We start from the raw sequence: 50,340 nt of genomic DNA, 5'->3' as shown, positions 1-50,340 counted from the left end.
AACAGTCAACAGTCAACAGTCAACAGTCAACAGTCAACAGTCAACAGTCAACAGTCAACAGTCAACAGTCAACAATGCCCAATTCCCAATAACTAATTAAAAATGCCCGAAAGCCATGAACTTGAAACAATCGAAATTCAACTCCTACTAGAGGGAATGTTTCGCTATTACGGATTTGATTTTCGCAATTATGCTCTTGCCTCTCTCAAGCGCCGTATTTGGAACACTATTCGCTCGGAACGGCTCACCACTGTCTCTGCACTTCAGGAAAAGGTACTTCACAATCCTGCTTACCTAGACCGTTTACTGCTGGACATTTCTGTCAATGTAACGGCGATGTTTCGCGATCCCAGCTTTTACATTAGTTTCAGAAATAAAGTGGTGCCGCTGCTGCGTACTTATCCTTTTATTCGGATTTGGCACGCTGGATGTTCAACGGGAGAAGAAGTCTATTCTATGGCAATCTTGCTGCAAGAAGAAGGACTGTATGACCGTTGTCGTATTTACGCTACGGACATGAATGAATTAGTTTTGAAAACAGCTAAAACAGGGATATTCCCGCTGAAAAAAATGCAAGAATATACGCAACTCTACCACCAAGCGGGGGGCAAAAAAGCGTTTTCTGAGTATTACACTGCTGCCTATGAAAATGCGATTTTTCGGTCTTCACTTAAAGATAATATTGTCTTTGCTCACCACAACCTAGCAACGGATAATTCTTTTAATGAGTTTAATGTTATTTTATGCCGTAATGTGCTGATTTATTTCAATTCACGCCTCCAAGAGCGGGTACACAAGCTTTTTTATGAGAGCCTGGGAATGTTTGGGGTTTTAGGACTAGGACATCAGGAGTCTCTGACTTTTACACCTTATGAAAAATACTATGAACCAATTGAAAGTAGTGATAAACTCTACCGAAGAATTAAATAAAAAAAATTTTGAAATAGTGGTTGTGGGCACGTCTTTGGGAGGGCTAGAGGCTCTGACTGTGCTGCTGGCAGATTTGCCAAAAAGCTTTCCTTTGCCTGTAGTTATTGTCCAACACCGCCATAAGAGTTCTCAGAATAAGCTTACTGATTTTTTACAAAAGCAAAGCTCTCTCCCAATCACAGAGGCCCAAGACAAAGAGGAGATCGCACCTGGACGGGTTTACTTGGCTCCCGCTGACTATCACTTGCTAATAGAATCGCCCTCTGAGGAGGAGTTTAGTCTGTATGAAAACGACTTTACAGAATGGGGGAGCGTGGCAGTGGAGTCAATCCACAATTCAAAATCCCCAATCCCCAATCGCGGAGCTCCTACATTTGCACTATCAACTGAGGCTCCTGTCTCCTACGCGCGGCCCTCAATCGATGTGCTGTTTGAGTCTGCTGCGGATGCCTTTGGGGAGAAAGTTATCGGCATAATTTTAACGGGAGCTAATTCGGATGGCACTAAAGGGCTGGCAAAAATTAAAGCTGAGGGAGGATTGACATTGGTGGAGGAACCGGCTTCGGCTCTATGCCCGACCATGCCAGCGTCGGCGATCGCAAATGTTGAAGTAGACTGGATTTTACCCCTCTCTAAAATCGCTCCCTGTTTAGTCAATTTGCTAAGAATTAAAGATTAAAAAAATTATGAATCTGCAGTCCCCCCATCGAGTAAATGTCCTTTTAGTTGACGATCGCCCAGAAAATTTGGTAGCTCTAGAAGCTATCCTCAACAGCCCCTCTTATCATCTAGTACAAGCTAATTCGGGCGCGGAGGCTCTGAGATGTCTGCTTAATGAAGATTTTGCGGTAATTTTGCTTGATGTGCAGATGCCGGGAATGGATGGATTTGAGACAGCAACATTGATTCGCTCTAGAGATCGATCGCGAGCGACTCCGATTATTTTTATCACAGCATTCAGCAGTAATGACACCCACGTGTTTAAAGGTTATTCTCTGGGTGCGGTGGATTACCTCTTCAAACCCTTGGAACCGGAAATATTGACCTCGAAGGTGCAGGTATTTGTAGAATTGTTCCAAAAAACAGTCGAGGTGAAACAGCAAGCAACACAGTTAGCTGCGGTTAATAGTGAACTAAGTAAAAGTGAAGAGCGGTTTCGCACTTTGTGTGCTTGTTCGCCGCTGGGAATTTACTTAGCTGACGTTGAAGGCCGCTGTACTTACATCAATCCCCGTTGTCAAGCAATTTGTGGGTTAACTTTGGAGGAAAGTTTAGCAGATATTTGGCAGCGGGAAGTTCATCCAGAAGATCGCGAGCGCGTAGTAGCAGATTGGTTAGCTTGGATTAAAGAAGGCAACGAATATTCTAACGAGTTTCGATTAGCTGGTAGCGAAACTGTGCGTTGGATTAATGTGCAGTCGTCCCCTATGTTTTCGGATTTGGGAAAACTGATCGGTCACGTGGGTACGGTTAGAGATGTCACAGACCGCAAGCAAGCAGAGGAAGAACGCGGCAGACTAATCCGCGAACAAGTGGCGCGGCAAGAAGCGGAGAGAGCTAACCAGATGAAGGATGAATTTCTAGCTATTCTCTCTCACGAACTCCGTACTCCTTTAAATGCAATTCTCGGCTGGTCTAGGCTGCTTCGTACCAAAACATTTGACCAAGACACTATAGAGAAAGCCCTAGAAACAATTGAGCGCAATGCTAAATCTCAATCTCAACTCATTGAAGATATTTTAGATGTTTCGCGGATTCTGCGGGGGAAACTAAATTTAAATAAGCATCCGATTCGGTTGGAATCTGCGATCAAGCTGGCTATAGATTCTTTGCAGCCACTGACGGAGGAAAAATCAATAATCATAGAATTAACGTGCAGTCCCAATGTAGGTGAAGTTATCGGCGATTTCGATCGCTTGCAGCAAATTGTGTGGAATTTGCTGTCAAATGCGATTAAGTTTAGTCCGCAAGAGGGTAAAGTACAGGTGCGGTTAGAGTCAGTTGGAGATGAGGCTCAAATTGAGATTATTGATAGCGGCATTGGTATAGCTCCTGATTTTTTGCCTTATGTTTTCGATCGCTTCCGCCAAGCTGATAGCAGCACAACTAGGTCTTACGGGGGTTTAGGACTGGGACTGGCGATCGTCCGTCACTTGGTGGAACAGCACGGCGGTAAGGTGTATGCAGAGAATAATCCGGGCGAGGGTGCGAAATTTACGGTGGCTTTACCTGTTGCACAGACGAACGCCCTCGCTGCTGACGATGGGTCATACCTCAATGACCAGGCAGAGGTTCTCCCCACTCTAACTAATTTGCAATTGCTGGTGGTGGATGATGACGATGACACGCGGGAGTTTTTGATTGCTTTACTCGAGGACGAAGGAGCTATGGTGCGATCGGCGGCATCGGTGGCCGGGGCTTTAGCTGCACTGGAGAGTTATTGGCCGGATCTGCTGCTGAGCGACATTGGAATGCCGGAAGCAGACGGCTACGAGTTGATCGCGCGGGTGAGAGAAATGGAAGTGCTCAGGGGTGGAAAGATGCCTGCGATCGCTCTGACGGCCTACGCGAGAGAGGAAGAGCGCCAGCAAGCGCTGGAAGCTGGTTTCCAGATGCACTTATCTAAACCAGTTGACATAAATAAGTTAATTGCCGCAATTGCTAACCTCACAGGAATACTCGGAAATCCCGATCCAACTCACATCTTGCACGATGCTCAAGAACAGGCAAGATGCCTGTTCCACAAAGATTAGATTTTATTGTGGGGAGTAGGGGTTGGGCAGGAGAGCCGGCCCGTGAAGGCTGATTGACAATAGTGTTCTTCGGTGCTTTCCAACGGGCTCGGCGGTTGAAACCGCTTTGTTGACCGAAAGCATCCAGGATACCCGCCACGTGATTCATCCGTCCAGAAATAAAAAACCTGTATCCGATGAAACTTGCCGAACGTATTTATTCGTGGGCTCTATGCTTCAATCTAAAATCTAAAATCTAAAATCTAAAATCGATTGACCCCCCAATCCCGTGCCGATTAGTGAGAAAAATATTAAGCTAGCTTAAAGGACAAGCGATCGACAGTTCGGAACAAGACACCCGTTTTTCCACAAAAAACTGGATATTTGCCGTTTTTTTGCTTCAACCTGCCGTCAAAGTACAAAATTACTCGCCAATCAATTCATGAATATTTTTAGCAGTCTGCTTTCTAGCCCAACTCAAGCACCCCAAGTCAAAAAACAGCGTCGAGGCATTGAAATTAAGTCGGAACGCGAAATCGAAATTATGCGGCAGGCCGCGAAAATCGTTGCAACGGTACTCAAAGAAATTTCCCAAATGGTGAAACCGGGAATGACTACTGCTGATTTGGATGCTTATGCCGAAAAACGCATCCGTGCTATGGGAGCAACTCCGAGTTTTAAAGGCTATCACGGTTTTCCCGGATCGATTTGCTCTAGCATTAATAACGAAGTTGTTCACGGCATCCCCAGCGCCAAAAAGGTAATTCGGGCTGGAGATGTTCTCAAGGTAGATACGGGGGCATATTACCAAGGTTTTCACGGCGATTCTTGCATTACGATCGCAGTTGTGGAAGTGACTCCCGAATCGGCAAAATTAATCCGAGTCGCAGAAGAAGCTCTCTACAAAGGCATCGAACAAGTAAAGGCTGGAGCCTATTTGCTCGATTTGGCTGGTGCGATCGAAGATCATGTCAAAAGCAACGGTTTTAACATCGTTGAGGAGTTTACCGGCCACGGTGTCGGGCGAAATTTGCACGAGGAACCGTCGGTTTTCAATTTCCGCACGCGGGAAATGCCGAACGTGAAATTGCGAGCGGGCATGACATTGGCGATCGAACCAATTCTGAATGCCGGTTCTAAATACACTCGGACGCTTTCTGACAAGTGGACTGCTGTAACCGTTGACAATGCTATGTCGGCTCAGTTTGAGCATACTGTGTTGGTGACAGAAACTGGCTATGAAATTTTGACAGATCGTTCAAAAGTTTAAGTGGAAGGGTTCAACAATAATTTTGAGTTTTGAGTTTCGAGTTTTGAATTAAAGATTTAAACACTTTTTAATCGTTAGATCAAAACCTAACTCAAAGCTCTTGAGTTGGACAATAAGTTTTTAACTTCCTTCGAGGGATGGAGTGACAATAAGACTTAAATGTGGCTAAATTAAAAAATAGTGGTAAAGCGTAAAGGTAACAACTATGTCAGCACGATTATTATTGGTAGATGATGAACCGGGCTTGCGGGAAGCAGTACAAGCTTATTTGGAAGATAGCGATTTTGCGGTTGAGGTTGCCAGTAATGCTCGCGATGGGTGGGAACTCTTGCAGCAGTACAATCCCGATTTGGTGATTTCAGACATTATGATGCCGCAGGTGGACGGTTATCAATTTCTCAAGCAAGTGCGGGCAGATCCTCGCTATAAGGCTTTGCCGGTGGTATTTTTGACGGCTAAGGGGATGACGAGCGATCGCATTCAAGGCTATCAAGCAGGCTGCGATGCTTATCTTTCTAAGCCCTTCGATCCCGACGAATTAGTAGCAATAGTAACCAATTTGCTGGCCCGCCGCGCGGCTGCTAAGGAGACGAGCGAAAATGCTGAAAGTCCTGATATTGCTGCTTTGACAAGCCAAATGGCGAGAATTGAGTCTTTGCTGAGTGGGCGGAGTTCGATCGCCCAAAGTCCTTCGCCGATTAAAATTGATTTGACTCCGCGAGAACAAAGTGTTTTGGATTTGGTTGCTCAAGGTTTGATGAATAAGGAAATTGCCCGCCGCTTGGAAACTAGCGTGCGTAATGTGGAAAAGTACGTCAGCCGTTTGTTTAGCAAGACGGGTACTAACAGCCGTACTGAGTTGGTTCGCTTCGCCCTCGAACACGGCTTGACGAAATAGGAGCCCTCTCGACTTGGCTGGAGGCTATGCCTCGCCGAGCGGCGTTACCAGGCTCTTCCTGGTAACGAGAATTATGCAACAACTTAGAAATGTTAAGATATAAGTATTGACAGATATCCGGTGGCTGTGGTATGTCACATCAGCTTGCTGGTGGCAGCGCGGGAGTGCGAAAACTGGTGTGCGAAAACTGGTGTGCCAAAACTGGTGTGCGATTCCCTACGGGATACCTACGCTAGCGCGTACTTCTCACCCACTTTGCTTTGAGTCTGAGATAAACACTCGCAAACACCGGGGAATTACTTAGCGGGAAAACCTGACTGTTTAAGAGTTTTCACGTAGTAAATAGAAAGGCAAACAGTTGACCGGATATGCTCCGTTAAGCAAACTTGCCACAAACAGTCACAGATCAGGTTATATCCTGTGGAAAAGCAAGCGACTATTAATTAATGAATCTGCTCAAAAACGGATACTTGCACACTGCTGGAGTGTTAAGCAGCCCACAATTTTAGATCAAAGTTCAAGCTCTCAGATTCATCTGTGGAGTAAATCTAAAATCTAAAATCTAAAATCTAAAATCGACTGACAGCGCTCTCAAGTAGCCGCAGAGGTTGAATGTATAGCAGTACCAAAGTTGAGTTTATATCAGGAGGATACCATGAGGAAAATCACGGCGCGACAAACGATAAGTGCCATAGTAGCACTGCCGATCGTACTAATAGCCAATACAACTCAAGCTTTAGCCACTGATACCGATCAAAAAATAGAGCCAATTAAGAAAGTTTCGGATTTTGGCGATGAGCTAGATTTTGATATTGGGCCACCAACAACCATCAGCATTGAAGAAAGCGAGGATTGGGATGAACCTGATTTTGCAGCTACTTTAGATATGGAGATTAGTAAATTTATGACCAAAAATCTTCAAGCTGTAATTGATGAGCCGCCGCCGATAGTTTATCTCAGTGCGGCCAGGGGCCAGTCAACCCGGGAATGCCGGATTTCTGGGATATGCGAATAACTGAATCGGATTTGTGCGATTTGGGCGATGGCTGGGAGCCCCGCAAACAAAGACTCTTTGGCTGGGTAGAATTTGAGCAATTATCAAGATTTCAGTAAAATCCGGTTGATTTTGCTGGGAATATGCGAATAACAGAGTATGTATTTTTTTGGGTATGCTTTAATTGCGATCGGCTAAAACAATAAGTGTGCAGGCTGAAATAAACTTAACTAATTGATAGTTGCAATTGATGGAAAATCGCCCACAAGGGCAGAAATAAAATTAATTCTAGGATTCTTCGCAGTGATTTGCCAAAGTGAAAAATGGTCATAGTAAACTTATATCAACCGCCAAAATAGTTAGGAACTTCTTAATTGCACTTTCCCCAGCCGTCGATTCATGACATCCGTGACATCCGTTAAAAAAATAGTTGCCGAACTTCCTTTTTTCGGCAGTTTACAGCATCTATTCTAAGAAAGTTTTTCAACTCTTAATTATGATTAATTCGCACTACCAGCAAGAAACCGCAGCACAGCAAAACAAAAGTTCGCTGCAAACTCTCTCCCGGACTCTGAGAATGTCTCACGGGCAATTTTCGCTCATTTTGGTACGGTGCAATTACAGTGCCATGAGAGAGGAAATTGTAAGGCAATTGCGGGAAGAGTCTGGGATCGAGATTCGAGAAATTATCCTCCCGCCATCTGTTAAAACTCTTTACACGACGATAGAAACCAAAGTTTCCTGCAACCATCCGCCAGCTTTAATGGTGTTTGGATTGGAATCGGTAAGTGCGATCGATCGACTGCTGACTTCTACCAACTACGTGAGGGAAGAATTTCGGAATAATTTTCCTTTCCCGGTGGTGCTGTGGGTGACAGACAAAATCTTAAAAAAACTGATTCGGTTAGTAACAGATATCGAAACTTGGACGACAAGTGTTGAATTTGTGATGGGCCCGGACGACTTGGTAGATTTTTTGGGCAAAAGTGCCGATCGCATTTTTTCCAACATTTTAGAAAGTGGCAATTGGCGTTTAACTAATTCTGCCATTCTCGGAGCCAATTCTTTGAGTGAACTAGAGTCGGCCAGCCAAGACTTGCAAACTTGCAATATCAGATTAGAACCAGCTATTGAAGCAAGTTTGCAATTTATTCGCGGTAGGCACGAATATGCTTGTCACCGCATCCCTGCCGCTATTGAATTATATCAAAAAAGTCTCACTTTTTGGAAGTATCAAGTAGCATTTATTGGATCAAAAACACAATTTAGCGATTTGTTATTTACCGTTCACCCTGCACCGGTGTTAGAGGGGATTCTGCTATTCCACATCGGTCTTTGCTACCGTTTCCAAGCAGAAAAACACCGCAGCGGCAACCGTCCTTACTGGACGGAAGCTAAGAATTATTTTCAGGAATGTATTGATGTTTTAGAACGAGCGGGACGGCCGGATGCCGTGGGTATATTCATCAATCAACTTGGGGAAGTATTGCAGCATTTAGAAGATTGGGATGCACTCTGGAATTTAGCCATAAAAGCTCGGAGGTTACATGAAAATATGGAAAATTCAGCAGTTAATTTGGCTCAAGATTACGGCTTTTTGGCTAGAGTAGCCTTAGAGCAAAAGAACTGGCAAGGGGCGAAAGAATGGGCTTTAGTGGCTCTAGACGTTCTCAACTCAAATTTAGAAGCGACGGGACAGGGAACCCATGTAAAGTCGCAGCATCTAGGCTTGTATCTGTTAATTTTAGCAGAGGCCCAGAGCCATTTGGGTGAGGTGCAGGATGCGATCGCGCATTTAGAGCTTGCTCGCTCGGAAACCGAAGCGTGCTACAACCCGCAACTGTATTTGCGGGTTTTAGAAATGCTGCGATCGCTCTATTTTCAGCGGGGAGAATATCTCGAAGCATTTCAAATTAAGCAAGATTATCGAGCGGTGGAACACACGTATCGGTTCCGAGCTTTTATTGGAGCAGGAAAGTTGCAGCCGCACAGAGAAGCGGTTAATTCCGTCGCCGAAACTGTAGCCGGCGCTGCTACTATTGCTGACGAAATTACTGCTTCCGGCAGAGAGCAAGACCTCAACCGCTTGATATATAGGATGAACAATACCCCCGACAAACTGACAGTAATTTACGGTCAGTCTGGAGTTGGCAAAAGTTCAATAGTCACCGGGGGATTAGTACCAGCTCTTAAACAGAAAAAAATAGAAATGCGGACTGTTTTGCCCGTAGTGCTGCAAGTTTACAACAACTGGCCGCGGGAATTGACCAGACAGTTATCTGCTGGGAAAGCTGAGATATTCGATCCGGAAATTGCCGAAGCAGTACCAGAAACTGCTCCGGTAGATTTTCCAGTAGAAGCAGGTGCAGTCAAGGGAAATCATATTTCGGGATTTCACGGTGACTCGACTGGGAATAATGAGGAGAGAAGGGAGCAGTCACAGCCAGTAGAATTAATCATACAACAACAGGCGATCGAATACGAAAACATTATCAAGGAGCTGCAAATAAATTCAGAACATCTAGTGACTGTTCTGATATTTGACCAATTTGAAGAATTCTTTTTCGTGTGGAAAGAGCCAGCCCAAAGGCAGAGATTTTTTGATTTTTTGCGGGAATGCTTGAAAATCAAATATTTAAAAGTCGTCCTGTGTTTGCGGGAAGATTACCTGCACTATTTGCTGGAATTTTCCCGACCCAAAAACCAGACTGGATTCGTTAACAATGATATTTTGGAGGACATTCTCAGCAAAAACATTCTGTTTTATTTGGGAAATTTTTCGCTGCTTGATGCGCGATCGGTAATTCGCACTTTAACTGAGCGAGCGCAGTTTTACTTAGAACCGGAGCTGATCGAAGAATTAGTCAATGATTTAGCTGGAGAATTGGGAGAAGTCCGCCCGATAGAACTACAACTTGTCGGCGCTCAACTGCAACAAGAGAACATTAGAACTTTGACTCAATATCAGGAACTTGGCAACAATCCGCAACAAAAATTAGTCGAAAGATTTCTCGAAGAAGTCATCAAAGATTGCGGCCCGGAAAATGAAGTAGCGGCGCGCCGAGTTTTGTATTTGCTGACAGATGAAGATGAGATCCGTCCCCTAAAAACCCGCGCCGAATTAGCCTCTAATTTAGCGACATTTGCCGAAGCTGACAAATTAGATTTAGTCTTAGAACTGTTAGTAAACTCTGGTTTAGTTTTTCGCTGGACGGAACTGCCTGCAGAGCTTTATCAGCTCGTTCACGATTATTTAGTTAGCTTCATTCGCCAGCAGCAAGAATTAGATAAAAAAGCAGAATTTGAGGAACTGCGAAAGCAAAATCAAATTAACCGAGATGAAATTGAACAAATTCGCAAAGACAGAGAGCAAGATGCTTTGCTGTCGGAAGCTAGAGACAAACAGTACCAAGCGGAAGCTCAACTTTACCAAACTCGGAGATGGCAATTGCGGGCGGCAGTTCTAGGAGTGCTTGTACTCGCAGGTGTTTCGGGGATGGCTTTCGAGCAAGCAAAATTAGCAGAAAGCGCACGGCAGGAAGCAGAAACCAGTCGGACTGATGCCCTAAATTCGGCGTCGGAAGCTTTGGTGCTTTCTAATGAAAAAAATCAATTAGGAGTGTTGGGAAATAGTATCAAAATTGGTCGTGATTCTCTGAAAAGTACAGCGCTGCCTGTGGAAACTAAAAATCAAATTGCTGAAAGACTCAGACAAGCCGTTTCCGGGGTGCAAGAACGCAACCGTTTCGAGCAGCACAGCAAGTTTGTTTTGGATGTGAGTGTCAGTCCCGATGGCAATTCAGTTGCTTCGGCAAGTGCTGACAAAACTGTTAAATTGTGGAGCAAAGAAGGTAAGTTATTAAAAACTTTCAATCACCCAGATAGCGTGACGAGTGTTAGTTTTAGTCCTGATGGGAAAACGATCGCGACTGGTTGTGCCGATCGCATAATTAGAATTTGGCAAGTAGATAACGACAAAAGTGCTAGTGGTATTTTATCCGGCCACCGCGATATCGTCACCAGCGTCAGTTTCAGTCCCGACGGCAAAACCCTAGCTTCCGCGAGTCACGACAACACCGTCAAAATCTGGAACCTTGCGAACAAAAAATTGCTGCAAACCTTAACCGGACACAAAGACTGGGTGCTGGGCGTCACTTTCAGTCCCGACGGCCAAACAATAGCCTCAGCAAGTGTTGACAAAACTGTCAAACTTTGGAACCGAGAAAGTAAAACGCAGAAATTTAGAATTAATCCCAAAACATTAACCAAACATTCGGACATTGTTTACAGCATTAAGTTCAGTCCAAACAGTCGAGAACTCGTCTCGGCAAGTGCCGACACCACAGCAAAAGTTTGGAACCGAAATGGTGAGGAAATCAGAACTCTCAAAGGACACAACGATGAAGTTGTCAGCGCGAGTTTCAGTCGCGACGGCAAAAAAATTGTCACCGGCAGTGCAGACGATACGGTGAAAGTTTGGAGTCGCAGCGGCACTTTGCTCAACACTTTTCGAGGACATCAAGACGACGTAAGAGCCGTAAGTTTCAGTGGCGACGGCACTATTGCTTCCGCAAGTAAGGACAAAATAGTGAAAATTTGGAAACCGGACAGCACTCCGCTGAATAAGATTTTATCGGGACACGGAGACTGGGTTTACAAAGTCAGTTTTAGTGCTGACAGTAAAACAATTGCCTCTGCTAGCGGTGACAAAACAGTGAGACTTTGGCGTGCTGACGGCAGTTTATTCAAAACCTTAGAAGGTCACAAAGATTCTGTTACCTGGGTGAGCATTTCGCCTGATGATAAAACTGTTGCTTCTGCCAGCGATGACAAAACAGTGAAAGTCTGGAGTTTAAACGGCAAACTGTTAAATACCCTCAGCCACAGCGGCATTGTTAAAAGCGTGAGTTTTAGTCCAGACGGAAAGATAATTGCCGCCGCAAGTGCCGATCGCAAATTGTACCTCTGGCGCTGGAACGGTTCTAAAGCAACTTTGTTTGCAAAACTCGATCACAGCAATCCAGTAATTAGCGTTAGCTTCAGTCCCGACGGCAAAACTATTGCTACTGCTACCGCTGCTGAGGACAAGGCAAGCGGGAAGAAAAAGGCTTTTGAAATTACGGGAGAAAAGAGAGTTTACCTCTGGCAATTTAACGGTTCGTCTGCGAAGATTCTGAAAACTCTCGACCACGAGGACAGCGTTAAAAATGTGAGTTTCAGTCCAGACGGTAAGACTATTGCTGCTGCTTGCGCTGACAAAAAAGTTTACTTGTGGGAGTTTGATGGAAAGGTTGCCAATTTAACTGAAAAACTCGAACACAGCGATACTGTAGAAAGCGTGAGTTTTAGTCCCGACGGCAAGTTGATTGCGGCGGCGAGTGGGGGAAATACTGTTAAGCTGTGGGATTTTGACGGCAAGAAGGCGCTGCTATCTAAGACTTTGGAATCGAGCGATCGTGTGTTGAGTGTTACTTTTAGTTCTGATAGCAAAACTCTGGGTTTTGCTAGTAGGGATAGGAATGTAATTCTGTTGCCTGTGGAGAATTTGGAACTGAATAATATCATTGCTCGCAGTTGCGAGTGGTTAGGAGATTATTTGCAGAATGACCCGAATGTTGCTGAGGGCGATCGACTGCTTTGTCTTGGATTTGGGAAGCAGGCGTTAAATAAGAGGAAGTAAACCTTAAGCTAGGACGGGCTAGAAGCCCATCCCACAAAAATTATTTTTTCTTGTGGGTAAGCTAGGACGGGCTAGAAGCCCATCCCACAAAAATTATTTTTTCTTGTGGGGAGTAGGGCATGGGCATCTTGCCCGCCCGAAAATTTAATTAAAAGGACTTTTGCAAGATAAGACGGCGGTTGAAACCGCCGGGTATTCTTAAAACATCTATCTATTGACTAATTTTTTGTGTTGTAAATTTGCAGTAAATTAGACTAATAAACTTAACAGCACATCAATCCGCAATTCAAACAAAAGGTAAACCACATGGATGTCAACTCCCAAAATGTCCAACAAATCCCGCCCTTCAACGAGACAAACGAGGAAACACCAGAGATAGGTGGCGGTTTGCCCGTAATAGAATATTGGGCAGAACATACATTGTCCCCGGAAGGGCCGAAACTTTGGAAAACTTTGCTGCACAAAAGTGCTTGTTTGTCCTGTTCTTGGGGCACGGGCGGGCAGAAAGGAGGTTTTACAAATGAAGAGGGCGAAAAACTTCAGCGGTGCATGAAAAGCGTCGAAGCAATCTCCGCTGAAATTAAGCCGGCTATCTCAACTAAATTTTTTGAACAGCAGAGTATTGCACAACTTCAGCAATTAACTTCAATGGAAGCCGACAGGCTGGGAAGGCTGAGTTTTCCGATGATTTTGCGGGCTGGTTCCTCTCATTACGATCGCATTTCTTGGGAAGAAGTTTATCAAATTGCCGAAGCTGCTTTTCGCAAAACCCCCGAAAGAGTGGCATCTTACAGTTCCGGACGCTCTTCCAACGAAGCGGCTTTTCTGCTGCAATTGATGATGCGGGCGATGGGTTCCAATAACTTAGCAGATTGTTCCGATCTCTGCCACGCTCCCTCGACAACCGGGTTAAGCGAAATGTTTGCCACCCGCACCTCGTTAGTGAGTCTAGAAAACTTGAAGGAAGCAGATTGCGTCGTGCTCGCGGGCAGCAATTCTTCCTACAACCATCCTCGCTTGATGAACGAATTGATTAAAATTCGCGACAAAGGCGGTAAAATAATTGTAATCAATCCGGTGATGGAAATCGGCTTAGTCAAGTTTGGTTCTCCCGCATTTCCTGTCAAATCGCTCATCCCCGGTTCCGATATTTCCTCCCTATACTTGCAACCAATTCCCGGCAGCGATACGGCGCTATTTGTCGGAATTCAAAAGTCTATTATCGAACAAGGTTTGCTGGACGAAAAATACTTACAAACTTATACAGAAGGCTGGGAAGCAGTAGTACAGCACGCCCGCGAAACCTCTTGGGAAACTATTACTAAAACCTGCGGAGTTTCCCAAGCAGAAATTGAGGCGGCAGCCAAAATTATCGGCACGTCCCAGCGGGTTGTATTCGGTTGGGCGATGGGAATTACCCAACACGATAACGGTGTAGATAACGTTTTCAGCATTGCCAACACAGCCTTGATGACTGGAAATGTCGGCAAAGAAGGGGCGGGATTAATGCCCGTCAGAGGACACTCAAACGTCCAAGGATTCGGCTCTATGGGCGTCACTGTGAAGCTGAAAAAAGAAATTCAACAAGCTTTAGAAAAGTTATTGAATCGTCCCCTGAGTCCTGTGAAGGGCTACGACACTCGATCGCTCATTGAAGCAGCAGAAGCAGGCAAAGTCGATACGCTGATATGTCTGGGCGGTAATTTGTATGGGGCGAATCCAGATTCAACGCAGGCAAAACAGGCTTTAAGCAATGTTGAAACAGTTATCTACCTCGCAACCAAACCGAATTTAGGGCATTTTCACGGCTTGGCAAAGCACAATACAATTGTGATTCCCGTCCTGAATCGCTTTGAAAACCCCCACAAAACAACGGTGGAATCTGGGAATAACTTTGTGCGTTTAAATGATGAGGGTGAAACTCATCTCCAGAATTCTGATCTGATTCCTGAAGTGTATTTTTTGACGGAATTAGCCAGCCGAATTCACGGCGATTTTCCCGTTGATTGGCGCCGACTTCAAGACACAAAATACGTTCGCCAATTGATTGCTAAAACTATTCCTGGCTATGAAAAAATAGCGACAATTGATGAAACACAAGAGGAATTTACCATCAGCGGTCGCATTTTTACAGAACCTAAATTCCCTACAGAGTCTGGGAAAGCGAAGATGTTTGTCACGCCTTTACCTAAGCTGAAATTACCGGAAGCGAAAGAGTTTGGAGTATCCGACTCAGTGCAGGGTTTAGTTGTGGCATTGATGACGGGACGCAGCTATTCTCAGCATAATACTGTCGTCTACAAAATTGATGACAAATACCGGGGAATGCCGCACCGCAACTGCATTTTGATGAATCGTGCGGATGCAGAAAGCACGGGTTTTCAAGAACATCAGCGGGTTACGGTGCAGGGAAATGCGGGGAAAATGGAAAATGTCGAGGTGATTTACGGGGCGGTTCGTGAGGGTGCTGCTTTGATGTTTTATCCTGAAGTTAATGTGATTTTTCACCCGGAGATTGAAAAGCGATCTGGCACGCCTGCTTACAAGCGCGTACCTGCTTTTGTTTATGCGGCAACGTAAAAACCGAATACTACAGATACCTGCTTTCTTCAAGAATTGGGGGATGTAAACAACGTACTTGAACTAATTAAAAAATCAGATTGCCCGATCGAACTTAACGCTATTCCCGGTAACAGCGCCAAGACTTGTCCGGTGCTGCCGATCCGAATTTCAGTATCGTTGCCTGAAGGTACGATCGACAGTTGGTCGAATCTCAAACCATCAACTAACACTAACCAATCCACACCATCAGCAAAATCAACAATCGTATCCGTACCCCCATCCGGCTCCAACACAATGCCATCGACACCGACACCGGTGATAATAGTATCGTTTGCCCGACCGCCCCGCAGCAAATCCCCCCCGCCCCCGCCTGTTAACAAGTCCATGCCTTTGTCGCCGTAAATATAGTCACCGCCTTCGCCACCGTCCAAAGTATCGCTTTGCCGCCCCCCACTAATCGTGTCGATCCCCGCACTGCCTAAAATACTGTTAGCTAATTCATTTCCAAGTACCTGGTCATTTCCGGGCGAACCTACCAGATTTTCGATATCCGCGCCAAAAGCAATGTACGTGCCAAAAGTTTCAGTTGTATAAAGCCGATCTAGATCAGTACCTAGCGCCACCTGCGAAGGTTGTAAATAGTAGCCCTGATCTCCCAGAGCGCTCTGTGCCGTCAGGGGCTTACCCTGATTCATGTCCAAAGAATAAACGTTGTTGGCAGGCAGTGCCGAAAAGTCCAAAGTATCACTGCCACCGCCGTCCCAGATAGTTTGAACCGTATTGAAATTAGTGCTGTCGAATCTGTAAACATTATTGTCACCGTTAAAATCGCGGCGGGCGCCGTAAAGATACTGCAAAGCCCGGATGTCATAAGGCATCAAACTCTGGGGATTTTTGTTAGGGGAGGTGCTAGATATGGATAATTGGGGATTGTAGGACATGATCGTATTTCTGGTGTTGTCCTTGTCAAACGGCAGATACGGAGGCTGTCCGGGGTTTTCTATTTGATCACTGCCGAAGCTGTAGTTGCCGGGGTGCTTCAAACCCATCGCGTGACCGATTTCGTGAATTAAAGTCGAGTGGCCGTAACTGCCGGGCTCTGAGGAAAAAGCTCTTTCCGGATCGTTTTCATGGATTTTTTGGAGGTGGATGGCGCCACCGCGCAATAAATTATCTGGATCATAAGCGTAGGCATAGCCCTCAGCACCCACCCCATCGGAAAACATAATTCTGATGTTGCTTTGGGCCGAGTCTGGAACTTCTACAAAGTTGAGCGGCAAGACTGTGGCATAATTGTCGCGCAAGATTTGGCGGACATTCTGTTTGATGCGATCGTTAACTTCCTCAATATTGGTTTCCTCTCTGGATGCAAAATAACTGGCCGCGCTGTCAGCAGTCACAAAACTGTAGGTGATGGTGCCGCCGGGAGCGACGTTCCATTTGGCTGGCTGTCCGGGGTTTTCTCTACTTCTTCGGATCAGAGCATCAATATCGTTAGAGTTGCTGAAGGCGGAAGCTTGAGCGGCCGATCGTTCGGCGCTGGAATCGGAGGTTTGAGCGCGGCTGCTAAAGATCGGGCTGCTATGTTTTGAAGCACCTTGCAACAAATCTGAATTGTTATTAGTTAAGTCACTCAGAGTGTAAACAGACATGAGGTTCCTTCCAATTCGAGGCCAGATGATGTTGATTAATATTATTAAATAAGCAGCTCTTAAAGTCAACTCATAAAATTCATAACCTTGACTTCATACAAATCATATTAAGAAATGTTGCCAACAAACGATCGGTTGTCACGAATGATTTGAGCTTGCTGCTATTAACTCTTAATTTGCAAAGCTCTACCCCGCCAAGTCCATCCCCAACCGGTTTCGGTTTTAATCGCAGAGGCGATCGCCATCGCCGCCACTAACGCACCTCCGAAACCTCCCAACCACCAGTATTTCGTCGGACAGTCAGAAATCTCGGCACCCAAGTGGCGCAAAGTGTAATGCTGCCAAATTACGATTACGGATAAACAGATAGTTAACCAGGTAATTGGCAATTGGTAATTGGTAATTGGTAATTGGTAATTGGTGATTGTCAGAATTTCTGCGAAGTCCCCGTTTGCCAGCAAAATAGCTAATGCCAACCACGGCATCGGATAAAGAAAAAACATAATTGCAGCCATGTAAACCATCAGCCCCCAACTGCGGTTAGCGCCGAGATACAAATTCTTTGTCCAGCCTTCCCACAATGCGTTCCAAGACCGATACATCCGCACGGATGCCAAATTTGACCCGGAATAAAGTCCGAGCTTTAAACCCGCACGTTTGATGCGTCTAGCTAATTCCACATCTTCCACAATAACGCTTGCAACGGCTTCGTGACCGCCGATTTTTTCGTAGCCAGATCGCCTAAATAACATGAATGGCCCGCCGGCAAAAGCACTGTCTGTTTTCGAGGCATCGTTGACGGCGGTAAAGTCGTAGCAAACTGCTAAGTGATTGAACATTATCGGCTGTACTAACCACTCGGCAAAACACTCACAAACCAGCGCTGGCATACAGGTGAACAAGTCTATTTTCTCGGTTTCGGCTGTGGCGATAGCGGTTTCGATCGCCCCCGGTTTGAGTCGCACGTCGGCATCGATAAATAATAAGAAGTCTCCGGTTGCTACCTGAACAGCTTGGGCGCAAGCCCAGTTTTTGCCCGCCCAATATTGGTTGGTTGGTCGGGGCTGACCTGCTAATATTTTAAGCCGGGGGTCGTTGAGATGCTGTTGCAGGGTTTGCCCGATCGCCTTGGTGTCGTCTGTCGAGCGATCGTCTACAATTAAAACCTCTAAGTTGTCCACAGACAGCGATGTACTCTCCAAAATGGCGATCGCGCAATCCCGAATATTCTCTGCCTCGTTGTATGCTGGTACGATTACCGAAACTTTAGGGAACTGCGCGACGGGTTCCGGTGAGGGCCTCGCGGAACTTCTGTCGGTTCGAGGCGCATTTTTGACCGATCGGCGCAAATTCTTACTGTAAGCTCTACTTACAATCAGAGAAAAAATTAGCAGGGTTAACAATATCAAAGCGAACAGACCTCAAAATTTCGGTACAGGATTTGTCTCCCTAAATATTAAAAAATATTAAAGCAAAAAGCTAGTCGATCGCCCGAAAAGTTATTTTGACCGAAAGCATCCAGGATACCCGCCACGTGATTCATCTCGCGCAAGTCAATGCTTCAATGCTTCAATGCTTCAATGCTTCAATCTAAAATCGATTGACCGAAAGCATCCAGGATACCCGCCACGTGATTCATCTCGCGCAAGTCAATGCTTCAATTCTTTAATCTAAAATCTAAAATCTAAAATCGATTGACCGCCTCCTTTGCTATAATTTGTGAGCATCTTTCGGCTCGCCCGCAGCGAGGGGCAAGACCCCTCACCCAGACAGCGACCGAAAAGCCGAGGATAGATATCAGTTTTCAGAGGAGATTGCAATGGGCGAATTTGTGACAGTCGATGTGTTGGCGAACACGATAGCGGTACTCGGCGCTTTGGGTTTTTTCTTTTTGGGATATCAAGCTTTGCAGATGTTGAAAAAATAAAGTATGTCAGAACTGAGATGTTGCACCATTGTCAAGAACGGGCAAGATGCCCGTTCCACAAAGAATGAGTTTTCTTGTGGAACAGGCATCTTGCCTGTTCCTAAACAATTAATTGAGAATGGTGCAATATCTCAGTCAGAAGTCAGAAGTCAGAAGTCATATCAATTCCGGTTACACCGGAATGATGGGCAGTGGGGAGTGGTCCGTGGGGAGTGGGGGAATGTGGAATTGCGCGACCTTGACTTTATCATTCCCATGCAACCGGAAACAATATCAGAAGGAAAGAAGGAAGAGGGAAGAAGGAAGAGGGAAGAAGGAAGAGAGAAAGAAAGAAGAAGGAAAGAAGTCAGAAGGAAAGAAAGAAGAAGGAAAGAAACAACTATTCAGAATACCAAATGCCCAGTTTTGCCCATGCCCAATGCCCAGTTTTGCCCATGCCCAGTTTTGCCCATGCCCAATGTCCTGTTTTGCCAATACCCAGGAACACCTAATTTACCTGAAAAAGTCTATACCACTGACTCAACATTGCGACTGTTTCTTGCGAAAATCAACCAAAAAAAGGCTGGGTTATTATCATGGTGAGCCAACTTTTAGATGGACGCTATCAAATCATTGAAGTCATAGAAACAGGAGAATTTGGGCAAACCTATCTGGCCAAAGATATTCGCCGTCCCGGAGAACCGCAGTGCTTTGTCAAGCACCTGCGTCCCGGTACCACCGAACCGAAATTAATTAATACTACGCGCCGTCTTTTCCAAAAAGAAGCAGAAGTTCTAGAAAGGCTAGGTCAACACGACCAAATTCCTCAGCTATTCGCTTATTTTGAAGAAAACGAAGAATTTTTCTTAGTTGAATCCTTTGTTGCCGGTCACTCGCTATCAACCGAGATTGTACCGGGCAAGCCTCTAACTGAAGAAAAAATGATTCCTTTGCTGAAGGAACTGTTAGAAATTTTAGTGTTTGTACACGGACAGGGAGTAATTCACCGAGATATTAAACCAGGGAATTTAATCCGCCGCTATTCAGACAACAAGTTAGTTTTGATCGACTTTGGCTCGGTGAAAGAAATTCACATCGCTCAAAGACAAGCGCCGGTAACGGTGCGGATTGGCACTCTGGAATATATGCCGATCGAACAATTTCAATACAACCCGCAACTCAACAGCGATATCTACGCTTTGGGAATGATTGGCATCCAAGCAATGACGGGTTTGCCGGCTTACGATTTGCCGAAACTGCGGGATTTGAAAAATTCTAATAAAGGCGAAATTGTTTGGCGGCATTTAGCCACGTGTTCCCAAGCGCTGGCCGATGTTTTGGACAATATGGTGCGCTACGATTTTCGGGAGAGGTACCAGTCGGCGGCGGAAGCTTTAGCCGATTTGAGGAAAATTGGCGATCGCTCGCGGGCGCGGATTCCCAAGCTAACAATATATCGCGAAGAAGTCGATCGGCGCAGCAGCAGCCGGGGTGATATTACAGTCGTCGGTCGGAGAATATTAGATGAACTGCGAGTCAGTTTGGAATTGCTGCCAGAAGAAGCAGAGGCGATCGAAGATGAGGTATTGAACCCTTATCGGAAATACAGGGAAAAAGGCGAACGCTACGAACAATCACTGCAAGAAGCAATGCAGCAAGAATATCCCTTTTCTCTGGAAACTCGCGACGAATTAAAACGCTTGCAGCAAGTTTTAGGGCTTACCGACGAAGATGCCGCGAAAATCGAAGAATTAGTCATTCCTAAATCTTTATTTGCTAAATTGTACAAGGCGATATCCACAGTTTTGGAGGGACACCGCAACCCCAATCTGCCACCAGCGAGTAGCGCCCCTCACCTCGAATTGCAGGCAAGTCCGGCGGTATCCTCGCAAGTAAATCTGAACGGAAAAACCGATTTCTCGTTAGCGCAGCCCGCCCCTACGGGGGCTACGCCAACGGAGAGGATCGCCAGCCCCGCAGCACTTGTCCCCAAAGAAACTCGCAAATTCAATCCTTATCTTGCCGGGGCAACAATTGCGGCTATCTTAGCTGCGATCGGCGGAATTTACGGATATCTCAAATGGCAAGAATGGCAGCAGCTAGCCCAGAAAGAATCCCAACAGCTCAATCAAATTGAAGCTCTTTATACAGCCAGCAATTATGAAGGCTGCATCAGCCAAATACCAACAATTGCCGACACTTCCAGCACCTATGCGTCAGCTCAGGAGTTACAAGAACAGTGCCAAGCAGGTCTGCGTTGGAAGAACGCCAAAGTCAAAAATTTCGCTCAGCATTCCGATGCAGTTGGGTCTGTTGCTTTCAGTCCAGACGGCTTAATGTTGGCCAGCGGTTCTAAAGACAAAACCATCCAAATTTGGGATTTAGCTACAGGCAAGTCGCTCCGCACTTTTCCAGGAGATTCCTCCACTATTTGGTCGGTTGCTTTTGACTCAAACGGTACGAAACTGGCGACGGGCACTGGTTTTTGGCGAGTCATGCTGTGGGATTTGAAAACAGGGCAAGTGATTCGCAGTCTCGACCACACTGCTTCTGTTTGGTCTGTCGCTCTCAGTCCCGACGGACAGCTTGTGGCTAGCGGCAGCGGAGACAAAACCACAAAGATTTCGGATGCAGCAACTGGTCGTTTGATTCAGAGTTTTCCAGACCATACAGATTTTGTTTATTCTGTTGCTTTCACTCCAGATGGAAAAAGTTTGGTTAGCGCTTCTAAGGATAAAAAAATTACAGTTGTTGATGTCACAACAGGGGCGTTGCTCAAAACTATTGAGGGACATGGCGACGCGGTGAGGTCGGTTGCTGTTAGCCCGGACGGCAAGACAATTGTTAGCGGTTCCTACGATGAAAGTATTAAAATTTGGAATATCGAAACAGGCGATTTAATTCGCTCTATCAAGGGACATTCTGACGATATTGTCTCGGTTGCTATCAGCCCGGACGGGAAGTTTATTGCCAGCGGGAGCAAGGATAAAACTATTAAAATTTGGGATTTTGCTACCGGAGAATTGCTGAATACTTTGACGGGACATTCCGATGAGGTTTATGTGGTGACTTTTAGTCCCGATGGCAAAACTATTGCTAGCGGTTCTAAAGACAATACTATTAAGTTGTGGCTGAGATAATTGTCACCTGTCATTTAATTGCTATAATTCAGCTCGTTTTTTAAGGTTTGGGGAAAGTGCCAATAAGGCGTTTCTAATTCGTCCTCAGTTGGAGAATTTTCAGTTGAGTCCTCTCTGATTTGAAAAAAGTGGTAGAGGTTAGCGACAGTTAAATCGGATATTTCTTGCCAATTCGAGGCAGCTAAACCTTGATAGCCAGTAGCGATAGCCTGCTGGCTGACATAAAATTCGTATCTCCGGCGAATTTCCGGCGACACAGCGAAGGTTAGCTGGTCGCGCAAGGATAGAAAGTGAGACTTTTGCTTTAAACTTTCATAAAGTGAAGGTTCCGCAGCTAATACCGTGAATGTAGTGTACACGCTGCTTTTTAAACTCTCGCCGCTGAGTTTATCTAAACTAGCTAACTGGTGCTGCTCTTTTGGAGACAAAGTTTGCATCCAATCAACCTCATTTTGCCAAAATTCTATTACACTTAAATCATGACCGAGAATCCTAGTAACTTCGGGAAATAAAAAATCTAGTTCGGGTTCGGATTGACATCCTTTAACAACAGTTAGAAGATTTTGACAAATTTTTGATTGGAGTTCCAGCAGGCGATCGCTCACCATATCGTAGGCCCGCTGCAAGTGAAACGTGACCCCGATCGCCTGCTCGATTGCCCAGACACATTCCATTTGCCTGAGCTTTCCAGCAGAAGACAGCCCCTCCAACAAACTAGGATTATCATAAATTTTTAAAGCCTCAAACAGCATATCCCGCCCGCTATTAATTTCGGAATTCCGAAGTTTAAGATCTGGGACTGTCAGGGCTGACTGACAGCGTTTGACAGCCTTAGAAAAAATCTCGTAACCGTTAACCAATTTCTGGCGGTGCATTTCAAAACTAGAGTCGTGAGCCACCTTAAAAATCTGCTGGATCACCTCTACTCCCCTATCTTTGAGGATGTGTCTGAGATCGATAAACCCGTCTTTAATTTTTAGCTTCTGGTGCTTTGCCTCTTCTCGGATTTTTAATACTTGGTTGAGGTTTACTGCTGACAAAACTGTGCTCGATACAGCGCCAATACCAATGACAGCAGCAGTCGCTTGCATCACTGCCAAATTAATTTTCAGACAGTTAAGCATTCTGTATGTTTTTTGAAACCCCTGATGAGTTTGAGCAACCTGCAACGGCGCCAGTGTCACGTACACGGGAGCTACCAGCGGCTGTATGGGGCCACCTCCGGCTAACTGTGCGAGCAATCCTAGAACTCCGCGCGAGGAGCTAGTTCCAGTTGTTGATTGATAAAAAATTTTTGCCAGCTCCACAAACTCCCCTGTCACCGGATCTCTAGCTGCAGGGAGCAATTTTCCTGTTTTGGTAGTAGGCTGTACCAGTTTGCCAGTATTGAGTAGAGCCTGAGTTGCAGGGGTGAATAGATAATCCATGTTGTGACACCAGTTTTAAAAAAATGCAACTGTAGGCCCGTGCTCCAAACCACGATAGTCACCAGTCATTCCCAATTCTTCAATTCTTTAATCTAAAATCTAAAATGGTATGACTCAGCTCGTATTCAAAAAGGCAGATGTTTTGTATTGTATGCTATTTAGGGGAACGAGGGATGAAAGGAAATGAATGAGTATCTCAAGGTATTCCAGGCTCTTACCCAGTTTAGCGATCGATTGTTGGCAGACGAATATCAATCCGTGGAGATTAAACAGTCAGCTACCCAACTCAGTTTAGATGTGGAACCTTGTATTGACGAAATTAAGCAATCTGCCATCAGACTCAAGGGGCTACTTCAGGTATGTTTCAAAGATGTATCTCAGGCTGAGGATGTCTGGAATAGCAAGCCGAGAATTGCGCGAGCATCTCCTGTTGATGTCTGGGAGCAAATTGGCGAACTAAGCGGATGCGATGTGAGAATTCGCAGTTTAGGAAAACAGGGCAAATCTGATGCTGTTGCTAAAGTTCGCCAATCTTGGACCGACAAGGCGACCAAGTTAAAACATCAGTGGTTTTTGTGGGATAAAAACCCTCAAGTCTTTCAAAGAGATACTATTGGTTTTTTTGAAAAAGATAATTTGCACAAAGAGTTGCGGAATGAAGTTGATGCCCAAGCCGAGCGAGTGATTTTAATTATGGAGAATGAACTAAGTTTAATTTTTAAAGAATTACAATCTATTGATATAGAAAAGATTGAATTTTGTATTGAATGCTTCGACCTAAACAGTCAGTCGAAATTTAGAGAGCGACTGCAATCAATAGGCGGGGAGATTGTATCGAAGTTTACGGAGCCACTGAAATATTTGCCTGATTGTTATATGAAGACTTTTAAAGAAACGCTGAAACAACCTGTAGAAAGTTTGGTTCATAAAAGCAAGATGGGAATCAGTTTGGTCGATTTTGAAGAGTCCTGCAAAGGGATTGGACTCATCCTGGATAAGATGATTATAGCAGTTTTTGAGGAGCGCATGAAACTGGCAATTCAAACAGTTGAAAAAGCGATTAAATTCTACAATATTTTTTTAGAGAAGCAGGCGCGATATCAGAAAGAGACGCCGGAACAGCGATCGGCGGAAAAAGATTGGATCGACTGCCAGCTGCAGCAACTCAGGGAAGTTCAGCAGTATATTGATGCAGTCATTAGTCATTAGTGGTTAGTCATTGGTCATTGGTCATTAGTCATTAGTCATTAGTTATTAGTCATTAGTCCTTAGTCATTAGTCCTTAGTCATTAGTCATTAGTCACTGGTTATTGGTTAGTAGTTATTGGTTATTGGTTATTAGAACGAACAACTAACAATTAACAAATAACCACTGACCACTAAAAACAGTCAACAGTCAACAGTCAACAGTCAACCGTCAACAGTCAACAGTCAACAGTCAACAGATTATTGATATTGACCGCTGATTTCGTAAACGATCGCGCCCAAAGACGCTAAGCTAGCTAAAATTAGCATTCCGGCTGGCATGAATTTTTGAGTTTTAACAAGGCGCACAATAAAGACTATTACTAAAACAGCGGAGATGGCTGCTGCTAATGTTAAACCCCAACTTTGTCCCATAAGCTGGGCGGTGCCGGCAAAAATTAGCAGGGAACCGCTAATCAAGCCCGAAATGAGCGAGGCTTGGCTTTTGGCCTTGATATAACCCATGATGCCGCCAACCAGTGTTAAAATGCCGTAGCCGATCGCCGCTGCTGTACCTAAATTCATTTTTAATCCTCCCGATTTCACTCTTTGCATCTAAATTTATACAGCGCAGCCTGCAATTAGTGTCACGAATTGTTAGAAAATTTATTAAAGCCAGTCAGGATATCTAACTGTTATACAATTGCCATTATGTCAGCCCTAACTTCTGGTGCGATCGCCCAAATCCGTTACCTCCAGCGCCTCGCAGCATCCCTGCTGCTGTATCAATCGGTTTTCAAAAGCCCCGCCGGTCAAGCCTTTCTCGATTTGCTGCAAGCCCTCCACCACAGCGAAGTCAGCGGTTTGGAATGTCAGGTAGCTTACGGGAACTGGTTCAAACTTCAGGCTGCTAAAAATTTAAGCTGGAAAGATTCTCTGATTTGGGAAATTCTCAAAGACGAAAACCCCTTTTCACGCCGAGCACAGCAAACAGATTTTGCAAGTTTGCCCCCCGCTTTGGTGGAGGCAGCCCGACATGATTTAGAAGTGCTGCAAAATATTTACGAATGCAGCAGCGAACAGTTGAGCAAGTGGGTGCGGGTAGCGGGTCAACTTGACGCAGTGCCTCCGATTTGGCATTCAGAAACTGTAGCAGAACAGGGAGATTTGCCACTGCACGGAAAACTGGAAAAATGGTCGAGTGCGACGGAATCTTTGGCAGTTTATTACCGACAGTTTGGCACGGGTTTCTTTGCCGAATATCGCGCTTTTAGGTGGCGGGGAGGGGAGTTGGCAAAAATTTCGCATCCCGATGGCATAACTTTAAAAGAGTTGGTTTGCTGCGATTGGCAGCGGGATGCTCTGGTGAAAAATACGGAGTTTTTGCTGGCCGGTTATCCGGCTTTGCACGTTTTGCTATACGGCAGCCGCGGTTCGGGTAAGTCTTCTTTGGTGAAGTCGCTATTAAATGAGTTTGGATCTCGCAATCTGCGCTTGATTGAAGTATCTAAATCGGATTTGCAAGATTTGCCGCTAATTGTCGAGCAGTTGCGGGGAGTTCCTCAAAAGTTTATTATTTTTGTGGATGACCTTTCCTTTGAGGAAGATGACGATGCTTTTAAAGCTCTGAAAGTTGTCTTGGAGGGGAATGTCACTGCTCGCTCTCAAAATGTGGTAGTTTACGCAACATCTAACAGGCGGCATTTAATTCGAGAGTTTTTTGACGACAGGCCTCGCCCCCGCGATGGAGATGAAGTTCACGCTTGGGATACTGTGCAGGAAAAACTTTCATTTAGCGATCGATTTGGCTTGACTTTAACTTTTGAGCCGGCCGATCAAAACACTTATTTAACAATTGTCCGACATCTGGCAGAACTTGCTGGAATCAAACTCGCTGCTGATGATTTGGAACACCGCGCTAAAGAATGGGCAACTCGTCGCAACGGGCGATCGGGCCGGACTGCGCGGCAGTTTGTTGATTTTCTGAAAGCAGATTTAGCCCTTTTTGACAAGTAGATTGTCGGCGCTGGCAGGGCGGGTTTTACTTGACCTATGGAAAGGCAATTCAGGATCGGAATAAACCCGCCACTGCAGCGCCTAAGAGCGAGATAAAAATTCTTAAGTTTTTCCTAATTTTATTGATAATAAATAACTAACAAAATTTGATATAATTATCAAAATCCCCAAAGAAACCTCCAGAGCCAGAACCCATCCTGACTCCATAAATCGACCACTAAATAATGAGGAAAATATCATGGGTTTATTTGATAAAGTATCGCAGACTCGCCAAGAAACGGAAGTAACGTTAGGGCCAGCCGAAGCATTTGCGGCGATCGCGCTAATTGCCGTAGCAGCCGACGGTTACATCAATGACAGCGAAAGTAAAGCGATTAGCATGACGCTATCTCGGATGCAACTGTTCCGCAGTTATCCTGATGACGTGATGAGAAAAATGCTCGATCGCCTGCTGATGATTATGCAACGGCAAGGAGTTGAGGTACTGTTTAATGCCGCTTTAGCAACGCTTCCCGACGAACTTAAAGAAACAGTCTTTGCTGTGACAACTGATATCGCTTTAGCAGATGGCGAGGTTTCAGAAGAAGAAGAACAACTTTTGAACGATCTTTACAGTGCATTGGGGATTTCCGAAGATATTGCCCTCAAGATTATAGACGTGATGTTGATTAAGAACAAAGGTTAAGAAATCTGGGGGAGGAGTGAGGAGGGCGAATTTTACAATATAAAAAATTAGCGCCTACTTACTTAGCTGACAACTTCTCCAAAAGTGCGGGTTTACCGATATGATGGTTGGTAAAATTGCGATCCGATTGGCGATCGCCCGCTACTACCTCAAATGCCTTTCACTTACACCCGTACTGTTCGCTTTCAAGATACCGATGCTGCTGGAGTCGTTTACTTTGCTAACGTTTTGGCGATGTGCCACGAAGCTTACGAGGCATCTCTAGCAGCATCGGGAATCAATCTCAAAGCATTTTTCAGCAATTCCGAGGTTGCTTTTCCCATAATTCATGCTAGTGTAGATTTTTATCGCCCAATGTTTGCGGGCGATCGGCTGATAATTCAATTGACGCCTAAACAAGTTACTGGCGATGAATTTGAAATTGCCTATCAAGTATTTTCTGAGGAAGTTGCAGGAAGAAGCGCTGCTAAAGCTCTTACTAAGCACGTCTGCATCGATGCAGTTAGCAGAACTAGAAAACAGCTATCTGAAGACTTGATGCAGTGGATGAGGAAAATTGAGATTGAGATTTCAGATTAGTTATATCTTTAAATAATAACAGGGAATGACTGTCAAATTTCTGTTTGGTTGATAATTATTTCTGAATAGTTGATAGTATGTCAAATCGCAATTATGCCATTGTAGGCACGGGAGCTTTAGGGGGATTTTATGGTGCTAGACTGCAACAAGCAGGTTTAGAAGTCAATTTTTTGCTTCGTAGTGATTACGATCGCGTCAAAAAACACGGTTTGATTGTCGAGTCTCCCGAAGGCAACTTCACCCTCCCCCACGTCCGCGCCTACCACGACGCGCACAAAATGCCTCAGTGCGACGTAGTAATTGTAGCGCTGAAAACAACTCAAAATCACTTGTTGCCCAAAATATTGCCTCCTTTATTAAAGGATAACGGCGCGGTTTTAGTATTGCAAAACGGATTAAATACGGAACCGGAAGTAGCTAAAATTGTGGGTGCAGAACGAGTGCTTGGCGGGCTGTGTTTTTTGTGTTCTTATAAAGTTGGACCCGGTCATATCTGCCACTTAGATTACGGCACTATCACCCTGGGAGAATATGCCCAGGACTACAAAGCAATCGGTATTACTGATAGATTGCACCAAATTGCTAAGGATTTTAAACGTGCTCATATTCCTATTAAGATGAGCGAAGATTTGCTATTGTCAAGGTGGAAAAAGCTGGTTTGGAATATTCCTTATAACGGGCTGTCTGTAGTGTTGGATGCGAGAACTGACGAACTGATGGCTAATCCCGATACTTTGATTTTAGTTGAGGAAATCATGGGGGAAGTGGTAGCGGCAGCCAAAAGTTGCGATCGCATTATTCCCGATGACTTTATCCCACAAATGCTTGAATACACTCAGAAAATGAAGCCTTACCGCACCAGCATGAAAATCGATTATGATGAATCGCGGCCCCTGGAAGTTGAGGCGATTTTTGGTAATCCGATACGGGTGGCGCAGCAAGCAGGTATTAAGTTGCCCCAAATAGAGGTACTTTACAGAATGTTGAAGTTTGTGGATTTTCAAAGACAAGAAGCGGAGAGGACGAGAAGGCTGTTAGGTTTGTCGTAATTGGCAATTGGCAATTGGCAATTGGGCGGGGCGGGTTTGTGAGATTTCTCGCTGGTGTTGTAGATATTGGTGAACCCGCCCCTACAGGAATTACTGTCAAATCCGGTTAATTCTATCGATTCACCGGCGATGACACATCGCAATTTCTTGCAATTGTTCTCGATTGACTTTGCCTTGAGAATTGCGCGGCAATTGTTCGACGATTACCCAATATTTCGGCCGCTTAAACTTGCTCAACTTATCTTCTATTGCCGCTTGCAGATTTTTGACAGTAACTTCGGAATTAGCGGGAACGTAGATAGCCGTAACGACTTGACCCCAATCTTTGTCTGGCAAGCCAATTACAGCAATATCCGCCACTAAATTAGTCGATCGCACAACGGCTTCGACTTCCGCCGGAAAAACATTTTCTCCGCCTGTGATAATTTTGTCGCTGCTGCGTCCGACGATATTTAAGTAGTTATTTTTATCAAAAAATCCCAAATCGTCTAATTGGAAATATTCGCGATCGCCAAATTCTTCAGGATAATAACCCAACGCCAAAGATTTAGCATTTACCGCAATATTTCCGATTTGATTGTCGCACAAAATATCGCCTTTTGCACTGCGAATAGTTATTTGAGCGTGCGGTAAAGTTTGACCGGAACTGTTATTGCCCGCGAGAAAATCTTCTGGTTTTAGTGTAGCAATTTGCGATGCGGTTTCTGTCATGCCGTAACTTGGCGCTAATTTGATTTGATAGTTTCTAGCTGTTTCTAAAAGTTCCGGCCAAGCGGGAGCACCGCCCAAAAGTACGGCACGAAACCGTCCCAGCCAATTAGCTGTATCTGGGTTTTGCAGCAGCCGTTGCAGTTGAGTTGGAACTAAAGAAATGAAAAGTTCTTCTGGTTCGATATTGCTTTTTTTACCAATTTCTAATTCTTTAAATGGTTTAATTGCCAGTTTTCCGCCGCTAGTAAAGGAACGCATAAATTGCATTAAACCGCTGACGTGGTATAAGGGCAAAACGCAGAAAGAGTTGATTTTGTCAACTTGAAAATATTGTTGAAAACCTTGTACTGATGCCGTTAGTGTTTCCCAAGTGTGGATGGCAAAACGGATTTTTCCCGACGAACCGCCGGTGGGAATCATGATTAATGGTAATGGGTAATTGGTAATGGGTAATTGGTGAGAGTTTTTATTTGGGTCAGTTGTAGATGCGCTTAATCTGAAATCTTGCACCATTCTCAAGAACAGGCAAGATGCCTGTTCCACAAGGAGTGAATTTGATTGTGGAGTGGGCATCTTACCCGCCCCTAAAAGACTTATTGAGGATGGTGCAAAATGTGAGATTAATTGCATTTTCTTGAGATTTTCCAGTGCATTTTGCCCAAAAATTATGTCTGGTTGGACTAAATCAAAAACTTGTTGCCATTCTTGTTTTACCCAGTTGGGATTGCACAGAAAAATCGGGCATTTGGCGGCGCGGGCGGCGATGAAACTGGCAAGAAATTGCACGGGTTCTGGTTCTGCGAGGCAAATTTTTGGGGGTGTTTTTTGTGCGGGATTTTGGGTTAATTGTTGAAATAGCCGATCGACAATTCGGGCAAATTCGCGACTGTCACAACCGATAAGCCAATTATCGGGCAAGCCAGACGCGATATCCAGGATATTTACTGTGAGATTTGTTGCCATAGATGCTTTCACCAACTTTCTTGATTCAAAACAATTACGTAACCAGCCTAATTGAGTCGTGGGAGTAATCTAAAATCTAAAATCTAAAATCTAAAATCGAATGATTGTCGTCGAACCAGCAATCGGTGCCAAAGCCTAATGCTCTCTTATTTAAAGACAATTCTGTTGCTAAGTTTAATGCTGCTTGTCTGCCGATTTCGGTTTCAAATACTGATGATAAAACAGCGTCTATATTGTGAGTTTGACAAAATTTTCGCAGTTGGGATGGGGAACCAGCAATTGCAGGTTTAATGACGAAAATTCCCCGCCAGCCTTGGCTGTAGCACTCTTGGATGCGATCGAGGTTGGCTGCCGATTCATCAAGGGCGATCGCAGTTGCATAAATAGCATTCAATTCTACCATTTCCTGAAACTGTGTTACTGGCAGCGGCTGTTCCAAAAATTCAATGTCTGCGGAAAAATCGGGAGTTGCTTTTACCTTGTCGCAAGCTTCCAGCCATGTTTTAGCCTGCGAGTAACTGAGTCCCCCGTTGGCATCTAACCGCAAAAATGCCGATTCTCGATCGCACAACTTGTGCATTGCTTCGATTAGCTGCTGAAAAATCTTTAATTCTTGTTCAATTGCAGCCACCCCAATTTTCCATTTAAACGTGCGATATCCCTCTAACCAAAGTATTGGTAAAGCCTGCAAAGCTGTTTCACCTGCTGGCAATAAACCGCTGAACCGATTTTTTTCTTCCTCATTCCCAGCCTCTATCGATTGTTGACTGCTTAATACTGAACCCGCAATCAATGTCGATTTTAGGCGAAGTCTAGATCCCCCTAAATCCCCCTTAATAAGACCCACTTTGAGACTATTTCTTGTCCCCCCCTTAGTAGGGGCGGTGCCCCCGTGCCCGTCCTTGGTTAGGGGGGATCTAGAGTTTGATAGTGCCGACTCAAAGCCAAATTGACAAGCCGGCAATTCAGCCGAAATAGCAAAAATCATCTCTGATGAAATATTACCTGGCAACTGGCGACAAAAATCTAAAGCTTGCTCAAAACTTTCGGAACCAAACCAACTCAAAGGGGCAATTTCTCCCCAACCAATTCGATTATTTTCGCCAACAAGTCGCAGGATAATTCCTTCGCGAACATCCCAAATGCCGTGACTTGTTTGCAAGGGGCGCTTAAATTTTCGCTGATAAGTGCGAAACTCGAATTGATAAAGCATCAGTTTTTTAGTTAATCATAAAATTGTCTCACAACTGATCCAAACTGATCGATATTTTCAAAATGGATATTGTGACCAGCTTTTGGTACAATATCCAGAGTAGCGGCCGGACACAAGCTGGCAATTTCGGTATTTATAGTTGTAAATTTATCATCGTATTCTCCAGCTAGCAAGAGGATGGGGATTTGATTTTGTGCCAATTTTCCCCAGAGAGAGGGCTGGTTGCCGATTCCCATGTTGCGGAGGGATTTGGCTAATTCTAAGGGATTGTTTGCTAAGCGGGTTTCTATGAGTTGGTCGAAGTGGGGAGAATTTTTTAAAGATTTGAATAAAGGGCGATCGTACCAGTTTAATAAAAAATCTTTAATGTTGCTATTTTCCAGCTTTTGTGCTAGCTGTAAATCGGCTTCCCGGCGGTGCGATCGCTCTTTTTCTGTTTTCAATCCCGGAGAAGCTGACTCTAACACTACTTTCTCGAATCTTTCAGGAAAATGTAATGTCATGTAAAGGGCCAATCGCCCGCCCATTGAATATCCCAACAACAAACATTTGTCTATTTGTAAATCATCTAATAACTCGATCAATGCTTGGGCAGTATTTGATATATTGTAGCAAGTTTCGTCGCCGCTGACTCTAGTTTTTCCGTGACCGGGAAGGTCAACTGCTAGGCAGCAATAATTTTTAGATAGTAAAGAAATGATGGGATTAAAGTCTTGAATGTTGCCCGTGAATCCATGCAAAAATAAAATTGTCTGCTGATTTTTGTTACCAGTTAAGGAATAGTGAAATTGATAATTTTTAAATCTCTCCATCTACAATTCTTACTATAATTGCCGTATTTACTGAAATCTAATTTCCGCATCGCTAACAGAGATAACTGCCTGAAAACGAGTGAGAAAGTCCATACCAAGAAGACCATCTATGCGGATATTTGGCGGTATATCGTGGGCCACTATCTCAAAATTTTCTATTAGTTGACCCACGCAATTAAACCAAGATACATTAATTACAGGAACATAGATTCTTCCTTGACCTGTAACTAATTCTTGCCTGCGTAAAGGATTGCGCGTATCATAACCCAGATTTTGTAATACTTGAACTGGCAATATTGTGAAGCTAGAGCCCGTATCTACCAATAAACGCACCCGCACAAAATCGCCCCCTTCTCTACTGCCAACAGTTGCTTGCACGGCTAGCAAATTTTGGCCATAACGCAACAAACGGTAAACTTTTGGATAAGCTGGCATTTTCGTTACAACATCACTGCTAGGTTGTCAGGTATCGATCCAGTATATTCTATTGCTACAGATTTTCCATTCCTTAATGAAAGCTTACTGTAAATTTCATCGCGTTCTGCTGCATGGGCTAAAACTTCACCTCGAATCACGCTGAATTCTTCATCTAATTCAGGATTGACGATGAGTACCCACTCATCAGGATATAGGCTAAAAATTTCTTCTAAACTCATTATTTTGCCGATTTCTGTTTGCGTACTCATGCTTTGATTCTCCTTTTTGCCGATTCAATGTGAGGTACGGATTGCTAAATTAAAGAAGATTTTGAGAAGTCGCCCAACTCTGCCAACTCGCCCAACTCCCTCAGCTTAGCAAACCATACCTCCATTTTACCCGAATTCTCGATCGCCCGATCTACAAAGCAAACCCCAACGCCAGCAGCAATCCGCTCGAAAAATGCAGCGTAACTGCGATAAACTTAGAGTTGCTGACATGAGCAGGTTGGTCGTGATAGTCTGTGACATGGCGGCAAAGATCGATCGCAAATGGCAAACTCCCAAAAATCAACAGCGTCCAAATTGGGAACATTCCCAAAGCCACAAATAGCACAGTCAAAGCATAAACGCTGCCGCATAACCACTGCAACAACTGAGCACCTTTTTTCGTACCGAGTCGCACAATCGGCGATTTTTTCCCCGCCGCCAAATCGTCCTCTACTTGGTGGAAGTGGGAACAAAATAAGATGATACTCGTTGTAATTCCCACGATTGCAGAACCCACAAAATTAGTTGCCGACCAAGTTTGAGTTTGACTGTAATAAGCAGCGGCGAAGGCTAGCGGCCCGAAGGTGAAAAAGCAGATTATTTCCCCCAAACCTTGATAGCCAAGACGAAACGGAGGCCCTTGATAAGTGTAGCCCAGAGCACAGCACAAAACTACTAGCAAAATTACTGTTGGGTCTTTTTGCCACCAGCTTATGGCAAAGATTCCAGACACTCCGACTGCTAAAAACAGGTTTGCCAGCCCGAAAATTAAAGCTTTATTTCCGGTTAAATTAACTAGGGAATGCGCTTTGTTTTTATCGATGCCTGTTTCCGAGTCAAATACATCATTGCTGAGATTCAGCCATGCTATAATCAAAATGGCTGAAATTAAAAATGTCGAAAAAATTGAGGAATTAATCGTTTGAGTTTCGGCAAAAGCAACTGCTGTTCCTACTGAAATAGGAATCACCGCAACGCTGTACATGGGCGGCTTGATTGCCGCCAGCCACAATTTACTATTTGGACGTTCAATTAACTTTGTTGTCATCACACAAACTTGATTCAATTGATAGCAGCGTAGTAATTTTACAATTTTATTGGTGAAGAAACTCTACTCTGTATCGGGTTGAGTGCGCGGCGGACATCCACACAGAGGCTGTGGCGGTACTCAAACAGCGCAAGTAGCCCGTGTGTAAACCTCTGCGGGGGGCGATCGACTTTTGGGAAATTTAGCCGATCGATCTTAAAGTTTTGTGTCTAAATGTTTCGATTGATCGCCCGACGGTCGGTTTTTTTCCCCAACAGAGCCCAAACAGGGAGGGAAACTCAAAAGGTCGTGTTTTGCGATCGCCCTCCCGTGCTTAGATCGAAATAGGGGTTTTAGCCGGACAAACCCACACTCTATCTGACAAATCTGCTATTCTCGCTTTCATGACAGTAATACCGCACCGCGCTAATCTCTTGCAAGACCGCAATCAACTGCATCAGTTTCTGTTAAATTGCCAGCAGTCTTTAACTGAAAAAGATCGCACAAAAATAGTTAGTATTTCTCAGGAAATTTACCCCCTCGATCCGCTAGCTGTACTGCAAGAGATTTCCGAACCTTGTCAGCGGCACTTTTACTTTGAAAAAAGAGACCCCATTGTCGGCAAAAGTTTTGCAATTGCCGCCCTTGATTCGGCAATCCATCTCACCGTAGCAGGAACCGATCGATTTGTGGCAGCTCAAAACTTTATTCGTTCAACAGTTGCCAATACAATTACCATTGGTGCGGAACGCTTGCCATTTAGCGGGCCTCACTTTTTTTGTAGCTTTGCTTTTTTTGATGAGAACATTGCTGCTAATTCTTACTTTCCGCCCGCCACCATATTTTTACCAAAATGGCAAATTACCAGACAGAAAGATAGCTGCATTCTCGTCGCAAATGCAATCATAGAAAAAGATCGAAACGTTAAAAACATTGCTGAAAATATTTGGCAAACCTTTGATAAAATTGAATCTCGCAAATACCATAAACTAACTACTGCGATCGACAGTTCGATATCTTTGAAACAAATCCCCGTCAATGATGCTAGTCAATTTAAAACATCAGTCAAGTCGGCTTTAGAATTGATCGCCTCTAAATATTTTAGTAAAATTGTTTTATCCCAAGCAATCAATGTGATTTCTCAAACCCCTTTCAGTTTAATAGATTCATTAAACAACTTGCGCCTCAGCTATCCAGATTGCTATGTATTTTCAACCAGTAACGGCAAAGGACAAAATTTTATCGGTGCTAGTCCAGAACGCTTAATTAGCATTCACAACAATCAGTTATTAACAGATGCTTTAGCAGGTTCAGCACCGAGAGGAAAAACTGAGGCGGGAGATGCGAAATTAGCCCAAGGATTGCTAGAGAGTGAGAAGGATATTCGCGAACATCAAGTTGTGATTGACTTTATTGTCGATCGCCTGTCTAAACTCGGCATAACTCCCAAATTTTCCCCAGTGCCCAGACTGCTGCAACTATCAAACATTCAGCATTTGTGGACACCTATAACAGCTCAAATTCCCCCTGATATTCATTTATTAAAGATTTTAGCTCAACTGCATCCAACCCCAGCGGTAGCGGGCGTGCCGAGAGATATTGCCCTCGAACAAATTCGCCGCTGCGAAAGCTGCGATCGCTCTTTGTACGCAGCACCCCTGGGCTGGATCGATCGCAGAGGAAACGGCGAATTTGCCGTCGGCATTCGCTCGGCATTAATCGATGGCGATCGGGCTATACTTTATGCTGGTGCTGGTATTGTTGCCGGTTCGGAACCCGAAAAAGAACTAGCAGAAATTCAGCTCAAATTACAACCACTTTTAAATGCTTTAGTTTAGCAATATATTATAAAAATGATTGATTTTCGCAATACCAACACTCTCTGGTCTTCAATATTAGCAGAGACATTGCAACGACTGGGATTAACTACCGCCGTCATTTGTCCCGGTTCGCGATCGGCACCGCTAACAATAGCTTTTGCCCTGAACAACAAAATAGAAACTATTCCCATACTCGACGAACGTTCAGCCAGCTTTTTTGCATTAGGAATTGCCAAAAAATCCTCTTTGCCAACAGCACTAATTTGCACATCTGGAACCGCAGCCGCCAACTTTTATCCTGCGATAATAGAAGCCAGAGAAAGTCGAATTCCACTGCTAATATTCACCGCCGATCGACCTCCCGAACTGCGGGACTGTCACGCCGGACAAGCGATCAACCAAGTGAAAATCTACGGCAATTATCCGAACTGGCAAGCCGAATTAGCGATCCCTTCTGCGTCCACAGGAATGCTAGACTATCTGCGGCAGACGATCGTGTATGCTTGGGAGCGATCGCAATTTCCAACACCAGGCCCCGTCCACCTCAACATCCCCTTTCGCGACCCGCTTATACCCATTCCAGACATAGCTGTAGAAGCTTTAGAAAAACAATTCAATCCCGAAGATTTTTTTGCAGGATTAGAACCGATTGTTGCAGGAGAAAGCTCTACCCCCCCCAGCCCCCCCTTGTTAAGGGGGGGAGAAAGAAGTGCAATAGAACCGATTGTTGCAGGAGAAAGCTCTACCCCCCCCAGCCCCCCCTTGTTAAGGGGGGGAGAACAAAGTACAATGCAACAATGGCAAAAGTGCGATCGAGGGATTATTATTGCAGGCGTTGCACAGCCTCTATTTGCCGAAAAATACTGTAGTGCGATCGCCCAAATTTCCAAATCTTTAAACTGGCCAGTTTTAGCAGAAGGACTATCTCCAGCTAGAAACTACGCCCAACTAAACCCCCATCTAATTTATACCTACGATTTAATCCTGCGAAACCGCGAACTAGCAGATAAATTAACCCCAGAAATCGCCATTCAAATCGGAGACTTACCCACAAGCAAAGAACTGCGAAACTGGCTAGACAAAACCCAACCAAAACGCTACATAATCGACCCCAGCCACCACAACTTCGATCCCTTACACGGCAAAACAATTCACCTGCGAACCTCCCCAGAAAATCTCGCAACTAATCTCGCAACTATATTAACTCTTGTCCCCCCCCTAAACAAAGGCGAGTCAACTCTTGTCCCCCCCCTTATTAAGGGGGGGTTAGGGGGGGATCGATCCCCTGCTACCACTAATATATCCCCTCAAATCCCCCCCCTAAACAAGGACAAATCAACTCAAATCCCCCCCCTAAACAAGGACAAATCAACTCAAATCCCCCCCCTTAGCAAGGGGGGGTTAGGGGGGGTTCAAACCTCTCCCTCAAACGAATACCTCCAACTTTGGCGCAACACCGAAATCCAAGTCAGACAAACAATAGACCAAAAAATATCAGCAATTAACACCATAATCGAGCCCAAAGTTTCCTGGCTGCTTTCCCAGATTTTGCCACCTGGAACACCGATATTTATTGCCAACAGTATGCCCGTCAGAGATGTCGAGTTTTTCTGGAAGCCAAACAACTTAGAAATAAAACCGTTTTTCAATCGCGGCGCTAATGGTATAGACGGCACATTATCAACAGCTTTGGGAGTTGCTCACCGCAATCAAAGCAGCATCATGCTAACAGGCGATTTAACACTTTTACACGATACAAACGGTTTTTTAATTAAAAATAAATTTGTCGGTCATTTGACCATTATATTAATTAATAACAACGGCGGCGGAATTTTTGAAATGTTGCCCGTTGCCAAATTTGACCCGCCCTTTGAAGAGTTTTTTGCCACGCCGCAGCATATCAACTTTGCTCAGTTGTGTGCAACTTATGGCGTGGAACACGAGGTAATTGGCGATTGGGAACAGTTAAAACAAAAATTAAGTTTTTTGCCAAATAGCGGGATTCGCGTCTTAGAAATGCAAACAGACAGGCGCGCAGATGCTAAATGGCGGCAAGATAATCTAAGTAAATTTGCCAAAGATTTGTAGTCAGGACTTTTGTCAATAAGCCTTTCGCGGGCGGGCTTTCCGGCCCAACCCCTACTCCCCACAAGCAGAAAATTCACTCTTTGTGGAACAGGCCGGAAAGCCTGTTCTTGCGAATGCTGCAATATCTCAGTTTAAACTGCTGGTTGAGCTAGCAGCGGATCTAACTGTCCTTCTGCATCGAGTTTGTGAATGTCATCGCAACCGCCTACGTGTTGGTTATTAATGAAAATTTGGGGTACGCTGCGCCGTCCGTTAGCCCGATCGGCCATTGCTTTTCTAGCGGCTTCATCGCCATCAATTTTGTATTCCGTGAAATTTACGCCTTTCCACCACAGCAAAGTTTTTGCCCGGATGCAGTAGGGACAGGTTTGCCAAGTATAGATTTCCACATTGGCTTTGATGCGATCGGGCTTGCGGCCCAAGAGAGGATTGAGAAAATCAAGCATTTTCAGTACGGGGGTAAGGGTGGAACTCATTTAGAAATCATACCAAATGTATAAATTCCGCTGGTATGGGCGCATCCGGCAGAGGTGGGTTTTAAGCTGTCGGGCGATCGTCCTATGACCCAAGTCACAACTTTACTCTACTCGGATCACTTGCTTTCACCCCTGACAATCACCTTCGCGGCCTCATTAATATCACTGATCTTTTCGGGAAACAAGGAGATGATTAAAACATCGAATTCAACCGCACTGCCATGAACCCCGTACAACTCCTCCCCGGCGCTATCTCTGAAATCCTCGCTTCTGTAACCGATACAGGCGTTTTGACCCTGGCGGATCGCTACGGTTTGATGGCCGCCACCTTCGACGACTCTCTGAATGACGAAGACAGAGGCTGTGTCAACCGCTTGCTGCGGGCGGTGCTCAGAGGCCGAGTCCAAGTAGTCAACGAACTTTCAGCAGCATTCTAATCGGGATTTGAAGTTTTGTTCTGAAGGCAAGGTAAGTCAGCAGTAGATAAAAATAGTGGAAACTCAGGCAGGAGTTGAAGCAGCGGTAATTTGAATTCAGTTTAAAAGTTTTCTCCTCTAACTCAACAACGGTTTATTTGTCAAAGCAGCCTTTACCGGCTGCTTTTTTTTGATCTAATCGCGGATTTCCAGGTTGTACTGGCGGCAGAGGGCGATCAGTTTTTGTTGGAATCGATCGCGCACGCTGTCTGGAGAGACAATCACGCAATCTTCCCAATACCGGGATACCTCTCGTATCAGCCAAAAAGGATTAGAGACATTCCGCACGACTTGGCGGATATCTCCCACGACTTCATTGCTGATATCTCTTGCCCTCGGATCGTAGGCGTTCACCATGCCACGATAAAAGTGTAAGTACACTTTTAAATAATCCAAGCCTTCATCGCGCCACTTTCCGTCCGTTTTGACGATCGACTGAATGCGATCGAACCGCAGACAGCGATTGTGGATGAGTTCGGGATAATCGGGATTTTTGATGTCATCAGTCTCTTCGCACCAAATTTCTAGGTAAAAGCGCTTTTCTTCAAAGGAAATCTCGGCATAGCGCGCTGTATATGCCAAATTCTCTCCTTTGGGATTGCGGTACAGAACCAGAAAGGGTTGTGCGTCGTTGATGTATTCTTCGGCTTGAATGCGCCACGCTGCGGTGGGCTGGATGACTTGTTGGAGGAGGGATTGGCGCAGGGGGGCTGCGAGGTTTCCGCGACTTACAAGCAGTTGTGAGACCGATCGCGCTTGCTCAACATAGCCTGAGTCGATCAGCAGTCTGATGCCTTGTTGTAAGGCTGCGACTTCGGTGGAGTTGAGGGTGAAGGGTTCACCAACTTCTAACTTGTGCTGGGCGATCGCGACCAATAACCCCGATACGCTGGGACTTTTGCCCCATTTGATACCGAGGCGAAGGGCGATCGCCTCTAGCTGTTCCTTCGTTTCCGGCGGGACTGAAAGGGTGAGTGCTTCTTTTTTTCGCGGCATTTTTCAAAATATACTTGCACTTATAAAAATACGTGCTATATTGATTTTATTGTAAATAGTAATAGCCTACACACCCAGAAAGTACAATCATTGCACTTACAGAAGTTGTTGGCAACTCAAAAGCTTGTCCCAAGCAGGAAATTTTACATGAGGAATCGATCGTGTCAAACCAGCGCCGACTTTTGAACCGTCCTCCCAAAACCTTAGAAGAACGGTATTTCAGCGAAATTCGCCCAATGCTGTACGAGCGCCTTGCCGCTGAGCCCGGGCGTGGCGTCAGGGAAGGGACAACCCTTGCAGAACATCTCGACTCAGCCTGTCAGTTCATGTTGACAGTCAGCCGCATCGGGGGAGTGCCCGAAGACAAGCGACCTGTACTGCTAGCAGCAACAGCCGTTCACGACCTCAACAAATTAGATTCCCAAGAACGGAATGTCAAAACTTTAGCCAGAAATCGAACTTTCTTGCAAGAACAGCTAGAAAAAGCTTGCGTACTCAGCTTTATTGTCACAGAAAATGACTTTGAATTAGCCAGAAAGTTGATAGAACGCCACTCAGGTCACAACCGCAGCGATGCGGCGATATTTTTACCCGAAGATCCCGCGATCGATCGGTGGGCCGCAATGTTAATAGGGGCGGATTTATTCGATTTAGGAATTCCCGAATCAGAACGTTTTCGGAAAGTTCAAACAGAATTAACCGTTGCCTTTAATCGTCCCAGTAAACTTTTTCGAGTGCGGGTATCTGAAGACAGAGGTTACATCACAGCTTTGTTACTTGGGGCTTGCGAAGAAGTTTTGCAAAAATACGGGTTGACGACCTTAGCAATTTTTCCAGATGGAGAACTGTTTGAAGGAGAAAACTTACCAACAGTTGATTTAACAACAGAGATAGCCACTTGTTGGCAAGCAAAAATCGACCTAGTTTTTGGTAATAATATCGAACGGTTGGTACGGGCGACCAAAGATGGGATTAAAATTGCTCAATCAGCCATCCAGCAAAATGTTGAGGAAGTGCTGCTAAACGTGCAGGCTTTATTGGAGAAGAAAAAAGCTGGATTCAAGGCGGATAAAATCAATAAAGATATTGCCAAATGGGGCGATTCTGCGGGTGCAGATGCCGTGCAAAACGCAGCAGCCGTTGGTTTGCTGCCCGTTGGCAATGCAGAAGAATTTGCGATCGCCGAAGGATTGAAAGCGGCTTATCTCAGCTATCGAGAAGCAGGAATTAATCCGAAAGAAGTTTGGGACAAAATTGCCGATCGTGTTGGCATTTCACAACAGCAAAGAGCAGCACTTGAACCTTTTAACGGACAATACGGGCGACCTTTATTTGCAGCCAAAGCCGCTCAAAAAGGATTAGAGGGCATTCTCGAAGCACTGCGCGAATCTTTCCAACTGAGAAAAGAAAGCACGCACAAACCCGAGGCATCTGAGGCTTCAGAAGAAATCGTGGCAGCAGTTGCCATAATTTTAAGTTTACCGATTGCAATTCAATGGAACGGAATTGACGAACTGAATGCTTATATAGAAGCAAATCCTCGCAAACGCTGTTCTCTTGGGTCTACTTTCAGCGAAACAGACGACTTAGTTTCTGGCAATATGCCGCCCGGTACAAAAGTTCAAGTTTTCTCAAATCGCTTACCCGGTGGAAGCAGTGCAGAACCAAAAAGGCAAGCAGACTCAATGGCAGCCTTGGCTTATCAGTTAATGGCTATCGGGGCAAATTTTCCGGCTGCTAATAAAAAAGACCCGATCTATTTGCACCTAGCATTACCGAAAGGTTCTTCTCCAGAATTACTGAGGATTTGGCGAGAACATTTAAAACAACTAGCCGCTACAAATGCTGAAGGCGGTACAGTAACAGTTGACGAGTTTAAGCTGTACAAAGACAACATTCTAGAATTTAAAGCTAACAAAGTTGTAGGAATTGCCTTTCCCAAACGTCCAGAATTTATCCATGCAACTGTTACCGAAGCCATAGTTTGGGGAGATGCTAATGCTTCTGTTGCTTTGCTAAAGTCACTGCGACTAGCTTTAGAACTATCTTTGTCTTTAGAATTTGGCTTTCCCTTTACCCTCAGCAGCAACTTAGAAGTAGAAATATCATCAGATATTTACGGGCGAGTAGAGGGAATTCCGGCTGCACTCCAAACTTTGCTAGAAAGCGGACAATACAGCCGTCAAGAAGCCGAGAAAATTCTCAAGCGGCTGCGCTGTATCGGCCAACTAGCGATCGCAGTTGCCAGCATTCAGAAAGCCGATGATTGTTTGTACGATTTAGCCCGTGCAGCAGCACAACCTTTTGACCTTTATTATGTGCTGCTGCGTTGGGCTTTGCGAGAACAAGATGAACCTAATCTGAGTGTAATTTGGAGTCGCATTCGCGATCCGTTGAATAGTTTACTGGAGAGTCTTATGCCCAATGAAAATGCACTTTTAACCCAATATCTCAAAGAAGCTGCTCAAATTGCGGCCACTGCTAACCTCAAAGGAAGTTCTTTCAAACGCACGTCTTTAGCAGAACCATTCACTGATTTTACAGCAGCAGTCCGCTCCCAAAAGCCTTACATGGATTTAGAGTTTATGTTCGCCTCTCTAGTGCAGCAGTACCACACTCGCCTCAAACGAATTCGTGACTATGAGCCAGGAGCAGCTAAATTTGAGCAGCTTAAGCAGTATTACAATGTGCTGCGAAAAATGTATGAAGAAATTTACCAAGCCCGCCCCGATAAACTTCTCTCCGATAAAGACAAACTTGAAGCTGCATATTTGTTCTTCTGGCAAGAAGCATATCAGCAGCTTCCCAAAAGAAAGTCTGAAGATAACTCAGATGATTCTGTTGAAACCATCACATCTATCTAATTAATTAGGAGGTTCCCATGTCAATTAACAAACTGAATCCTGTTCTTGCTCCCACTTACGAAAATTTTCCCAAAGGGCGCATTGTCAGTTTAGTTGTTCTCAGGACAACCCAGTCTGAAACTATTTTTCGCACAGAAGGTTCTGGGGAACCAATGTGCAGCGAATTTGTGCCTGCTGGTTTACAAGATAAAAAGACAATCGTGCAACGTTTGGTGATGACTAAGCGCAAGCAGGTAGCACCAGAAAGGCGGCGAGGGCGCGAATTCTTAAGGGCGCACGAACTTCTTTATACAAGTCCGAAAGAAGGAGCTCTTTGTTCGCTAAACACCAATGCACCTTGCGAAATGTGCGTCGATTGTTTTCTGTACGGTTTTGCTGCTGGAGGCGGCGGCGCTCAAAAAAGCCGAGTTTGGACTGAAGATGCTTTTAGTATTTTGACGACTGCTCAAGCTGTAGGCGATCGCACAATCAATGCTATCTTTGAAAACGGCACAATGCGCGATGAAAATGGCAAAGCATCAACCGCTTTAAATACCAGTGAATATATCAAACCTGGAGTCCACTTTATTGATGTCGTCACCCTCAAAGATGTCACGACTGACGAGTTGCGCTATGTCATCGGCAACATTCTGTTAACAAGTCGCTACGGCGCTGTTTCCAGCCGAGTTGGACGGATGGAAAACCAAATATTAGGAGTCTTTGGCAGCATTGCAGAACTACCTAGTTCTCTCGAATTGGTACAAGCTACTTATGATGCTTTGCCAAAGCCGTTAGAGCATCCTTTCGATACTGATGATTTGAGTGCAGCAATCAAGCAAGTCATTTCAAATTGGACTAACAAGCGCGGAGTTTCGATGCAGCTTTCTGAAGATGAATTAACAAGTTTAATTGAAGACGTAGACCGCCACTGGTCTGAAACAGAACGCGATAATTTTCTCAAGCGATTGGATAAATCCTACCAGCCTTTCCGTCTACCTCCTGCTGAGAAAAAGGGCAAAGGCAAAAGTAAAAAGACACCTGTAGAAACAGAGAGTTAATCTATGTCAACACTTCCGTTTAAAAAGGCAAAAATAGTCGAGCTGTGGTGTGCAGAACCAGTTTTTTTTGCCTCTAGGGAGTTGTCTGATACCTATTACACTGAAGGTGCGATCGGGAACTATGCTCTTGCCTATGCTTTTGGCTGGGTAAGTTCCCCCTATCGCCTTCAAGGTGAGGCAACAGGACGACCAACCTACAAAGAAGATTTAGAACCCATAGCACAAGCTTGTTATGTATTGCCCGCTTCACCACTCAACGGCAGAGTAACATTCAGATTTGAGCGGTTCAATGCACTTTCTGATGCTTATTGGTACGCGATGACTAATAACCGCGTCGCTACAGCCCGTGAAGATTTACCAATCCAAAGACAAGGAAAAAAACCGAGTTCATTTCGAGCAAGTAATTTTCCTCAAACCGGACGGTTGCGGATGATTGAACGCGGCAACAAATTTCAGACTTTGGTGTTGGGAAATTGCGAATTACCGGATTACATTCGCTTGGGTAAATTCATGAGTAAAGTCAAGGTGAATGTTTTATCTGAACTTGAAATAGCTCTTTTGCAGAGTGGCGATTATCAAAGTCAGGCTTATTTAAGTGTAGCTGATTTACCGCCAAATTTAGAGCTTTTGTCATTTGATTTAATTTCCATGCCACCAGCACCTTTGTTGAAAAACCTTTCTTTCCGAGGTGCAGCTTGGCAGATTGGTGAAATGATTGTTCCCGCCAATTTATATTTTTGTTGTGGAGGCAGACAAAATGGCTAAGGAAAAGTTAGTTACAAAGCTAGAACCTCGAAGTATTTCAGCTTGTGCATCGCTGCCAAATGAGTTGGCATTTATGAAAAATGCACTACAGCATCAAGTTAATGTATTTGAACAATCTCGAAACGCTGATATTGTTCTCGATTTGTCTCCAACTGGTACTGGAAAAACTCAAGCTGCACTAGCAGTGCTAAAGCACAATCCAACTCAAAGTGCTGTCTATATTGCGCCAACTAATGCTTTAGTCGAGCAACAGCGGGAAGCTGCCGAAAAGTTTGTCCGCGCCGCAGGTTTGCGTCACGTTGTGAAATCTGCTTCTGCTAAAGAAGTGAGGGAATGGCCTAATGATAAAGTTGGCAATCGTCCGGGTGAGAAGCTGTACAATGTACTGCGAAATCCGGCTACAGTTTTCTCGGATGTAGGGGCAGATATACCAATTATTTTGGTGACAAATCCTGACATTTTCTACTACGCGACTTTTTTTGCCTACAACAAGAACGATCGCACAAACATCGCCAGTGCTTTTTACCAAAAGTTTGGTACTGTGATTTTTGATGAATTTCATTTATATGACGCCAAACAGCTAGTTAGTTTGCTGTTTTATCTGGCTTATTCTTACGTTTTCGGCTTTTTTGAATACGGGCGGCGAGTGGTTTTACTGACAGCAACACCGGAACCAGCTTGTGAGTTAGCATTGAAAAATTTAGAGTTCAAGGGTGTCAAAATAGCCTGGATTAATGAAGAAACAAGCAATTCTCATCTTTTACCGTCGCAAACAGCAGTTAATCTTGAATTGCGATCGCAACCTGAAAGAGACGAGTGGTTGCTAGAATTAGCAGAGGAAGTGACTAAACGTTTTCAGGAGAATCCAGATCAAAATGGTGCTGTAATTTTGGATGCTCTTGTTAACATCAACGATCTATACCACTTGTTGAAACAAAGAGGACTTGATAATGTCATCGGTCGAATTACTGGCCCTGCACCTAAAGCAGACAGGAAACGGGCGATGCAATGCCCGATTATTCTAGCAACCAGCACTGTAGATGTCGGATTTAACTTTGAAAGAAATCCTGCACCGAGGCGGCAAAATCTAGATTGGTTGATTTTTTCCAGTCGCGATCGCTTCTCTTTTTGGCAGCGATTGGGACGAGTTGGACGGGTATTGGGCAAGACTGAAACTAATATTGATTCAGAGGCGATCGCTTATTTACCCGATACTGCTTGGGAACAAGGTTTATCCTCTCTCGACTGTTCGAGAGGACGCGCCGCACTCCAACAAATGCTTGACAGTATTCCCTGTCTTGACAAACCTTTTTTAGACGTTTATTGGCGTTCCGAAGCCTTCCTAGAAATTGCTCGTCCTCTGTTAGAACTCGAAGAAAAATTTGAGAATTTACCCGGTATCGAATTAATACTGCAACTTTTCAATACCCTGAAAGAAACACTTGGAGGAAATCGTGACTGGGACTATTACCGCCGCCGAATGCGAACCTTGCGCGGGGCGGAAGATATCGTCAAAGTCTCTGCGAAAAAACTCACTCTCAAAAGCCAGTGGAAATACATCAAAGGCGGTCAAGCTTTTGTCAAAAAGTTCTTAGAAGTTCACTATCCGTTTGAAGTTGAGGAACTAAAAGCAAAAAGAGCTAGCATAGAACAATTTGAAGAGTTGTTTCAAGAGGATGCTGATGCTGGGAAAGAATTAAAAGACTTTGCTGAGATTTGGAGCGCTAGCTATGCACCGCTGTTTCAATTCCGTTCCAGCTTGTTTGAAAGTCTCCCGATCCGCGACCCCCAAGGCTTATTGCTGGATGACTCCGAAGAAACAATTTTAGACCCTCTCCATCTTTTGCGTTATTACGAATTTGCTGAAGATGGCGAATTTGTGGTAGTAACAGCACGCGCTAAAGACACCTATCAATTAAATTTTCGATTGCGGTATCGGGACAGTTCGCAAGATTTTGTCAATAAAGAACTCAACAAGTTAACTGCTTTTCCGAATTGCCGGATCGAACGGCGGCTGGGAAGTGCGATCGTACCAACTCCTTTGCTGAAAGTGTTGGAAAAACATTTGCTACCGGGAGTAATAGTTTGCGGAGTCAAAAATGCTGCTGCTATTTTCCAACTCCGAAAGCAAGGAATTGTGTCCTATCCGATCGTCATTGCTTGTGACGATGCTGAAAAAGAGCATTACAGATTTTTACCCGGATTAGCAGGAATCTTAACTATGGCAATGAAAAGCAAGCAGCTACGTCTTCCAGATGACGAGCCTTTCATCATTTAGAAAATCTACACAACCAACCATTAACCAATATGCCGCACAGCCTAGTCCTCAACATCCTTCCCCTGAACCCAATTCCCCCCGGATACCTCACCGGAAGACACCTGCACGCCCTCTTCCTCACCCTCGTGAGCTCCGTTGACAAAAAACTCGGCGATTACCTCCACGAAGCCACCGCCCAAAAATCCTTCACCCTCAGCCCTTTGCAAACTAAAAAATGCCCTTTCAAAAAACACCATTTCCTGCAATGGGAACACACAGAACCGATTCCAGAACACACCCTTTGTTGGTGGCGGATTACTCTGCTTGATGACACTTTATTTGGCAAGTTAACTCAGCTTTGGCTGAACCTCAATCCGTCGAAGCCGTGGCATCTCGGACCCGCCGATTTGATGATTGCTAAGATTCTCGGAACGCCCCAAGTAGATCAGCCTTGGGCTAATGCTTGCGATTACTCTCAATTGTACGATCGCGCTTCCGAAACTAATCGTTTAATTGCCTTCAGTTTTGCGACTCCTACTACCTTTCGACAGGGCAAATTCGATTCAGTGATTCCTACTAGAGACTGCGTTTTTAACAGTCTCCTCAGCCGCTGGAACAAGTACAGCCCGATCGCACTTCCCGATCTTTCCTTCGATGCACTTTTTTCGACATTTGTCAATATCAGAAGTGAAAGATTGACTAACTATCAAAGCGATTTTGTCGGCATGGTTGGGGAGGTTAGTTATCGGATTTTGGGAGATGTGGAGCCTTTAGTGATTAAGCAAATTAATGCTTTGGCTGATTTTGCTGTTTACTGCGGGGTGGGGAGAAAAACTCCGATGGGGATGGGAATGACTAGACGAATTCCGATCGCACCTTCTCAAAAAATTACCACGCAAAATGCAGAATTATCGTTTCCCATTCAAGGGTAATAGCTTTTTGATTTGTCGTTAAGCCGTTAAGTCCGCCGGGGGTTGAAACCCCCGTCTCATAGCGAAAGTCCTCTAAAGAGGACTGCACCAAACTCTTTTTTATCGAACTCATGAAATCTGCTGTCAATGATTGAATCTTCAGTCGGTTTTTAACCGACTTTAGCTATGAGACAGGGGTTTTAACCCCTGGCGGACTGGCGGACTGGCGGGCCTGACAGGTAAGGAAAAACTTTTGATTCAAACTTATCGTAAACCATCAAAATTATGAATGATTCTGAGTACATTTCGATCGCACTTCTGAACCAATACTCCTACTGTCCCCACCGCTGCTGGCGGATGTCTTGCGCGGGAGAGTTCGCGGATAACCAGTATACCATCGAAGGAACGAGTTTGCACGATCGCGTTCACACGATGGGCGAGATTAACCGGGATGAAACTTGGCAGGTTCGGGCGATTTGGCTGAAGTCGGAAAAGTATAAACTCATTGGTAAATCGGATTTGATTGAGTCGGCTGAGGGTGAGATTTACCCCGTGGAATATAAGCGGGGACGGAAGGGGGAATGGGATAATGATGAGTTGCAGGTTTGCGCTCAAGCGCTTTGTTTGGAGGAGATGACGGGGAAAACTATTGCGACTGGATATGTGTATTACGCGCAATCGCATCAGCGGCAATTAGTGGAGATTTCTGAGGGGTTGAGACAGGAGGCGATCGCAACTATCACCGCTATCCAATTTTTGCTGCAAACTGGCAAAATGCCTACAGCCCATTATAGCAAACGCTGTCAGGGTTGCAGCCTTTATCAGCAATGTTTGCCGCAAGCTGCTGAGAAAGTCCTGCGCTATCAAGAAGCTAGCTGAGCCCAAATCGCCCGGGGTTGAAACCCCTGTCTCACAGCGAAAGTCCTCGCTATGAGGATTGAATATTTTACCGATCGAGCTTGCGAAAATTAACCGGGTTTTTGCGATAACTTTTGGGCGAGTAGACAGAAAATTCATGAAGAAAACGGGTTTTCATGCTCCCGCGTGTAACTGCCGATTAAATTACTTCTTCAGTCGGTTTCAACCGACTTTAGCTTTGAGACAGGGGTTTTAACCCCTGGCGGACTGGCGGACAAATCGAAACACAATCAATACATAAATTTAGGAGTCAATCATGGGAACACTGTATATCAATCAAGATGATGTGTTTATTGGAAAAACAGATGAACGCCTAAATGTCAAGGCAAAGAATCAAATATTACAGGATGTGCCTTTGATTCATTTAGATGGAGTGGTGATTTTGGGACGGGCGACTATTTCGCCGGCGGCGATCGCAGAATTGCTACAACGGAAAATTCCTCTAACTTTTATCACTGATACCGGTCACTATTTGGGTAAGCTGGAACCCGAATTAAGTAAAAACATTTTTGTTCGCAATGCTCAGTGGAAAGCGGCGGGGGAAACTCCCCAAGCTATTCATGTTGTCCGGGGTTTTATTCGGGGGAAATTGAAGAATTATCGCACCAGTTTATCTCAAACTCAGCGGGAACATTCGGAACTAAATTTAGCTTCGGCAATTATGCAGATTTCAAATGCGATCGCCAAACTTGACAAAACTGACAATATTGACTCCTTGCGCGCACAGGAAGGTGCTGGAAGTGCGGCATATTTCAGAGTGTTCAACCAATTAATTCGCGCCGAAGGCTTTGTGTTTAAACCGCGACACCGCCCTGCTACCGATCCGGTGAATTCTTTGATGAATTTTGCTTACACGCTGCTGCGTCACGATGTGCAAAGCGCGATTAACATTGTGGGATTTGACCCTTATTTAGGATACCTTCACCTGCAGCGCTACGGCCGGGTGGGTTTAGCGTTTGATTTGATGGAAGAGTTCCGCCCTTTGGTAGCTGACAGTATCATTTTGAAGGCGATTAACCGCCGGATTCTTACGCCGAATGATTTTACTGTGGAACCTCTAAGTAATGTGGTGCGACTGTCGGAAGCGGGACGGAAAGAGTTTCTGAAGTTGTATGAACAGAAAAAGCAATCTGAGTTTAAGCATCCAGTTTTGAAACGCAAGTGCACTTATCAAGAGGCTTTTGAAATTCAAGGGCGGCTGTTGGCGAAATATTTGATGGGCGAAATTGACAAATATCCACCTTTAGTTTTGTACTAAATATGCACGTTCTGATTTCCTACGATATTTCCGAAGACAAGCGCCGCACAAAGATTCACAAAATGCTGAAATCATACGGGCAGTGGATGCAGTACAGCGTGTTTGAGTGTGCTGATTTGACTGAGACTCAGTACGCTAAGTTACGATCGCGCCTGAACAAAGTCATCAAACCCAACGAAGACAGTATTTTGTTTTTCCCGCTGTGCGCTTGCTGTCAGGGTAAGATCGAACGCATTGGTGGGGTAGTGCCAGTCGATCGCACAATATTTTTTGCTTAGTTTCCGTGAATGGGTAGGTGTTGTGCGATTCGTTGAAACGTGAATCACGGTAATCAGTCCGTACATAACGTTTCCAGCC

General features: G+C 44.8%; 39 protein-coding genes. 27 read left to right on the top strand and 12 right to left on the bottom strand.

Annotated elements, in window-relative coordinates; genetic code table 11:
* The first annotated feature begins 102 nt into the window (after positions 1-102).
* The 9 genes from QUB24_RS25480 to QUB24_RS25440 all read left to right on the top strand — a co-directional run bounded on the left by QUB24_RS25480 (position 103) and on the right by QUB24_RS25440 (position 15,084).
* On the top strand, positions 103-930 hold the full coding sequence (locus tag QUB24_RS25480; RefSeq protein ID WP_333156388.1) for a protein-glutamate O-methyltransferase CheR: 828 nt from the start codon (positions 103-105) through the stop codon (positions 928-930).
* On the top strand, positions 902-1,609 hold the full coding sequence (locus QUB24_RS25475) for a chemotaxis protein CheB (protein ID WP_333156387.1): 708 nt from the start codon (positions 902-904) through the stop codon (positions 1,607-1,609). The genes QUB24_RS25480 and QUB24_RS25475 overlap by 29 nt, the downstream gene beginning before the upstream one ends.
* Positions 1,610-1,616: 7 nt before the next feature.
* Positions 1,617-3,683, top strand: coding sequence for a response regulator (locus tag QUB24_RS25470; protein WP_333156386.1), 2,067 nt, complete (start codon positions 1,617-1,619; stop codon positions 3,681-3,683).
* A 421-nt stretch (positions 3,684-4,104) separates the two neighbouring features.
* A complete protein-coding gene (gene map / locus QUB24_RS25465) occupies positions 4,105-4,932 on the top strand; it encodes a type I methionyl aminopeptidase (RefSeq protein WP_333102021.1) in 828 nt (275 codons plus the stop codon).
* Between the two features lie 205 nt (positions 4,933-5,137).
* A complete protein-coding gene (locus tag QUB24_RS25460; RefSeq protein ID WP_333156384.1) occupies positions 5,138-5,830 on the top strand; it encodes a response regulator transcription factor in 693 nt (230 codons plus the stop codon).
* A gap of 106 nt (positions 5,831-5,936) precedes the next feature.
* The gene (locus QUB24_RS25455) at positions 5,937-6,134 is read left to right on the top strand and encodes a hypothetical protein (RefSeq protein ID WP_333156382.1); all 198 of its coding nucleotides are present in this window, start codon (positions 5,937-5,939) and stop codon (positions 6,132-6,134) included.
* Positions 6,135-6,485: 351 nt separating this feature from the next.
* The gene (locus tag QUB24_RS25450; protein WP_333156381.1) at positions 6,486-6,845 is read left to right on the top strand and encodes a hypothetical protein; all 360 of its coding nucleotides are present in this window, start codon (positions 6,486-6,488) and stop codon (positions 6,843-6,845) included.
* 475 nt (positions 6,846-7,320) lie between these two features.
* Complete coding sequence (locus QUB24_RS25445; RefSeq protein ID WP_333156380.1) at positions 7,321-12,504, top strand: nSTAND1 domain-containing NTPase; 5,184 nt, start codon at positions 7,321-7,323, stop codon at positions 12,502-12,504.
* Positions 12,505-12,810: 306 nt separating this feature from the next.
* Positions 12,811-15,084 (top strand): FdhF/YdeP family oxidoreductase, encoded by a 2,274-nt coding sequence (locus tag QUB24_RS25440; protein ID WP_333156379.1) that lies wholly within the window; start codon positions 12,811-12,813, stop codon positions 15,082-15,084.
* A gap of 29 nt (positions 15,085-15,113) precedes the next feature.
* On the opposite strand, the gene QUB24_RS25435 is transcribed toward QUB24_RS25440, so the two are convergent.
* Together QUB24_RS25435 and QUB24_RS25430 are read right to left on the bottom strand one after the other, a co-directional pair.
* Positions 15,114-16,718, bottom strand: a complete 1,605-nt coding sequence (locus QUB24_RS25435; RefSeq protein ID WP_333156378.1) for a M10 family metallopeptidase — start codon at positions 16,716-16,718, stop codon at positions 15,114-15,116.
* Between the two features lie 164 nt (positions 16,719-16,882).
* A complete protein-coding gene (locus tag QUB24_RS25430; RefSeq protein WP_333156376.1) occupies positions 16,883-18,127 on the bottom strand; it encodes a glycosyltransferase family 2 protein in 1,245 nt (414 codons plus the stop codon).
* 521 nt (positions 18,128-18,648) lie between these two features.
* Between QUB24_RS25430 and QUB24_RS25425 the strand changes: the two genes are divergently transcribed.
* Both QUB24_RS25425 and QUB24_RS25420 read left to right on the top strand, forming a co-directional pair.
* The gene (locus QUB24_RS25425) at positions 18,649-19,227 is read left to right on the top strand and encodes a hypothetical protein (RefSeq protein WP_333156374.1); all 579 of its coding nucleotides are present in this window, start codon (positions 18,649-18,651) and stop codon (positions 19,225-19,227) included.
* Positions 19,221-21,764 (top strand): protein kinase domain-containing protein, encoded by a 2,544-nt coding sequence (locus tag QUB24_RS25420; RefSeq protein ID WP_333156372.1) that lies wholly within the window; start codon positions 19,221-19,223, stop codon positions 21,762-21,764. The genes QUB24_RS25425 and QUB24_RS25420 overlap by 7 nt, the downstream gene beginning before the upstream one ends.
* 14 nt (positions 21,765-21,778) lie before the next feature.
* Here QUB24_RS25420 and QUB24_RS25415 read toward each other — a convergent pair whose 3' ends face one another.
* On the bottom strand, positions 21,779-23,191 hold the full coding sequence (locus QUB24_RS25415) for a hypothetical protein (protein ID WP_333156371.1): 1,413 nt from the start codon (positions 23,189-23,191) through the stop codon (positions 21,779-21,781).
* 183 nt (positions 23,192-23,374) lie between these two features.
* Between QUB24_RS25415 and QUB24_RS25410 the strand changes: the two genes are divergently transcribed.
* Entirely contained in the window at positions 23,375-24,400 is a 1,026-nt protein-coding gene (locus QUB24_RS25410; protein WP_333156370.1) for a hypothetical protein, read from the top strand.
* Between the two features lie 237 nt (positions 24,401-24,637).
* Here QUB24_RS25410 and QUB24_RS25405 read toward each other — a convergent pair whose 3' ends face one another.
* Positions 24,638-24,961, bottom strand: coding sequence for a TMEM14 family protein (locus tag QUB24_RS25405; protein ID WP_190735279.1), 324 nt, complete (start codon positions 24,959-24,961; stop codon positions 24,638-24,640).
* 126 nt (positions 24,962-25,087) lie between these two features.
* Between QUB24_RS25405 and QUB24_RS25400 the strand changes: the two genes are divergently transcribed.
* The 4 genes from QUB24_RS25400 to QUB24_RS25385 all read left to right on the top strand — a co-directional run bounded on the left by QUB24_RS25400 (position 25,088) and on the right by QUB24_RS25385 (position 28,705).
* The gene (locus QUB24_RS25400) at positions 25,088-26,392 is read left to right on the top strand and encodes an ATP-binding protein (RefSeq protein WP_333156369.1); all 1,305 of its coding nucleotides are present in this window, start codon (positions 25,088-25,090) and stop codon (positions 26,390-26,392) included.
* A gap of 238 nt (positions 26,393-26,630) precedes the next feature.
* On the top strand, positions 26,631-27,077 hold the full coding sequence (locus QUB24_RS25395; protein ID WP_333156368.1) for a tellurite resistance TerB family protein: 447 nt from the start codon (positions 26,631-26,633) through the stop codon (positions 27,075-27,077).
* Between the two features lie 153 nt (positions 27,078-27,230).
* Positions 27,231-27,656 (top strand): thioesterase family protein, encoded by a 426-nt coding sequence (locus QUB24_RS25390; protein WP_333156367.1) that lies wholly within the window; start codon positions 27,231-27,233, stop codon positions 27,654-27,656.
* A 77-nt stretch (positions 27,657-27,733) separates the two neighbouring features.
* Positions 27,734-28,705 carry a putative 2-dehydropantoate 2-reductase gene (locus tag QUB24_RS25385; RefSeq protein ID WP_333156366.1) on the top strand — a complete coding sequence of 324 codons (972 nt, stop codon included), beginning with the start codon at positions 27,734-27,736 and terminating at the stop codon, positions 28,703-28,705.
* 120 nt (positions 28,706-28,825) lie between these two features.
* On the opposite strand, the gene QUB24_RS25380 is transcribed toward QUB24_RS25385, so the two are convergent.
* From QUB24_RS25380 to menA, 6 genes are all read right to left on the bottom strand, one after another.
* A complete protein-coding gene (locus QUB24_RS25380) occupies positions 28,826-30,379 on the bottom strand; it encodes a 2-succinylbenzoate--CoA ligase (RefSeq protein WP_333156365.1) in 1,554 nt (517 codons plus the stop codon).
* Between the two features lie 76 nt (positions 30,380-30,455).
* The gene (locus QUB24_RS25375) at positions 30,456-31,592 is read right to left on the bottom strand and encodes an o-succinylbenzoate synthase (protein ID WP_333156364.1); all 1,137 of its coding nucleotides are present in this window, start codon (positions 31,590-31,592) and stop codon (positions 30,456-30,458) included.
* Positions 31,593-31,603: 11 nt separating this feature from the next.
* Entirely contained in the window at positions 31,604-32,404 is an 801-nt protein-coding gene (gene menH, locus QUB24_RS25370) for a 2-succinyl-6-hydroxy-2,4-cyclohexadiene-1-carboxylate synthase (protein ID WP_333156363.1), read from the bottom strand.
* 27 nt (positions 32,405-32,431) lie between these two features.
* Positions 32,432-32,839: a retropepsin-like aspartic protease gene (locus QUB24_RS25365; RefSeq protein WP_333156361.1), complete on the bottom strand. Its 408-nt coding sequence runs from the start codon at positions 32,837-32,839 to the stop codon at positions 32,432-32,434.
* A gap of 5 nt (positions 32,840-32,844) precedes the next feature.
* Entirely contained in the window at positions 32,845-33,090 is a 246-nt protein-coding gene (locus QUB24_RS25360) for a hypothetical protein (protein WP_333156360.1), read from the bottom strand.
* A 151-nt stretch (positions 33,091-33,241) separates the two neighbouring features.
* Complete coding sequence (gene menA / locus QUB24_RS25355; RefSeq protein ID WP_333156359.1) at positions 33,242-34,138, bottom strand: 2-carboxy-1,4-naphthoquinone phytyltransferase; 897 nt, start codon at positions 34,136-34,138, stop codon at positions 33,242-33,244.
* Between the two features lie 383 nt (positions 34,139-34,521).
* On the opposite strand from menA, the gene QUB24_RS25350 reads away from it, so the two are divergent.
* Both QUB24_RS25350 and menD read left to right on the top strand, forming a co-directional pair.
* Positions 34,522-35,955, top strand: a complete 1,434-nt coding sequence (locus QUB24_RS25350) for an isochorismate synthase (protein WP_333156358.1) — start codon at positions 34,522-34,524, stop codon at positions 35,953-35,955.
* Between the two features lie 15 nt (positions 35,956-35,970).
* Complete coding sequence (gene menD / locus QUB24_RS25345; protein ID WP_333156356.1) at positions 35,971-38,025, top strand: 2-succinyl-5-enolpyruvyl-6-hydroxy-3-cyclohexene-1-carboxylic-acid synthase; 2,055 nt, start codon at positions 35,971-35,973, stop codon at positions 38,023-38,025.
* Positions 38,026-38,156: 131 nt separating this feature from the next.
* On the opposite strand, the gene grxC is transcribed toward menD, so the two are convergent.
* Positions 38,157-38,471, bottom strand: a complete 315-nt coding sequence (gene grxC / locus QUB24_RS25340; RefSeq protein ID WP_333156389.1) for a glutaredoxin 3 — start codon at positions 38,469-38,471, stop codon at positions 38,157-38,159.
* 251 nt (positions 38,472-38,722) lie between these two features.
* Between grxC and QUB24_RS25335 the strand changes: the two genes are divergently transcribed.
* Complete coding sequence (locus QUB24_RS25335; RefSeq protein ID WP_333052699.1) at positions 38,723-38,938, top strand: hypothetical protein; 216 nt, start codon at positions 38,723-38,725, stop codon at positions 38,936-38,938.
* A gap of 174 nt (positions 38,939-39,112) precedes the next feature.
* Here QUB24_RS25335 and QUB24_RS25330 read toward each other — a convergent pair whose 3' ends face one another.
* Complete coding sequence (locus tag QUB24_RS25330) at positions 39,113-39,973, bottom strand: WYL domain-containing protein (protein WP_333156355.1); 861 nt, start codon at positions 39,971-39,973, stop codon at positions 39,113-39,115.
* Between the two features lie 161 nt (positions 39,974-40,134).
* Here QUB24_RS25330 and QUB24_RS25325 point away from each other — a divergent pair, with 161 nt between their 5' ends.
* The 8 genes from QUB24_RS25325 to cas2 all read left to right on the top strand — a co-directional run bounded on the left by QUB24_RS25325 (position 40,135) and on the right by cas2 (position 50,261).
* Complete coding sequence (locus tag QUB24_RS25325) at positions 40,135-42,837, top strand: CRISPR-associated protein Csc3 (RefSeq protein WP_333156354.1); 2,703 nt, start codon at positions 40,135-40,137, stop codon at positions 42,835-42,837.
* A 17-nt stretch (positions 42,838-42,854) separates the two neighbouring features.
* A complete protein-coding gene (gene cas7d / locus QUB24_RS25320; RefSeq protein WP_333156352.1) occupies positions 42,855-43,874 on the top strand; it encodes a type I-D CRISPR-associated protein Cas7/Csc2 in 1,020 nt (339 codons plus the stop codon).
* Between the two features lie 3 nt (positions 43,875-43,877).
* Positions 43,878-44,639 carry a type I-D CRISPR-associated protein Cas5/Csc1 gene (gene cas5d, locus QUB24_RS25315; protein WP_333156351.1) on the top strand — a complete coding sequence of 254 codons (762 nt, stop codon included), beginning with the start codon at positions 43,878-43,880 and terminating at the stop codon, positions 44,637-44,639.
* Positions 44,632-46,917: a type I-D CRISPR-associated helicase Cas3' gene (gene cas3 / locus QUB24_RS25310; protein WP_333156350.1), complete on the top strand. Its 2,286-nt coding sequence runs from the start codon at positions 44,632-44,634 to the stop codon at positions 46,915-46,917. The genes cas5d and cas3 overlap by 8 nt, the downstream gene beginning before the upstream one ends.
* A 29-nt stretch (positions 46,918-46,946) precedes the next feature.
* Positions 46,947-47,828, top strand: a complete 882-nt coding sequence (gene cas6 / locus QUB24_RS25305) for a CRISPR-associated endoribonuclease Cas6 (protein WP_333156349.1) — start codon at positions 46,947-46,949, stop codon at positions 47,826-47,828.
* Positions 47,829-48,092: 264 nt separating this feature from the next.
* On the top strand, positions 48,093-48,686 hold the full coding sequence (cas4, locus tag QUB24_RS25300) for a CRISPR-associated protein Cas4 (protein ID WP_333156348.1): 594 nt from the start codon (positions 48,093-48,095) through the stop codon (positions 48,684-48,686).
* A gap of 295 nt (positions 48,687-48,981) precedes the next feature.
* Positions 48,982-49,983: a type I-D CRISPR-associated endonuclease Cas1d gene (gene cas1d, locus QUB24_RS25295; RefSeq protein WP_333156347.1), complete on the top strand. Its 1,002-nt coding sequence runs from the start codon at positions 48,982-48,984 to the stop codon at positions 49,981-49,983.
* A gap of 2 nt (positions 49,984-49,985) precedes the next feature.
* Positions 49,986-50,261 carry a CRISPR-associated endonuclease Cas2 gene (cas2, locus tag QUB24_RS25290; protein WP_333156346.1) on the top strand — a complete coding sequence of 92 codons (276 nt, stop codon included), beginning with the start codon at positions 49,986-49,988 and terminating at the stop codon, positions 50,259-50,261.
* Positions 50,262-50,340: the final 79 nt, after the last annotated feature.

The sequence above is a fragment of the Microcoleus sp. B9-D4 genome, assembly GCF_036705105.1.
Taxonomy (GTDB): domain Bacteria; phylum Cyanobacteriota; class Cyanobacteriia; order Cyanobacteriales; family Microcoleaceae; genus Microcoleus.
Note: the sequence above shows the minus strand (reverse complement) of the source record. Positions and strands in the feature narration are given on the sequence as shown.

What these genes read in the sequence shown, in the direction of transcription:
- QUB24_RS25390 (WP_333156367.1), top strand. Translation starts at nt 27,231, where the DNA reads ATGCCTTTCACTTACACCCGTACTGTTCGCTTTCAAGATACCGATGCT.
- QUB24_RS25330 (WP_333156355.1), bottom strand. Translation starts at nt 39,973, where the DNA reads ATGCCGCGAAAAAAAGAAGCACTCACCCTTTCAGTCCCGCCGGAAACG.
- grxC (WP_333156389.1), bottom strand. Translation starts at nt 38,471, where the DNA reads ATGCTTGATTTTCTCAATCCTCTCTTGGGCCGCAAGCCCGATCGCATC.
- menD (WP_333156356.1), top strand. Translation starts at nt 35,971, where the DNA reads ATGATTGATTTTCGCAATACCAACACTCTCTGGTCTTCAATATTAGCA.
- QUB24_RS25435 (WP_333156378.1), bottom strand. Translation starts at nt 16,718, where the DNA reads ATGTCTGTTTACACTCTGAGTGACTTAACTAATAACAATTCAGATTTG.
- cas2 (WP_333156346.1), top strand. Translation starts at nt 49,986, where the DNA reads ATGCACGTTCTGATTTCCTACGATATTTCCGAAGACAAGCGCCGCACA.
- cas4 (WP_333156348.1), top strand. Translation starts at nt 48,093, where the DNA reads ATGAATGATTCTGAGTACATTTCGATCGCACTTCTGAACCAATACTCC.
- menH (WP_333156363.1), bottom strand. Translation starts at nt 32,404, where the DNA reads ATGGAGAGATTTAAAAATTATCAATTTCACTATTCCTTAACTGGTAAC.
- QUB24_RS25375 (WP_333156364.1), bottom strand. Translation starts at nt 31,592, where the DNA reads ATGCTTTATCAATTCGAGTTTCGCACTTATCAGCGAAAATTTAAGCGC.
- QUB24_RS25380 (WP_333156365.1), bottom strand. Translation starts at nt 30,379, where the DNA reads ATGGCAACAAATCTCACAGTAAATATCCTGGATATCGCGTCTGGCTTG.
- QUB24_RS25365 (WP_333156361.1), bottom strand. Translation starts at nt 32,839, where the DNA reads ATGCCAGCTTATCCAAAAGTTTACCGTTTGTTGCGTTATGGCCAAAAT.
- QUB24_RS25445 (WP_333156380.1), top strand. Translation starts at nt 7,321, where the DNA reads ATGATTAATTCGCACTACCAGCAAGAAACCGCAGCACAGCAAAACAAA.
- QUB24_RS25405 (WP_190735279.1), bottom strand. Translation starts at nt 24,961, where the DNA reads ATGAATTTAGGTACAGCAGCGGCGATCGGCTACGGCATTTTAACACTG.
- QUB24_RS25480 (WP_333156388.1), top strand. Translation starts at nt 103, where the DNA reads ATGCCCGAAAGCCATGAACTTGAAACAATCGAAATTCAACTCCTACTA.
- QUB24_RS25450 (WP_333156381.1), top strand. Translation starts at nt 6,486, where the DNA reads ATGAGGAAAATCACGGCGCGACAAACGATAAGTGCCATAGTAGCACTG.
- cas1d (WP_333156347.1), top strand. Translation starts at nt 48,982, where the DNA reads ATGGGAACACTGTATATCAATCAAGATGATGTGTTTATTGGAAAAACA.
- QUB24_RS25415 (WP_333156371.1), bottom strand. Translation starts at nt 23,191, where the DNA reads ATGGATTATCTATTCACCCCTGCAACTCAGGCTCTACTCAATACTGGC.
- QUB24_RS25335 (WP_333052699.1), top strand. Translation starts at nt 38,723, where the DNA reads ATGAACCCCGTACAACTCCTCCCCGGCGCTATCTCTGAAATCCTCGCT.
- QUB24_RS25420 (WP_333156372.1), top strand. Translation starts at nt 19,221, where the DNA reads ATGGTGAGCCAACTTTTAGATGGACGCTATCAAATCATTGAAGTCATA.
- QUB24_RS25460 (WP_333156384.1), top strand. Translation starts at nt 5,138, where the DNA reads ATGTCAGCACGATTATTATTGGTAGATGATGAACCGGGCTTGCGGGAA.
- cas7d (WP_333156352.1), top strand. Translation starts at nt 42,855, where the DNA reads ATGTCAATTAACAAACTGAATCCTGTTCTTGCTCCCACTTACGAAAAT.
- QUB24_RS25395 (WP_333156368.1), top strand. Translation starts at nt 26,631, where the DNA reads ATGGGTTTATTTGATAAAGTATCGCAGACTCGCCAAGAAACGGAAGTA.
- QUB24_RS25425 (WP_333156374.1), top strand. Translation starts at nt 18,649, where the DNA reads ATGTCAGAACTGAGATGTTGCACCATTGTCAAGAACGGGCAAGATGCC.
- QUB24_RS25470 (WP_333156386.1), top strand. Translation starts at nt 1,617, where the DNA reads ATGAATCTGCAGTCCCCCCATCGAGTAAATGTCCTTTTAGTTGACGAT.
- QUB24_RS25410 (WP_333156370.1), top strand. Translation starts at nt 23,375, where the DNA reads ATGAATGAGTATCTCAAGGTATTCCAGGCTCTTACCCAGTTTAGCGAT.
- cas3 (WP_333156350.1), top strand. Translation starts at nt 44,632, where the DNA reads ATGGCTAAGGAAAAGTTAGTTACAAAGCTAGAACCTCGAAGTATTTCA.
- QUB24_RS25400 (WP_333156369.1), top strand. Translation starts at nt 25,088, where the DNA reads ATGTCAGCCCTAACTTCTGGTGCGATCGCCCAAATCCGTTACCTCCAG.
- menA (WP_333156359.1), bottom strand. Translation starts at nt 34,138, where the DNA reads ATGACAACAAAGTTAATTGAACGTCCAAATAGTAAATTGTGGCTGGCG.
- map (WP_333102021.1), top strand. Translation starts at nt 4,105, where the DNA reads ATGAATATTTTTAGCAGTCTGCTTTCTAGCCCAACTCAAGCACCCCAA.
- QUB24_RS25385 (WP_333156366.1), top strand. Translation starts at nt 27,734, where the DNA reads ATGTCAAATCGCAATTATGCCATTGTAGGCACGGGAGCTTTAGGGGGA.
- cas5d (WP_333156351.1), top strand. Translation starts at nt 43,878, where the DNA reads ATGTCAACACTTCCGTTTAAAAAGGCAAAAATAGTCGAGCTGTGGTGT.
- QUB24_RS25360 (WP_333156360.1), bottom strand. Translation starts at nt 33,090, where the DNA reads ATGAGTACGCAAACAGAAATCGGCAAAATAATGAGTTTAGAAGAAATT.
- QUB24_RS25350 (WP_333156358.1), top strand. Translation starts at nt 34,522, where the DNA reads ATGACAGTAATACCGCACCGCGCTAATCTCTTGCAAGACCGCAATCAA.
- cas6 (WP_333156349.1), top strand. Translation starts at nt 46,947, where the DNA reads ATGCCGCACAGCCTAGTCCTCAACATCCTTCCCCTGAACCCAATTCCC.
- QUB24_RS25440 (WP_333156379.1), top strand. Translation starts at nt 12,811, where the DNA reads ATGGATGTCAACTCCCAAAATGTCCAACAAATCCCGCCCTTCAACGAG.